Genomic DNA, 57,671 nt, shown 5'->3' with positions numbered 1-57,671 from the left:
GGTAAAAATAATTATTCTAAAAATAGCATTTCCCTGTATTTGGCAAGCGGCCAGTCTTCATCGTCAATCAGTAATTCCAGTTTGTCAACATGGTATCTGATTTCGTCAAAATAACCTTTTACAGTTGAACCGTAAAAACGGGCACGTTCCAATAAATCTTCAACATTATTAGCCGTCTTCCGACTTTCTGTCATTTCATGTACCAGTTTTTTGATAACCACCACATGTGAAGAAATATCCTTGATTATTTCCTTTATCGGTTCTGCTTCTTCCAACATTTCCAGATCCGTCAGCGCTCTGGCCGTTTGTGCAAGTTTAAACTGATACTTTACAACTGTTGATACGACGTGATTCAAAGCAAGGTCACTGATAACCCTGGATTCTATCTGTAATTTCTTAACGTAATTTTCAAGTTCAATCTCGTACCGCGCATGCAACTCTCTGGACGACAGTACGCCCATTTTTTCAAAAGCCTTAATGGTACTTTCCGTTACATAAGCGTAAAGTGCGTCATAAGTTGCACTGATATTACTTAATCCTCTTGTCTTAGCCTCTTCAACCCATTCTTCCGAATAACCGTTTCCTTCAAACAGTATTTTTTTCGATTCCTTAAAATATCGTTTAAGAATGGCCACAGTAGCAACTTTCTTTTCTTCCCCCGCATTAAGCCTCTCGTCCATTTCCTTCTTAAATTCCATCAGCTGATTCGCAACAATGGTATTAAGAACGATCATCGGTGAGGCACTATTCAATGCGCTGCCGACAGCCCGGTATTCGAATTTATTTCCTGTAAAACAGAAAGGAGAAGTTCTGTTTCTATCTGTATTATCACGCTGCAAGTTAGGTATTCTGGTGATTCCCAACTTGTAATAAAAATTTTCGCCTTTTTCCAGCGTAATTTCCCCCTTATTAACCAATTCTTCAAGCATATTGGTTAATTCTCCACCCAAAAATACGGAAACTATTGATGGCGGCGCCTCATTTGCCCCCAAACGGTGTTCATTTCCTGCGGATGAAATGGATGCACGCAACAAATCTGCGTGATCATGTACCGCTTTTACCACATTAAGCAAAAACGTAAGAAACCGAAGATTCTCTTTTGGTTTTGTTGTTGGTGCCAGCAAATTAATACCTGTGTCCGTAGATAGCGACCAGTTATTATGTTTTCCGCTTCCGTTTATTCCTGCAAAAGGTTTTTCATGAAACAAAACCTGGAAATTATGTTTCTCACCAATTTTCTGCATCAGATCCATCAACAAAGCGTTATGGTCAATGGCAAGATTTACTTCCTCAAAAGTCGGCGCGCATTCAAATTGTCCGGGTGCCACTTCATTATGTCTGGTGCGAACCGGAATTCCAAGTTTTAAAGCTTCGAATTCAAAATCCACCATAAAGGCATTAACTCTCGGCGAAATCGATCCAAAATAATGATCATCCAATTGCTGACCACGTGCCGGGCTATGCCCAAAAACTGTTCTTCCTGTCATCAATAAATCCGGTCGGGCATAATACAAAGCCTTGTCAACCAGAAAATATTCCTGCTCAATGCCAAGCGTAGGCGTTACTTTATCAACATCACGATTAAAAAACTGACAAACAGAAGTTGCAGCTTTATCCAGCATTACTAGCGAACGAAGCAAGGGAGCTTTATAATCCAGGGCTTCACCAGTGTAGGAAATAAAAACGGACGGGATACACAAAGTTTTTCCTCCTGCCCCATTGTCCATCAAAAATGCTGGCGAACTTGGGTCCCAGCCTGTATATCCGCGGGCCTCAAAAGTAGCACGCAGGCCACCGCTTGGAAATGAAGATGCGTCAGGCTCCTGTTGTACAAGGGCGCTGCCTTTGAATTTTTCGACGGCTTTTCCGTCAATTGTTAAATCGAAAAAAGAATCATGCTTTTCTGCTGTACTTCCGGTTAATGGCTGAAACCAGTGTGTATAGTGGGTTGCGCCCTTAGAAATCGCCCAAGATTTCATCGCTGCGGAAACTTCTTCGGCAACTTCTCTGTCAATAGTCGATCCTGAACGTATTGCATTTGATATTTTAATATAAGCTTCCTGAGAGAGTAAAGTCCTCATCACATCATCGCTAAAAGTATTGCTTCCATATAAGTCAGCAACCTTTTCAGTTGGAGGTGTTAGTACGGGAGCAACGCGGCTCAGTGCAATCTCAAACGCTTTGGAACGAAATGTCATAAGTATGGTGAATTAATAGTATTTCTTGCCAAAATTATTTATTTCGGAATACTAAGTACCAAAACTGCATGAATTTTTCTGATTTTTCATTTTATAAGTTACAACAAGTCTCAAATTCAAGATATTTTTTTGATTTTTGCAATTTATTCCCCTAACATGCTGAAAAGAATCCGATTTCTGGCTTTGTACGGGTTGAGCTGGATATTGTTCTTTCAACTCTTCCGCATCATTTTTTTTGCTTATCATTTCAAAAAGTCGATTGATCTTGGCGGCTATCTTCTTGTCCAGAGTGCGTTGCACGGATTGAGAATGGATATTTCTTTTGCAGGATATATCCTGATGATACCCACATTACTCATGGCCCTCAGCAGTATTAAGTGGAAATGGTATCAAAATTTCTTACGCTGGTATAGTGCCATTGTGGCCTTTTTAATGGTTTTGCTCACCGTTTTTGACCTGGAATTATTCCGGGCCTGGGGTTTCAGGATTGACGCATCCTCACTTATATATTTAAAAACGCCAAAAGAAGCTTTTGCTTCGATGGGCGCTGCGCCTGTTTTCCCCCTTCTGATTATATTTGTTTTGCTTCTGATTCTGGTGACTAAAAGTTTGTTTACCATTCAAAACAGAACAATACCCTACTTCTCAGGCTCCTCGCCGATTTTTACGGCTTTACTTTTTGTGTTTCTGGCTGCCACACTGATCATACCAATTCGCGGAGGTTTTAATTTAGCACCAATGAATGAAAGTGCTGTATATTTTTCCAATAAAAGTTTTGCCAATTACGCAGCTGTAAATGTACCCTGGAATTATAGTCGCTCGCTGCTTCATGACGGTTTTAACAAACGCAACCCTTTCAATTATTTTCCTGATGAAAAAGCAAAGGCAACTGTTACGTCGTTGTATTATAAAGGAAAGGAACACGAACAATTAATTGATACGGTCCATGCTCCTGTTAATGTTATCATAATTATCTGGGAAAGTTTTACGGCCAAAGTCGTTGAAAAATTAAACGGCGTTCCGGGCATCACGCCACAATTTAATGCGCTTACAAAAGAAGGAATTCTTTTTACGAACATGTACGCCAGTGGGAACCGGAGCGATAAGGGAATGGTAGCGGTGCTCAGCGGATATCCTGCCCAGCCGACAACCTCAATCATAAAAATTCCAAACAAAACAGTTTCGCTTCCTTCCCTGCCGAGAGAGTTCAGGGATTTTGGTTACAATACGTCTTTTTACTATGGAGGAGAAACGGAATTTGCGAACATGAAAACGTATTTCATACAACAGGGATTTAATACCATTGTTGACAAAAACGCATTTGATGAAGCTGATATGAATTCAAAATGGGGTGCACATGATCACGTGGTTTTGAATAAATTTCTGTCCGATATTGATCAAAAAAAACAGCCATTCTTTACAACGCTTTTTACACTAAGCAGCCACGAGCCCTTTGAAGTCCCTGTAAAAACGGTTATTCCCGGCAATGATCCTGAACATTTGTTTTTAAATGCGCTTCATTATTCGGATGCTTCAATTGGCGAATTTATAAGAAAAGCCAAAACAAAATCCTGGTGGAATAATACGCTGGTTGTCATTTTAGCGGATCATGGACATCCCCTGCCTGAAAAACCGGCTTCGAAACCCAATGAATTTCACATTCCCATGTTATGGCTTGGCGGTGTTTTGAAAAAAAAGAATATCCAGGTCGACACATTATGCTCACAGACAGATTTGGCCGCGACCTTACTCAACCAATTAAATTTGCCTTCAAATACATTTAGCTGGAGTAATGATATTTTTATGAAAAAACGCACTCCATTTGCTTATTTCGCATTTATGAATGGCTTGGGCTGGATACGTCCAAACGGATTTATTATCCGGGATAACATTGGAGGAAACATTACTGAGAAATCAGGAAATCTGAAACCGGTGGAAGTTGACTACGGAAAGTCCTATTTACAAGCTTCTTTTGGTGATTATTTGAAGCGTTAAGCGGAAAAAGTGTAATTTTGCACTCTTATTGTCACTACTATGAAAAAAGTCGCTTTTTATACGCTGGGTTGCAAACTGAATTACTCCGAAAGTTCCTCCATCGCAAGGATGTTTGAAGACAAGGGTTATTCGAAAGTTGAATTCAACGATAAGCCGGATATATTTATCATCAATACTTGCTCTGTGACGGAAAATGCGGATAAAAAATGCCGCAAAATCGTTCGTGAAGCACAAAAAATAAATGCTGATGGCTATGTGGCCATTATTGGCTGTTATGCTCAGCTAAAACCTGCCGAAATTGCGGAAATCCCTGGGGTTGATGCCGTTTTGGGTGCAGCAGAAAAATTCCGGCTGGTTGAGTTATTGGATACTTTTGAAAAAGAGCCAGTCAACCAAACCGCAAAAATTCTTGCTTCTTCAATTGAAGATGCGGTTGAGTATCATACTTCTTATTCACTTAATGACCGTACCCGTACATTCCTGAAAGTTCAGGATGGCTGTGATTATCCTTGCGCATATTGTACCATTCCTTTGGCGCGTGGCAAAAGCCGTTCCGATACAATCGCTAACATTGTGAAAGCGGCGGAAGAAATCGCGGCAAGAGATGTAAAGGAAATTGTGCTGACAGGCGTGAATATCGGTGATTTTGGTATTCAGAATGGCGAGAAAAAAGAAACGTTTCTGAATTTGATCAAGGCTTTGGATGAAGTTGAAGGAATATCAAGATTCAGGATTTCTTCAATTGAACCAAATTTATTGACTGATGAAGTTATTGAATTTGTGGCGCAGTCGAAACGTTTTGTTCCACATTTTCACATACCGCTTCAATCGGGTTCAAATAAAGTTTTGTCGCTGATGCGCCGGAGATACCGGAGAGAATTATATTTTGAACGTGTGGCAAAAATAAAATCCTTAATGCCAGACTGCTGTATTGGTGTTGATGTAATTGTAGGACACCCGGGTGAAACACATGAATTATTTTTGGAAAGCTACCAGTTTTTAAATGAACTGGATATTTCTTATCTCCACGTTTTCACATATTCGGAAAGAGAAAATACTTTGGCAGTAACGATCAAGCCGGTAGTTCCGAAATCAGAAAGAGCAGAACGCTCTAAAATGCTTCATATACTTTCTGAAAAGAAAAAGAGACATTTTTACGAATCCCAGATTGGTAAAACCGGTACTGTTTTATTTGAAGACGAAATTCAAAACGGACAAATGCTTGGTTTTACAGAAAACTATATCCGGGTTGCAGTGAAGTATGATCCGCTTCTGATTAACGAAACAAAAGAAATTCAGTATATAAACCTGAATGAATCAGGATTGATGGAAGTAATGGAATCTGAAAATTATGAACCGGCACATTAGCTTTTAGCGAACAGTTTTAATGCTCGCAGTTCAGCTCCGAATTCCTGGTTTTCGTTTGAAATTATTTCAGAAAGCTTTGTAACAAAAATCGCCTGGCAGAATATCCTGCCAGGCGATTTTTTATGTTTTGAATTCTTATGCTTCAACAAGGAACTCGTCATGCTGACTGATATCCAATCCAACTTTTTCGTCAGATTCAGATACACGAAGTGGCAGGATAAGATCTGTGATTTTGATAAGAAGGAATGAACCTCCGAATGCGAAAACAGATACACCAACCAAAGCAATTACGTGATTGATGAAAAGAGTAGTTTCACCGAAAGCAAGACCTTGGTCAGTAACCAATGGGTTAACAGCGCTTGTTGCAAAAATACCTGTCATCAACATACCAACCATACCACCAACACCATGGCAAGGGAATACGTCAAGTGTATCATCCAAAGTTGAACGTGTACGTAGGTGAGCAACGTAGTTACTGATACATGCAGCAACCGCACCGATGAAGATAGACGAAGGAACCGTTACGAAACCAGCAGCAGGTGTGATAGCAACAAGACCTACAACAGCACCGATACAGAATCCAAGCGCTGAAACTTTTTTGCCTCTTGCAACATCAAACAATACCCAGGCCAAACCAGCAGCACCAGCAGCCGTGTTAGTAGCAGCGAAAGCCGAAACAGCCAAAGGAGAAGCAGTTAAAGCAGAACCGGCGTTGAAACCGAACCATCCAAACCAAAGCAAACCAGTTCCTAAAAGAACGTAAGGGATATTTGCAGGAGGCAACACGTGCGCTTCAAGTACAGATTTACGTCTTTTCAGATACATTGCACCAGCCAAAGCAGCCCAACCAGCAGACATGTGAACTACCGTTCCACCTGCAAAGTCAAGAACACCCATTTTGAACAGGATACCATCTGCATGCCATGTCATATGGCAAAGCGGAGCGTAAACGAACACACAGAACAAGATCATGAAAAGAACATAAGAGCGGAAATTAACACGCTCAGCCATAGAACCTGTGATAAGTGCAGGCGTAATAACAGCAAACTTCATTTGGAACATCGCGAACAAAGCGAAAGGAATTGTTCCGAAAGCAGGACCATCCAAGACTCCTTTGAACATAAAGTGAGTCGTTGGGTTACCGATAAACCCTCCAATATCTTCACCAAAAGCAAGACTGAAACCAACTACAACCCAAAGAACGCTAATAACGCCCATTGCAATAAAACTTTGAAGCATTGTGGAAATAACATTTTTGTTATTAACCATTCCTCCATAGAAATAAGCTAAACCGGGAGTCATTAACAGTACCAGTGCGGATGATACCAACATCCAGGCGATATCGCCCGAATTTAAGCCCTCAGTGACAATTTTGGTAGGCACGCTAGGAACAAAAGCTCCCAGCAGAGCAATTACCAGTAAAATAATCAGTGGTAAATAATTACGTTTTTCCATTGTTTTGTAGAGATTTCGATTGTTTTTGATTTAAGAAGGTGAATTAAAATTTATAGATAAAAGCAATTCCAAATGTTGTCTGACTACTTTTTGTGAAATTTCCGTCAGAATCTTCAAACTGTTCCTGTTTTGTACCACCTGCTTTTGGATAAGCATCAAGGCGGAATTCAGGTTTGATAAGAATGTGTCCGTCTGCAAGACCGATGTTACCTGTTAAAGTTACGGAATTTACGTGAGTTCCGATACCTACTGCACCATCCTCTTTTCCGTTTGGATAAGCAAGCAAAGCTCTGACACCGTTGTCGTTATTGAAATACTCGTAACGTGCACCAATTGCAAAGTTATCAGTAATGGCTACGTTTGAATAAATGGCCGCACCACCCCATGACTGAGAATCAACCGGACCACCTGTTCCCTGATAATCACCTTTTTGAGAGCCAAGCGCGGCGTTAACTCCAACAAGGAATTTAGGGGTAACCTGATAACTTGAAGTAACGTCGAATACGCGGTAGTGTGCTTTTGGAGAATCTCCGTCAGCGCCTGGATTGGCTTCGTTACTATTGATAAAGTTAAGATACACATTCCAGCCCGAAACAGGTGAAATAAATAATTGAGATATAATACCTTTTTTGCGGTTGTTATCTCCCAAACCATCTACGTTGTTAACTACGCCAGCCATTAATGAAACTTTGTCAGTGAATGCGTAAGTTGCTTTAACCCCTGTGTGATAAAATGGCCCGTTGTTAAATAAGTTTGAAAGCGAGTAGTTAAAGTTTGCAGGCGCATCGATTACCTCATATCCGATATGCGTTCCGAATTGTCCTGCTGTCATAGAAAACTTGTCGGTAAATTTGTAAGTAAAATAAGCTTGTTTGATAGCAAGAGCAGTACTGAAAGGAAAGTTACCGTAGTTACCAAGGTTTGCATTAGGACCGAATGTCAAGTCAACAACAGCCTCAGATTTTGAATTTGTATAAACCGCTTTTGCCTGTACCAAACCTAATTGAAATTCACCGGATTTAATATCAAAAACACGGGCGTTAGCCTGGCCAAGATTTGATCGTGAAGCTGGCTTATTAAAATTGGCCATGTAATAAGAATCCAAATAACCAGAAAACGCAAAAGATCCTTTACCTTCTTCACCTTCTTCTTTTACCTCCTCAATATTGGTAGTTTCTGTTGTTTTGGTTTTTTTTTCTTCTCCCAAGCCCGACTTACTAAAACCCAAAAAGGGGATCATTAAAGATAATACTGTGCAATAGACCTTTTTCATAATTTTCTTCTGTTTACGTATTTAATAGTTTCACTGATTATTTACGTACCAAATATTGTACTAAAATTATATTTATCAAATATTATAGTCATTTTTTATCATAGAAACGGCAATTTTCCTTTTTTTGTACTCTTTTTTATCAATATTAAAACATATTAACGCTATTACGTATATTTTAAGAAATTTTAATTTATTCTGTATTTGCATACTATTACAAAATTTTATTAAATAATGCTGCTTCTATTAATTAAGAAATTTTATTATTATTTTACTATTAAAAAATCACAGGGCACAAAAAAAGGTCCACTGTTAAGTGGACCTCTCAAAGCATTAAAAGATTATTATGGATTATTCACCATGCATCCAAGCTTTTTTAGCCAGTAAAGTTTCTTCTTCCTCCTCATTTTCAGGATCAGGCACGCAGCAATCCACCGGACAAACGGCAGCGCATTGCGGTTCTTCATGAAAGCCTACGCACTCGGTACATTTATCTGTTACTATATAATAGAATTCGTCAGAAACAGGTGACTGCTTTTCTTTACCGCTTATCACGGTTCCGTCTCCAAAATCTACCTCGTCCAAACTCGTACCTTCTCCCCAAGTCCATTCTACACCTCCTTCATAAATAGCCGTATTGGGGCACTCTGGCTCGCACGCCCCACAATTTATGCATTCATCGGTTATCATTATAGCCATAGTCGCCGGATTGTTTATATTTGTTCCTATTTTTCGCCCTAATAGACTAACAAATATAACTATTTAAAGTTTCCCGGCAATCAGAAAAATAAAAACAGATTCACAAATTTAATTATTTTTAGTTTCCCTGGAATGATATCAAGAATTCAGCGCATAAATGCCTTTATTAAGTTAGGAAATTTTCTGAAAGACCCGCAAAACAGTGATTATCTTCAGGAATTAGCCATCAGTGCCAATAGAAAAAACAACTGGTTTACGCCGGTAAATGTGCTTGGATCATTAGATGCAATTGCTACGCGCTTTTTGTCAGAAAAAAACCTGACAACCTGGGTTAACCAATATCCGGAACCTGAAACCTCTTTAAAAATCGGAGTGATTATGGCCGGCAACATTCCGGCCGTAGGATTTCATGATGTTTTATGTGTACTGATCAGCGGGCATAAATTACTGGCAAAACCCAGTTCCGATGATCCAGTACTGATTCCTGCCTTACTGGAAAAACTTATTGAGATTGAAACTGCCTTTTCGGACTATATATTTTTTGTTGAAAGACTGAATGATTCTGATGCCTATATCGCGACAGGAAGTGATAACACAGCAAGATATTTTCACTACTATTTTTCCAAAAAACCAAACATAATAAGGAAAAACAGAACTTCACTGGCTGTTATAACCGGTAATGAAAGTGAAAGTGAGTTAACTTCACTTGGTAAGGATATTTTACAATACTTTGGCCTTGGATGCCGGAATGTTTCGAAATTATACATCCCCGAAGGATATGATTTTACCAAGTTTTTCGAATCGATTCAGTCCTTTGATCAGCTGTGTCTTAATCATCACAAATATTTCAATAACTACGAATACAACAAATCAATTTTGCTGGTGAACCGCGTTCTTCATTATGATATTGGATTCCTGATGCTGACAGAAAGCCCGGCAATGGTTTCTCCAATCAGCGTCGTTCATTATGAAACCTATGAGAATGTGGAATCTATGAAGGAATATCTGGAAGAAAATTCAGAGAAGATACAATGTGTGGTTGGTGATAAAAAATACATTCCAAATGCTATTCCTTTTGGACATACGCAAGAACCGGAACTTTCCGATTATGCAGATTCGGTGGACACGATGGCCTTTCTGACTTCTTTATAAATATTCTCCATGAAAAGCACGAAAACTAAAATGTGCTTTTCATGCATTGTTTTTCCCAAACGCCCAGATCAAAAAATTCGGCATCTCGCGGGACCAGGTCTCCGGGTTGTGTTCTCCGCCTGGCGTTTCACAATATTTAATATCCTTTCCCCAAACAAATCCCTTTCGTTCAAGTTCAGCAATACATTCCAATGTATCCTGAATTGAATCAATAATACCATCATGATCACGGTCGTCGGTCTCGTCATTGGTACCGGTCTGAAACCAGAATTTCAAATCCGGCTTTGTATGAGAATTCCTGATCTGTTCGTGCATGATACGGTCAACATCTCTATATCCGGCATCCAGCGCTTTTTGCCTCCACCACAACGCACCGGAAAATATTCCTGTTTTGGAAAAAATATCGGGATGATTCCAAACCATATCCAGAGCCATCAAGCCACCTAGAGAAAATCCGGCATATGCAATATCATTATTATCAACCGGATAATGTTCATTTAAATAGGGCAGTAATTCCTTTAAGACAAAATCAGTTGTAGCACCGGCCTTACTTCCCCGATGTGCATAATCCGGCTTACAAACCGTACCATATTCCTGCAAACGGTCTGTTCCCGCATGAATACCAACCACGATGACTGGTTCAATTAATTGATTTATCTGCAAATCTGCCAGGATATGATTTATCCTGAGTGCTTCAAAATCCTGCCCGTCATTTACCAAAAGCAACGGATACTGCCTTTCCTCGTTATAATGAACAGGAAGTTTTATTGAAATGAGAATTTCACGATGAAGATACAAAGACGATATACTTTGCTCAATACACAAAAGCTGGGGATCGGATGAAATCAAAATAAAGATTAAAGACGATAAAGCGGCAAGGTAACAGATGCCTTGTTTTAATAAAAGAAAGAGGCAAAATTATGTTACTAGGGATTGTAATCAAAAGGAAGCATATCTCCCACTTTGTCCCAGCTCCAATAACCATCGAAAATAATTCCAAGCGGTTTTTCAAATCTTCCGGTTTTATCTATTAAAACACAGGAATCTTTTAGGCTTATCGTAGAAGTTTGGTAGGATGCCTTTCGAACACCTGTGTTTTTAGAATATACATAGTCAAGATCTTCCATTTTGCGAAGATAAACAACATTCAAAGACCCTTTAAATTCTACCTTCGCTTCATTATCCAAATAAGAAAGATATTCTTCATAAGCTACATCTTCATAGGTCATCGACCTGGTTACACGAAATCCTTCCTGCTGTAATTTTTGATCCCTCAATGACCTTGCGAAATGCATGGAAGATCCCTGAAATACTTCGAGCCGTTTTTCTATCCATTGCCGCTTTTTTGATTCACTCCCATCCATGGGTTCGAAATGCGGATAGCCCAGGTAACTTACATAACCTTCGTTTTTATTCAACACAAATGCGACCAACAAAAAATTGATGTTATATCCCAACTCAGGATTTTGGATTTTCAGAGGTTCTTTGGCTGTGACCGTTAATGTTTGTTTTTCAACATTAAATTCCGTCACAAGCGCATCAGGATTTAGCAATTTGCATTTTTGGGCAATTGCACTTTTGCCTAAAAAGAAATCTTTAAACAACCTCAGGTTCGCATACCAGGAAGCATCACGCTTTCCTGTAACAGAAACTGCATCTAATGCGTAGGCTTGCTGTGGAATTTTAAACAAAACAGGCGCCATTGCTGTTTCATCATTTTTTATTATGATTGGATGAATGATAGGTCCGTAGCCTACCATTGAAACTACAACCTCATATTTCCCCGGATCCAGCGTGAATGAGAAACCTCCGGTATTATTGGTTAAAGTACCAATAGTAGAATTTGTAATGTAAACAGAGACAAATTCCAGGGGCTTATTTGATTCTGCATCAACTACACGTCCTTTGAAAACCTTCTTCTGGGCGTAAGCTCCACCTGAAATGAATACCAACAGTAGTAAAAAGTATAAACTTAAAGTTTTCATGACTGGTGTAGTTTTATAACGACTAGAAACTAAGTTTAATTTAGTTACAAAATACACTATTACATTTATTTTAAAATAATATCAAAAGATATTTACCTCAGCCCAAGCCAATAGATAAAATTTGGCAAGCTAAAATTTATAACTTTTATCAGTTTGTCTTTTTTGCCGCATTTAATAAAATTTCTCTTTTGAGCCCAACAACCGTTGTTTATTCGCATTTTTCACTTATTTGCTTCTTATTATATGTTTTGTATATTTCAACATCATCAATAAAATTCAGCTCACATTGGAGGAAAAGCATATAAAATATTACTCGCACCACCTTGGCCGTGATATCGACATGCTGGTTTACGGCAGCTGGGGTTATCCGATTTTGGTATTTCCAACAACGCTTGGAAGGTATTATCAGGCAAAAGATATGGGATTGATCGAGTCAGTTCGCGGACTGGTTGATTCAGGAAAATATAAAATTTATTGTATTGATTCAGTGGATGCTGATTCCTGGTATGCCAAACATTTAAATCCCGAAGCCCGTGTTTTAAACCACATTCAGTATGACAAATTTCTTACGAATGAGCTTGTCCCTTACATCCGGAATGAATGCCATGTAGATAAAATCGGTGTTGCAGGGTGCAGTTTTGGTGGTTTTCACTCAGCAAACTTTGCTTTTAGACATCCGGACTCGGTCGCGTATCTGGTCAGTATGAGCGGAGCTTTTGATATACGAAATTTCATGGATGGCTTTTATGACGACAATGTTTATTTCAGCAATCCTGTCGATTTTATGCCAAATGAACAAAGCTGGCGATATAATCATATGAAGATTGTGCTGGGCACATCGGATTGGGATATCTGTCTGGATAGTAATATCAAAATGTCGAATATTCTTAGTGCCAAGGGAATTGATCATTGGCTGGATGTCAGAGGCTGGGAAAAACATGACTGGCCGCTTTGGAACAAAATGTTTCCCGATTATCTGAGCAGAATCATGTGAGTTCTATTATTTTATTTGATTATCAAATTCAAGCTGCTCTTTGGCACCATTTTGTTATTTGGAATTTTAAACAATCAAAATTTCCAGCCATTCAATTTTTGAAAATCACGATGCGCCTTTTGGCTCATTAACCACACGTAATTATTAAACTCATTAACAAAAATCATTATGAAAAAAATTGGGATACTCTTTGGAATGGAAAATACCTTTCCTCAGGCATTTATAGATCGCGTTAACAGCAAAGGTGAAAAAGATATTATTGCAGAAGCAGTAACAATAGAAAAAGTTGTACAGGCTGACCCAACAGAATATGCAGTAATTATTGACAGGATTTCCCAAGATGTTCCGTTTTACCGGGCTTATCTTAAAAATGCGGCTTTAAGTGGAACGGCGGTAATTAATAATCCTTTCTGGTGGAGTGCGGATGAGAAATTTTTCAATAACGCATTAGCAGAAAAAATTGGCGTTCCTGTTCCAAAAACGGTTCTAATTCCATCAAAAGAAAGACCAACAGATACTTCTGAAACCTCATTTAGAAACCTAAAATTTCCGTTGGCATGGGAAGAGATGTTCCAGTACATCGGATTTCCGGCTTATATGAAACCGCATGATGGCGGCGGTTGGAAAAGCGTTTACCAGGTGAATGATCCGCATGATATGTGGAGAAAACATGAGGAAACCGGTCAGCTTATTATGATGCTGCAAGAAGAAATTCAGTTTGACGATTATTTCCGTTGTTATTGCATTGGTCAGAAAGATGTATTGATCATGCCATACGAACCGAGAAATCCGCATCATTTGCGTTACGCTTCCGAAATTAAAGCAAAAGGTGAAGAAGCTGAGAAACTTTTGGCAACCATCAAAGAATATACTTTAAAGCTCAATATTGCTTTGGGTTATGATTTCAACACAGTGGAATTTGCCGTGCGTGACGGAATTCCAATTGCTATTGATTTCTGTAATCCTGCGCCGGATGCTGATATCTATTCCGTTGGAAATGACAATTTTGAATGGGTTGTTGAGGCAGCTGCAAATATGGCAATCGAGAGAGCTAAAAATCATAAGGCTGGTCAGACAAACCTAACATGGGGAACATTTGTGAAAGATTCTGTTGGTTTTGCATTACCAGCGCCGGAACCTGCGAAGAATGAACCCGAAGTAGTTGTTGCAAAATCAGTTAAATTGAAAAAGGAAACTGTTACAAAAAACGAAACTTCCGAAACACCCACTCCGGCTGCGAAACTAGTGAAAGAAAAAGCGCCGGCTCCTGTGGCTTTTGAAGAGATTCCAAAAAGAAAAGCAATAGCAAAACCAGCTCCTGAAAAGGTCGGCGCCAAAGATCCTGAACCTGCCAAACCGGCAACCAAGGCAACCCCGAAAAAGGCGGCGTCACCAAAAGCAGAAGTAGCCGAATCGTCAAAAAAAGTAGCTGGCAAAACAAATAAAAAGAAATAGTAGCCAATAAATAATTAACCTCAGCATCAAAATATGGCGACTTTCACACTCGGAATTGAAGAAGAATTTCAAACTATTGACCCTGTTACCAGAAATCTTCGCTCCCACATGTCCAAACTGGTTGAAGATGGGAAAATCACTTTGAAAGAGCGGGTTAAGGCTGAAATGCACCAGGCGGTGGTTGAAGTTGGTACTAATATTTGTCACAATATTCAGGAGGCCAGAGAGGAAGTTACCTATCTGCGTAAAATGATCCTGGACCTGGCAGCCAAGCAGGATTTGCAGGTTGGAGCCGCCGGAACACATCCATTTGCTGATTGGGTTGAACAGCTGATAACGCCTGATCCGCGTTATGACGAAATCATTGACGAAATGCGTGATGTTGCGCGCGGAAATCTGATTTTCGGTTTGCATGTTCACGTTGGAATAGAAAACAGGAATGAGGGAATTGAAATCATGAATGCTGTAAGATATTTCCTGCCTCACATATATGCTTTGTCAACAAATTCGCCATTCTGGTGCGGAAGAAATACTGGATTTAAATCATACCGATCGAAGGTTTTTGATAAATTCCCCAGAACCGGTATTCCTGATTATTTTTCAAGCGCAGCGGAATATGACGAATATATCAATCTCCTGGTGAAGACGAAATGTATTGATAACGGCAAGAAAATCTGGTGGGATATCAGGCTTCATCCGTTTTTCAACACGATTGAATTCCGAATGTGTGATGTGCCGATGCGTACGGATGAAACGATTTGTCTGGCTGCGATCATGCAGGCGCTCGTAGCAAAAATCCATAAACTTCACCGACAGAATTTAAGTTTCCGTCCTTATCACCGCATGCTGATCAATGAAAATAAATGGCGCGCAGCAAGATATGGAATCAGCGGAAAACTGATTGATTTTGGTAAACAGGAAGAAGTTGAATATAAATTACTGGTTGTGGAATTACTGGAATTTATCGACGACGTGATTGATGAACTCGGTAGCAGAAACGAGATCGAATACATCCACCAGATTCTTGAAATGGGTACCGGCGCAGACCGTCAACTAGCCGTTTTTGAGAAAACTAATGACATGAAAGCCGTTGTTGATTATATCGTTTCAGAGACCAAAATCGGTATTTATTAACGGGCACAATTCAGGTTAATAATTGATTGCGAGAAGAATTCTTTTTAGTACATACTAAGGGAATTCTTCTTTTTGTTGAATCAAATGAGGAAATTTACGTTTTGAAATAAAGGTAATAACAAAACGGAGTACCAAAATTAACTATCAGCTTTGGGCCCTATCTAAAAATGAACAACGATAAGAAACAGTTCAGAATTGCTATTCTGGACATGTACAACGGCTTTGAAAATGAGGGGATGCGTTGTATTAAAAAAATCATCACAGAGTTTGGTGAAAAAGAATTATTGAATCTTAGTTACGAGATTTTCGATGTGCGCCAGAAACTGGAAGTACCCGGAATGGACTTTGACGCATATATTTCAACAGGCGGACCGGGAAATCCTGCTCCTGCGGGAGAAGCCTGGGAACGTAAATTTTTTCGATTTCTGGATCAGCTGACGGCATTTAATGCAAGCCGGCATAATCGTACAAAAAAACATCTTTTCCTGATATGTCACTCTTTCCAGATGGCGAGTATTCACTGGCAAATCGGTTCGGTTGGTAAAAGAAGAAAAACTTCATTCGGAACATTTCCGGTTCATAAAACTTCCTGGGGCAGAAAAGATCCGTTGTTAAACCAACTTAATGATCCATTCTGGATTGTGGATTCCAGAGATTTTCAGGTCATTCAGCCAGATCAGCAGGCGATTGACAATATGGGCGCGAAGATTATTTGTCTCGAAAAAATTCGTCCGCATGTACCACTGGAACGTGCCATAATGGCGATCCGTTTTTCCAAGGAAATTGTTGGAACCCAGTTTCATCCGGAAGCAGATTCGGAAGGAATGCTGAGATATTTTTTAAGAGAAGATAAGAAGAAAAGTATCACCGAAAATTACGGTGTAGCAAAATATAACGACATGATCGAACATTTGAACGATCCTGACAAAATCAGAATGACGGAGGCAACAATTATTCCGACATTTTTAAAAATTGCATTTGATAAAGTTCAGGAATCAGAAAATGTTCCTATACCTGTTAAGTAATTCGACATTCATTCAACAAAGTAAATTCAGGAAAATATGCATCAGGAAGCCCGAAAGTTATTTAATCAGTCATTTTCTGAGGAAAAATACCAGCAGCTCATTAATGCAATTCAAACAGATTATCCTGATCAGCTTGATTTTCGTGTGGCTGAAACGCCGGTTTTTGTACCGAAAGATTTAAAAAATAAACTGATTGAAGCTTGTGAGGAAATCGTTGAAACGATGATTTCTGATGATTTCAAATCTAAAACAGACCGCGCAATTCCGGCTGATCAGAATGTTCCAAATGAAAACGGGCATACATCTTTTTTAGCAATCGATTTTGCGATTTGTAAGAATGAAAATGGAGCTTTGGTACCAAAATTAATTGAATTGCAAGGCTTTGCTTCTCTTTACGCTTATCAGGGATATTTATCGGAAACTTTTAAAAAATATTTTCCGATTCCTGATAATTTTCAATACTCCTTCGGATCTGAAAATTTAGATGAATATGTCGGGGACTTAAAAAAGCTAATTGTAGGTAATGAAAATCCCGAAAATGTAATTCTGCTTGAAATATTTCCTGAAAAACAAAAAACCAGAATTGACTTTGCTTTAACGGAAAATCTGCTCGGCGTTAAAGCAGTTTGTTATACCAAATTGATCAAGGAAGGACGTAATCTTTTTTACGAAAAGGATGGTAATAAAATTCAGGTGAAGCGAATTTATAACCGCCTGATTTTTGATGATCTGCAAAATTATCCTGACCTGGAAACGAATTATCATTTTACTGATGATGTGGATGTTGACTGGGTTGGTCACCCAAACTGGTTTTTCCGAATCAGTAAATTCACCCTGCCATTTTTGACGGGAGAATATATTCCTGAAACCAGATTCGTTTCTGATTATAACAATCAATTTCCTGCTGATCTGGAAAATTATGTCCTGAAACCACTTTTCTCCTTCGCAGGAACCGGCGTTCAGCTTCATTTGAAGGAAGAAATGCTGAAAGAAATAACGGATCCGGAAAATTACATTTTACAAAGAAAAGTGGTTTATGAACCCGTTGTTCAGGCCCCCGATGGATTGGTAAAATGTGAAGTCAGGATGATGTATGGATGGCCCGATGGAGAAAAAAGACCTCGTCTGTTAACCAGTTTGAGTAGATTAAGCCGTGGAGAAATGATTGGTGTAAGGTTTAATAAAGACTTCACATGGGTTGGCGGAACGGCTTGTTTTTTTGAAGAATGAGCATTTCAGATTTCAAAAAGAAATATTTAAAGTATGATATTTTTCAAAAGTAAAATAAATTAAAAAAGTATAATAAGTATTAAATGCATATTTCACATCGTCAACATTTTTTTGATCATATTGCCCAAACTTCTGACTTTCCGCTGGCTCTTGAAATTGAAAAAGCAGAAGGTGTTTATATGTTTGGAACGGACGGGAAACGCTACTTAGATTTGATTTCCGGCATTGGTGTTAGTAATGTTGGCCACAGACATCCCGAAGTTTTGGCAGCTTTGCACGAGCAACTGGATAAACATATGCATTTGCTGGTTTACGGTGAATTCATCCAAAGCACGCAGGTACAACTTGCAAAAGCGTTGACAGAAACCTTAAATCTTGAATCGGAAAACCCCTCTCCTTTTGGTAAAATAGATAATGTATATTTTACAAATTCCGGAACCGAAGCGGTGGAAGGCGCGATGAAGCTTGCGAAACGTTTTACCGGCCGGGCTGAATTTATTTCATGTTACAATGCATATCATGGTTCTACGCAAGGTGCATTAAGTCTTTCGGGTGCTGAATCTTTCAAGCGAAATTTCCGTCCCTTATTAACTGGAATCAGAAATATCGAACATGGTAAGATTGAAGATCTTGAATTTATCACTACCAAAACCGCTGCGGTAATTATAGAAATAATTGGAGGTGAATCAGGTGTTCGGGTTCCTGCTCCGGAATATATAAAAGCGCTTCGTTCAAGATGTACAGAAGTTGGAGCATTATTAATTCTTGACGAAGTTCAAACCGGATTTGGGCGAACAGGATCTTTCTGGGCATTTGAACAATATGATATTTATCCTGACGTACTTCTAAGTGCCAAAGGAATGGGTGGCGGGATGCCGATCGGTGCTTTTATGGCCTCTCAGGAAGTAATGAGTGTATTCAAAAACAATCCTGTGCTTGGGCATATTACAACTTTTGGCGGACATCCGGTAAGTTCTGCGGCCTCACTTGCTGCACTTCAAGTAACATTGAAAGAAAATCTGGCTGAAAAGGCAGTTGCCAAAGGAGAGCTTTTTAAGTCATTATTAGTTCATCCTAAAATTAAAGAAGTCAGAGGAAAAGGATTGATGCTTGCGGCGGAAATGGATTCTTTTGATGTTTTAAAACAGACCATAGATAGTTGTATTGCAAAAGGTGTCATAACAGACTGGTTCCTTTTTTGTGACAATTCCATGCGACTCGCCCCACCGCTTGTTATTACCGAAGAACAAATCCGGGAAGGTTGTGGAGTGATAATAGAAGTATTGGAACAATAAATTAGATATTACCAACCAAATTTATTTTACTGATTAATAAACTTTAAATTAGATCATGGCTACAATAGAAAATAATATTCTCAGAGTTGGTGTCAGTGAACTTGGTGCAGAACTTTGTGAAATTCATTCCAAAAAATCAGGAAAAGAATATATGTGGGATGCAAACCCGGATATCTGGGGTAGCTATGCGCCTGTACTTTTTCCGGTAATCGGAGCGATAAAAGATGGTTATGTTTTGATTAAGGGTCATCAATATAAAGTCCCAAGACATGGTTTCGTTAGAAATAATCCTAACGTCAAACTTGTTGATCAAACCAAAAACAGTTTGACTTATGGTTTGAAATACAGCGAAAAAACTTTACAGATTTATCCTTATGAATTTGAATTTCTGATCACGTTCACGCTTGAAGGAAATAAAATTACTGTCGACCATAAGATCATAAATCACGGAGATTATACATTATTTTTCTCACTTGGCGGGCACCCTGCATTCAAATGTCCGGTGAACGAGGGCGAGGAATATGAAGATTATTATCTTGAATTTGAGAAAACAGAAAATGCTTCAACCTGGCTTTTGGAAAAAGACGGTCTGGTTGGAAAAACGACAAAGCCGGTCATTGAAAATTCAAACATTTTGCCATTGCAATCAGATATGTTTGATAATGACGCGCTGATTTTCAAGAATCTGAACTCAACCAGCGTAAGTCTGAAAAGTAAAAAATCATCTCAGGTCGTTCATGTTGTATATAAAGGTTTTCCCTATCTGGGAATTTGGGCAAAACCGAATGCAAAGTTTGTTTGCATAGAACCATGGCTTGGAATCGCAGATAATGCCGACAGTGATCACAATTTTGAAACCAAAGAAGGAATATTAAACCTGGCTGCCAAAGGAACTTTCAACGCATCTTACTCAATCGAAATTACAGAATAACTATGAAACAAGTATGCTTTACAATCGCTTTATTTTGCCTGTCACATTTCTCTGTTGTCGGGCAGTCAAAATTAAAAATGGGAGATTTAAAGCAGAAAATTTCAGATGAATTGGCAAAACACAAAGGTTCTTATGCTGTTGCTTTTAAGGACCTCACGACCGGTGAAGAGTTATCAATAAATGAGCACGAAACTTTTCATGCGGCAAGTACGATGAAAATGCCTGTCATGATTGAGGTTTTCAAGCAAGCAAATCAGGGAAAGTTTAAACTGACGGATTCGATTACCATAAAGAACGAGTTCAAAAGTATTGTAGATGGAAGTTTGTACAGTCAGGATTCCATTCAGGATAGCGACCATATTCTTTACAGGCATATTGGTGAAAAACGTGCGATTAAAGATCTGGTTTACGAGATGATCATTGTCAGCAGCAATTTTGCAACAAATATGGTTATCGATCTGGTTGGTGCGAAAAATGTAACGCAAACTATGCGAGAGTTAGGAGCAAAAGATATTCTGATTCTTCGAGGCGTTGAAGACTCGAAAGCTTTTCAAAAAGGTCTTAATAATACAACGAATGCCTATGATCTGCGGTTACTATTTGAGAAAATGGCGCTTGGTAAAATCGTAAATCAGAAAGCCTGTGATGCGATGATCAAGATTTTACTAGATCAGAAATTCAACGATGTTATTCCGGGAAAACTTCCAAAGGATGTAAAAGTAGCTCATAAGACAGGCGGACTTCCAAATATCCAACACGACAGCGGGATTGTTTTTCTTCCTGACGGCAGAAAATATGTCCTCGTCATTTTATCAAGAGACTGGGAAAATGAAGCGGCAAACAGGAAAATGCTGGCGGGTGTTTCTGAGATGATTTATTTGAATTTGAAGTAAGTGCTTGCGATTATGGCTCCATAGAGCCTCCTGTTTATAGAAGAGGTAGATTGTGCGAAAATATTGGCTCCATAGGAGCCTCCTGAAACTTGGAATCAGGAAACTGCGATGCAGTTAACTGATTGATCTCGGACTTATTTTTCTATAAACAGGTAACCCCTATAGGGTTGGGACTATGTATTTTTTTGGCAATCAATATAGAAGTCCAATAAAAAAGGCTCCGTGAGGAGCCTTTTTTATATAAATCCTGAAACTGTTAAGATTAAACAGTCGCTACGATTTGGGCATTTAATTTATCTTCCAAAGTAGTTTTAGGCACAACACCTACAACTTTATCTACCAACTGACCATTTTTGAAGATCATTAAAGTAGGGATACTGCGGATACCGAATTTTGCAGGAACTGCCGAATTCATATCTACATCCATTTTACCAATAACAGCTTTTCCTTCATACTCTCCTGCCAATTGCTCAACAACCGGTCCGATCATTTTACAAGGACCACACCATTCTGCCCAGAAATCAACAAGTACAGGCTGATCGCCCTGGATCAATTCTTCAAAAGTGCTATCGGTAATTTCAAGTGCTTTTCCCATGTCAATAAGTGTCTATTTTTTGATATTAATTAGTTGAGATAATAATGAAATTAGTGGTATAAAAGTTCCGGAATTCTTGAATTTCCGTTCTAATTAAGAAAAAATTTGACACCCAAAGAGCCTTCAAGGGTTTTGAATAATTCGTTTGTGGGAGATACACGATAACCACGGGAAACCATCTCAACTTCTAACTGAGAATCAGGGTCTTTCACTGTAACATTAACCGGACATGACCCCTGATTATTATTGAATGTTTCATTTAATAGCATGATGAACTGAGCATCAATCTGGTCTAGAGTTAAATTAACTCTAATCTTCTTACACATCTTATCCCGGATTTCAGTCAGCAATTGTATAGAAGAAATCTTGAACTCGAACTGATCTTCCTGTTTCCAGCGATTTTGTATTTTTCCTTTAATGTATAAAAAGCGACCAACTTCAAGATAATTCTTAAACTTCACACAATCCTCTCCACCAAGCAGCATTTCTATGGAGCCACGATAATCTTCCAGTTTAAAGATGACAAAAGGATTTCCGTTTTTAGACATCCGCTCCGTAACACTGGTCACGATTCCGCCTACACTAATCTCTTTGCCAAAATTTCTAGGTGCCCGCTCTCCTTCATGAATGGTTAACAATTCATCCAGCGTTCCGTTACAGAAATTGTCAAGTTCCAATCTGAACGTATCCAAGGGATGCCCGGAAATGTAAAAACCAACAACTTCCTGCTCGTAACGCAGTTTGGCAAGATCATCCCAAGGCTGTACGTCAGCCGGTTTTGGTTTGACCATTAATGCTTCATTTCCTCCAAATGCACCGAATAAAGATGCTTGTGCAGAAGCTTTTTCAGCATGATAATTATTCGCATAACGAATAAGACGCTCAATGAAAGTACCCACATCACCACCTGGTTCGGAAGTAAAATATTGGGCACGGTGATAATCTTCAAAACAGTCAAAACCGCCTGCATAAGCTAAACTTTCAAGCGTTTTCTTATTGACTGTTCTTAAATTAACCCTTGTTATAAAATCAAAAATATCCTTAAACTGTCCGTTAGTATCACGTTCTTCTATAATGGATTCCACCGCTGCATCACCACTTCCCTTCACACCCGCAAGTCCAAACCTGATCTCTCCCCTGCTTGTAGCATTAAACTGACGATCCGATTCATTAATATCCGGACCTAAAACCGTAATCCCCTGGCTCTTACATTCCTCCATGAAAAATGTAATTTTTTCAATGTTACCAAGAGAACTTGTTAAAACCGCCGACAAATATTCAGCCGTAAAATGCGCTTTTAGATACGCTGTCTGGTAAGCAACAAAAGCGTAACAGGTTGAGTGGGATTTGTTAAAGGCGTAGGATGCAAAAGCTTCCCAGTCGGTCCAGATTTTTTCAAGTTTCTTTAAATCCAGACCTTTTTCTCCTCCACCCTTCATGAAATACCCTTTCATTTTATTCAGGGTTTCAATCTGTTTTTTACCCATTGCCTTACGCAATGTATCCGCTTGTCCTTTCGTAAATCCGCCCAACTTCTGGGACAAAAGCATTACCTGTTCCTGATAAACTGTAATTCCATAAGTATCAGCAAGATATTCTTCAAGTTCAGGTAAATCGTAGGTAATTTCTTCATGCCCATTTTTCCTTCGGATAAAGTTTGGAATGTAAGCAATTGGCCCCGGACGGTATAATGCGTTCATCGCGATAAGGTGCTCAAAACGATCCGGAATAAGATCCCGCATGTGTTTTTTCATACCATCGGATTCAAACTGGAAAATCGCGTTGGTTTCACCTCTCTGGAAAAGTTCAAACACTTTCGGATCATCCAGTGGAATATCGTCGATGACAATTGAAATACTGTGATTTCGTTTGATCAGTCGAAGTGCTTCTTTAATAATGGTCAGGTTTCGAAGACCTAAAAAGTCCATTTTAATTACTCCCGCATCTTCAATGATTTTCCCCTGATACTGGGTAATTAGAAAATCAGAATCTTTGGAAGTACTTACCGGAATAATTTCAGTAAGATCACTTGGCGCGATAATAATCCCTGCCGCGTGAATACCGGTATTTCTTACCGTCCCTTCCAGTCGTCTTGCTTCCTGTAATACACTGGCTTGAAGATCATTTCCAGCGATAATGGCACGCATTTTCTTCACGTTATCCAATTCCTCAGGAGCGATTCCTTCTTTCTTCGTCAAACTACCTTCGCCTTCCAATGGCGCTGAGAAAATTCTTGACAAAGTCATATTATATGCCGGCTTATCCGGTACCAGTTTGGCTAGCATGTTGGCATCCTGTAACGGCAAATCCATTACACGAGCCACATCTTTTATCGCCGATTTGGCAGCCATTGTGCCATAGGTTACAATCTGCGCAACCTGGTTGTAACCATATTTTTTAACAACATAATCAATTACTTTCTGGCGGCCTTCATCGTCAAAATCCGTATCAATATCAGGAAGAGAAATACGGTCAGGATTAAGGAAACGTTCAAAAAGAAGATCGTATTTAATCGGATCAATATTGGTGATTCCTGTACAATAAGCGACCACAGATCCCGCCGCAGAACCACGACCTGGACCAATAAATACACCCATTTTCCGGCCAGCATCAATAAAGTCCGCAACAATCAGGAAGTAACCGGGAAAACCCATATTCCGGATTGTATTCAATTCAAAGTTCAGACGATCCTCGATTTCTGCTGTTATTGTGCCATATTTAAACTTTGCGCCTTCAAAAGTTATATGCCGCAAATACTCCCATTGGTTAAGTACATCGGCTGTCAGCTCCTTATTTCCAACCATTTCAGACAATCTATGTGTCTTAAATTCCTCAGGAATCGGGAAGTTTGGCAGTAGAATATCTTTGTTAAGATTCAGCGTTTTTATCTTGTCAACGATCTCATTGGTATTGTCTATCGACTCAGGTAAGTCGTTAAACAATTTCATCATTTCACTTGTATTTTTGAAGTAAAACTGATCGTTAAAAAATGCAAAACGAGAGCCTTTTGGAATACCTTTATCATCATCAAAATCTTTCGCCGAAGGCGTACTTTGTTTGTCTCCCGTATTGATACAAAGCAAAATATCATGTGCATTCCAGTCTTCCTGATCTACATAATGTGAATCATTCGATGCAATAATTTTGACATTATATTTTCTTGCAAAACGGATGAGAACCTCGTTAACAATATATTGATCGCGGATTTCGTGACGCTGTAATTCAACATAAAAATCATCCCCAAAAAGATCCAGCCACCATTTGAATTCCTTCTCAGCTTCGGCTTCTCCTTTTCTGATAATTGTTTTAGGAATGATCGCCCCGATACAGCAGGTTGTCGCAATAAGTCCTTTATGGTACTTGACAATCAGCTCCTTATCAATTCTTGGATATTTACCATACATGCCCTCTATAAAACCAAGAGAACACATTTTGACAAGATTCTTGTATCCAATTTCATCTTTTGCCAAAAGCAGCTGATGATGGCGAACATCCTTTTTTTCTTTCGTAAACTGACGAATATGGCGATCCTCCACCACATAAAATTCACAGCCTACGATTGGTTTTATACCCTGTTTATTACCCTCGGCCACAAATTCAAAAACGCCGAACATATTTCCATGGTCGGTAATCGCAACGGCGGGCATGTTATCTTCCTTGGCTTTTTTGAAAAGCTTTTTGATATCAGCAGCACCATCGAGCAATGAAAATTGGGTGTGGCAGTGTAAGTGGGAAAATTGCATATATTTTGTTTGAAGATTCGCTCAATTCTAATTCTTTTATTCAATCATTACAACTGAATATCCTCCGCTTCCGGATTGGCATCATACAGTATATAATTCATAAAATCGGTATAAGGTTTCAGCAATTTCATTCCTTTTACAATTGAATCAGCGAAATCCTTTGAAGTCACATCTTTATCTGTAAAACGATGGATAAAGAAAAGTTGTTTTCTTCTTAACAATTCAATTTCCGGGTGATCTTTCGGGTAACCTTTTGGTGCAGTTTTTAAAGATTCACCGGAGATTTCGGGGAAAAATTCACGGAATGTTTTGTCGTAAATAATGCTTTTTAATTCATCCGCATTATAATCAACTTCCTGACGATATTTTGCCAATTGCTCGGCTGTTGCATCCCACATTCCACCGCCAAGAAAAGATTCACCATTAGGCTGAATATGTAAATAATAATCAATCCGGCCCGATCCTCTGCCGCCAGGACCGATTCCGGCACTTAAATTACTTTTATATGGATCTTTATTTTTTGAAAAGCGCACATCACGATTGATCCTGAAAATGCAGTCTTTCACCTGAACATTACCAAGATCATGAAATTTACCAACTTCTGTAAGTAATATTCCAACCAGTTTTTCCAAATCAGCTCTGGAATCATCGTATCTTTTCCGGTTTTCCTGAAACCATTCCCGGTTATTATTTTGAACTAGTTCTGTTAGAAATTTGAGTGTTGATGATTGAAGCATAAAAATATTCTGAGATATTAATCCGTTTTTCACGTTTTGTAAACCTTAGACAATTTACAAATATCAAATTTACCACGTTTTTCTGAATCAATTTAACGAATTTTACAATTCGAAAGGACGAAGTTTCTTTAAAACTCATAATCAACTGAAAATTATGAACGTTCAATTTTTGTCAAATGAAAAGGGTAAGAAGACAGGAGTTCTTGTTACGATAGAGGATTGGAAGGAAATCCAGAAAAAGCTGGAAAGAGAAAAATTTTTCGCATCATTAAGTAAGTCTGTTGACGAAATGAAATTGATGCGGGAAGGCAAACTTCCCAAACCTGACATTAACGAGCTGTTTAATGACTAAAATCACTTACACACCAGAATTTAAAAAGGAATTTAAGCGCTTATCAAAAAATTCAAATCCCTCAATGAGGAAATCCAGGATTTAATATCCGAGCTAGGTAAAAACCCTGAAATGGGAAAATCCCTGGGTAAAAATATTTTTAAAATCAGATTAAGTGTAAAAAGTAAGGGCAGGGGAAAAAGTGGAGGAATGAGAATCATTACTTACTTCTACTTTAAGGATGATGAGCTGTACTTACTTCATCTGTAGGATAAATCAGAACAGGACTCCGTTTCAATCAAAGAAATTCAGTCAATAATTAATTCTATTATAGAGTAATCTTTTTCAATTCGCATACAATACAAATGGCCAGAATTCTTACCGGGATACAAAGTAGCGGACTTCCTCATTTGGGAAATCTTTTGGGCGCAATCCAGCCTGCTGTTGAACTATCCAAAAATCCACAAAACGAATCATTTCTTTTTATAGCGGACCTCCATTCGCTTACTACACTAAAAAACGGAACCGAGCGTGAATTATACGTTCGCTCTATTGCATCAACCTGGCTTGCTTTTGGGTTTGATACAGATAAAAATGTTTTCTGGAGACAATCCCGCGTTCAGGAGCATACAGAACTTTCGTGGTATCTAAGTTGCTTTACGCCCTTTCCAATGCTGGCAAATGCAACTTCTTTCAAGGATAAATCAGAAAAGCTTGCGGATGTAAATGCCGGACTATTTACTTATCCGGTTTTGATGGCGGCAGATATTTTGCTTTATAACGCCAATATCATTCCGGTTGGAAAAGATCAGAAGCAGCATCTGGAAATGGCAAAAGATATTGCTTCTCGTTTCAATCTTCTTGCCGGCGAGGACATTCTGGTTTTGCCGGAACCGCAGATCGATGAAAAAATGATGACGATTCCTGGAATTGATGGCCAGAAAATGAGCAAATCTTACAACAATTATATCAACATTTTTCTACCGGAAAATGAATTGAAAAAAGTTGTTAAAAAGATTGTTTCAGATTCTACACCGCTTGAAGAACCGAAGGATCCGGATACTGATATCACTTTCAAAATCTATTCTTTGCTTGCCTCAGAAACTGAAACTGAAACCATGCGTCAGAATTATTTGAACGGCGGTTATGGTTACGGTCATGCAAAACAGGCGCTCTTTGAAATTATTCTTGAAAAATATGCTGAACCGCGTCGCCTCTACAATTATTACATGGAGAATAATGATGAGCTGGAAAGGATCTTGAAAACAGGTGAAGAAAAAGCCAGAATTATTGCCAGAGAGACAATTGCAAAAGTCCGCCGGGTGCTCGGTTTTGGCGAATGATTTCGGCGATTGACTCAATTGTCCACGCAGACCAACAGCTGTTTCTATGGCTTAATGGCAAAAATACACCCTTGTTAGATTCGATTATGTTTTGGGTAACATTCAAATTTACCTGGATTCCGATGTATCTGGCCTTGCTTATTATCACGATTAAAGCAGAAAAAAAGCGTGCAATTGCCATTGTAGTTACAGTTTTAGTGGCAGTAATCTTATCAGATAAGGTTGTTTCTGGTATAATGAAACCCTATTTTGAACGTTTTCGGCCTTGTCATGAACCATTATTGGCCGGACTCGTACATAATGTCGGCGGATGTGGTGCCCTGTATGGATTCGCTTCCGCACACGCTGCAACAAGCTTTTCACTTGCAATAGTGTGGTTTCAACTGACAAAGGATAAGATCAGTAATATGGGCTGGCTGCTTGCCTGGGCTGCTTTTTATTCTTATAGCCGGGTTTATGTCGGCGTTCATTATCCGGGAGATATTTTCGTCGGAGCATTGGTCGGTCTGCTTACCGGCTGGATATGTATTCAACTTTATTTAATATTTTTAAAGAAATACTATCCTAATTAATTGATTTTTATTAATTTTGCGCAAATTTTAGTTTGGCCATGGGCTCTTTTAATACAGTAAAAATATTTTCAGGAAGTCAGTCGGAGTACCTGGCTAAGGACATTGCAAGGTACTATGGCAAGGAGTTGGGAGGATACACACTTCGCAAATTTAGCGACGGTGAATTATCTCCAAGCTTCGAGGAATCGATACGCGGCTGTGACGTGTTTTTGATTCAGTCGACCTTTCCGCCGGCAGATAATTTGCTGGAACTTCTTTTAATGGTAGATGCAGCACGCAGAGCTTCCGCACACTATGTGACCGTTGTTATTCCTTATTTTGGATATGCGCGCCAGGACAGAAAGGACAAACCCCGCGTAGCAATAGCTGCAAAAGTGGTTGCCAATTTGTTGACAGCTGTTGGTGTAGATCGCCTGATGACGGTTGATCTTCATGCAGGACAAATTCAGGGATTTTTTGATTTGCCCGTGGATCACCTGGAAGGAACTTCTATTTTTGTTCCTTACATCAAATCACTTGGTCTTAAAAATCTTCTTATTGCATCACCGGATATGGGTGGAGCTGCAAGGGCAAGAAATTTTGCCAAGTTTATGAACGTTGACATGATTTTGTGTGATAAACACAGAAAAAGAGCCAACGAAATTGCGAGTATGCAGGTTATCGGTGAAGTTGAGGGTATGGATGTAGTGCTTGTGGATGACTTAATTGATACAGGCGGCACTTTATGCAAGGCTGCTGAAATAATAATGGCGAAAGGTGCAAATTCTGTCAGAGCCATTAGTACTCACCCGATTATGTCCGGGAAAGCACATGAAAATATTGCAAATTCTGTCTTGGAGGAATTAATTGTTACAGATACTATCCCTCTTAAGCAACAGAATGACAAAATACGCGTATTGTCAGTTGCGGAGTTGTTCGCAAAAGCAATCGGACGTATCAGAGATCACGAATCTATTAGTTCATTGTTTATAAATTATCAGTAAATTTTATTTTTTTTAACTTTAATAAATATTCTTATGAAAACGCATGAGATTGTAGGGTTTAAAAGAGCGAATCTCGGCAAGGTGGAAGCTCAGGAGTTACGTGCTCAGGGTTATGTTCCATCTGTGCTGTATGGTGGTCCAGAACAAGTGCATTTCTATGCACCTGCTATGTTGTTCCGCACATTGCTTTTCACCCCGGATGTATTTAATGTTACCTTGAATATCGAGGGAACTATATATAATGCTATTTTGCAGGAAAAACAATTCCACCCTGTAAATGATATGTTGTTACACGCCGATTTCCTTCAAATCATTGATGGCAAGGAAATTAAAGTTGACGTACCTGTGAAATTGACAGGCGCATCTTCTGGTGTAATGAAAGGTGGTAAAATGAACCAAAAATTGCGTAAATTGCGCGTACAAGGTTTGGCAAACAGCATTCCTGATTATGTAGAAGTTGATGTAACTGAACTTGATCTTGGAAAATCTGTTAAAGTTGGAGCTATCAAGCCGGAAGGATTTGTTATCCTTACAGCGATCAGCAACCCGATTGCCTCAGTTGAAATCCCACGTGCACTTCGCGGTACTTTGGGTAAATAATTAAGTATTTTATTTTTCATGGCTAATAGATGCAAACGTGCCGACCTTTGGTCGGCATATTTGTTATCCAGGCAATTTGTTTTTCACTAGATTACACACCGATTTAACAAACCTCAGAATATTAATGGATAAACTTTTTAATGTAGATTGGCATGCCATGTTTGTTCCCAGCTTATCGCTGCTGGAAATATTTTTGAGAGGTACCCTCACCTACTGGGTAATTTATCTTTGTATGCGATTGTTTCGCAGAGGTACCGGACAGTTAAGTATCAGTGATTTACTTTTAATCACCATGATTTCCGACGCCGCTCAAAATGCAATGGCAGGAACTTATAATTCTGTCGTGGAAGGTGCAGCGCTAATCATGACATTGCTGTTCTGGGATTTTGCGATTGACTGGATGGGTTATAACAAAGTTATCTTTGGAAAATTTGCAAAGCCAGATCCTGTACTACTAATCCGAAATGGCCGACTTTTGCAAAAAAACATGGAAAAGGAATTGATCGATGAAGAAGAGTTAACTGCCCTTCTGCGGGAAAAAGATGTAGATGACTACAAAAAAGTAAAAACCTGTTACCTTGAAGCAACAGGAAATATCAGTGTTATTTTGAAAGAATAACTCAGGCTTCCACCAGCCATTCTTTTATTTGACGAAGCAGAACTTCATTAATCCTTGTATAACTTTCGTGTGTCCAGCCACCAATATGCGGTGTTAGTACAACGCGATTTGAATTAATTAAATAATCAAAAACTGCTTGCTGCTCTTCGGTAAGCGTTTTTAATTTTTCATTTTCCAAAACATCCAGACAGGCCCCGATTATTTTTCCTGATTTCAAACCTTCTGCCACCGCAGTAAGGTTAGCAACTTTTCCTCTGGACAAATTCATCAGATAAAAAGGTTTGGTAAAATTTTCAATGAAACTTTTATCAATCAGATACTTTGTTTCATCCGTAAGCGGGACGTGTAAACTTAAAATATCTGCTTCCTGCATAATTTCTTCGAGTGAAGCCTCGGTTGCAAAAGCATCGCCATAATTGTCGCGGTATTTATCATAGGCTAGAACTTTGCAGCCAAATCCGCTTAAACGTTTGGCTGTGGCACCGCCGTTGTTTCCGTAACCAATAAGCCCAACGGTTTTATTCATTAGTTCCACACCCCTGTTTCCTTCCCTGTCCCAAATTCCGTTGCGAACTTCTTTATCCGCTTTTACAATATTGGCCAATAAGCCCAGGAGCATTCCCAGCATATGCTCGGCAACTGCATCCCGGTTTCCTTCCCCCGCATGAAAAACTTTGATACCTCTTTCCTTTGCAATTTCAAGATCAATTAAATCAAGACCAGCTCCTGCACGTGCGATAAACCGAAGTTTCTTTGCCGGCTCCATTACTTCCATATCCACAAAAGTTTTGCTTCGGATAAACAATCCTTCAAATGCTGGTAATTCACGGATAATATCTTCCCTTTTATATTCGGGATGATAGGCATATTCCCAACCTTCCGCTTCCAACATGGTAAAAAGTGACGGATGCATGGAGTCTGCTATCAGGATTTTCATAGGAGCACGGGAATTTTTGTAACTTGCCAATTGATTAGTTTTACAAAAGTAATCAGAAATATATACAAGGGATGATTTAAATGCTTATTCTGAGTGAAGTTCCATGTTTAAAATTCTTCATTATGAATACAAAATTATTAATATCAGTACCTTGCAAAGTAATTTCAACAAAACAGAAATAAAAAAATACAATATCAAATAAATGAGTGAACTACCAAGTGATAAACCATTAATAGGGATTACGTTAGGAGATTACAACGGGATTGGCCCGGAAGTAATTCTTAAAGCATTGGAAGGAAATCAGTTAGCTAAATTATGCACACCGGTTATATACGGTTCTTTACGCGTACTGAATCAATATCGCAATCTTTTTGAAATGAAGGACTGGACGTTACACGGCATACAACGCCCGGAACAAGCTAATCCTAAACTGACGAACGTAATTACCTGCTGGCACGACCATCAGACAGAAATTCAACCGGGAAAAATTACTCCCGAAGCAGGACAAGGTTCTTTATCGTCGCTGAAACGTGCGGTTGAAGATCTTAAAACCGGAAAAATACATGCGGTTGTAACAGGTCCTATCAATAAAGACAACATTCAAAGTGCTGAATTCAAATTTCCGGGTCATACCGAATTTTTAGCCGAATCCTTCGCTGTTCAGGAAGCATTGATGTTTATGGTTTCGGGTGATCTTCGCGTTGGGGTTCTTTCGGGTCATATTCCTGTAAAAGATGTTCCGGCGTGGGTAACTATGGAAAAATTGACTGCGAAAATTGAACAAATGCTTTATTCATTGAAAAATGATTTTGGTATAAAGAAACCAAGACTTGCTGTTTTAGGTTTAAATCCTCATGCAGGTGAAAATGGTTTACTGGGTAGTGAAGAAATTGATACGATTATCCCTGTCCTGAAAAATTTCCGCGAAAAAGGAAATCTTGTTGTTGGCCCATTTCCTGCCGACGGATTTTTTGCGGCCGGGACTTACAAACAATATGATGCAGTGCTGGCCATGTACCACGATCAGGGATTGATACCATTTAAAACACTGGCTTTTAATGAAGGCGTAAATTTCACTGCCGGCTTGTCTGCTGTAAGAACATCCCCTGACCATGGAACTGCATATAATATTGCAGGAAAAAATCAGGCAGAGCCAGGTTCGCTTTTGCAGGCGATTTATCTTGCCTGCGATGTGGCAAAATACAGAACATTCAGTCAGGAAATTGATAAAAATGCACTGATAACAAAACCACAACAATCCGAAAGCCAGCATCCGGCGAAATCCGGAAAACAAAGACAAAATTGATGTTAGTAAGATCCGCCCGGTTTTCCGTGGAAGCTTTCATCATCTAAATTTCAATTTAATTAAAGACCCCTACATGTTAAGATCCATGACCGGCTACGGTGTAGCAAACATCGAATCCGAATCGATCAACGTAACAGTTGAGATTAAAACACTGAATTCCAAATTCCTGGATATATACTGCCGCGTTCCAAGAAATTATTCAGAACGTGAAATAGAAATCCGTAACCTCGTAACCCAATCGCTGGAGCGCGGAAAAGTGGAGGTGAGTTTAACGGTACAACCAGTTGGAAAAGCGATTGCAACGACTGCTGTAAATCGTCCTTTGGTGAAAGTTTATTTTAACGATTTAACTGAAACTGCCAACGACCTTGGTTTTTCTGGCGAATCTACGGATTTACTCCGCATGGCACTTCAAATGCCAAATGCTTACAATACAGAATCGGTTACTGACACAAATCGCGATAGTGACTGGGCTCAGATTAAAGAAGCTGTCCACGAGGCATTAAGAAAATGTACTGTTTTCCGCGAACAGGAAGGAAAAATGACCGCCGATAAATTTGCGGATTACATCGGTACCATTTCCTCACTTCTGGAAGAAGTAAAAGAGCAGGATAAATTACGAATTCCTGCGGTACGTGAGCGTTTGGAAAAACAAGTACGCGATTTATTGTCAGATGAAAATTTTGATCCAAACCGCTTTGAGCAGGAATTGATTTATTATATCGAAAAATTTGATATCTCAGAAGAAAAAATTCGTCTTGCCAATCATTTGCTATACTTCAACGAAACGTTGCAGTCACCAGAAAGCAATGGTAAAAAACTGAACTTCATCGCTCAGGAAATTGGCAGGGAAATCAATACGATCGGTTCCAAAGCAAACGACTACGGTATACAGCGGTTTGTAGTTCAAATGAAAGATGAACTTGAAAAAATCAAGGAACAAACTATGAATATTATTTAGATGCTTGTTGGCGAAAATCGCTTGCCACAGTCCTTTTATGAAGCTTATGATACACGTACGCTAGCCCAGAAACTACTTGGCTGCGAACTTGTTCACAATAGTCCCGATGGTATCACCAGCGGGACTATTGTTGAAACAGAAGCCTATTTACAGGACGATCCGGCTTGTCATGCATATCAGAAAAGAACACCGCGAACAGAGCCTATGTATGCTGCTCCTGGAACCATCTATGTCTATCTCATTTATGGCATGTATCAGTGTGTCAATGTCGTAAGCAACAGGGTTGACTGCGGTGAAGCGGTACTAATCCGGGCACTTCAACCTACCGAAGGCATTGAAATCATGCAAATACGCCGTGAATTATCGAGAAAAAAAACGCTGGGTAAAGTATCAAAACCTATTCCACTCAAGGAATTATGCAGAGGTCCTGGAAAATTGGTTCAGGCAATGGGTATAGAACGCTCCGTTCACAATTCCCAATCTCTGGTCGACAGCAATTTATTTATCACACCTCCCCTGTCAGGCAATCCTTTCGAGATAGAAATTTCTAAAAGAATCGGCCTTACACAAGGTGCCGATTTCTTATATCGTTACTCTCTCAAAAACAACCCTTTTGTTAGCAGATAGGTAAACCAACAGCTGCAAAATCAAAATTTATACTACAAAAAGATAAAAGAAATGCCTACAAAGCCCTATTTTGTCTTATCATTTTCTATATTTGGCCTTTGTTTGAAAACACTCAGCGTTATATAACTTCTTATAAAAATTTCATTTGGTACAATACGTGCCTGCCATACATGCCGAATTTATTTATGGCTAAACTTTACTCATTAGCTTTTATTTTACTGGTATACGTAAGCCTTTTACAGGGACACACTTCATTTGCCCAAACCTCAAGGGCCAATGAGGGTTTGATGCAATCAAAGTATTCTGCAAATTTCCCACAGGACACCATTTTGATATATAAGTACCGCAAACTTGCCATGCAAAATTTATATTTTGACGCGGATAAAGCGGTATTGTACGCCCAGCAAATTCTTCGCCTTTCACAAAAACATCAATGGTCAAAAGGCAAAATTATGGCCTATGACCTGTTGTGTACATATTATATCATTGATGGCAGCTATGATATTTTAAGAGAAATTTCCAATGAAATACTTCTGCTTTCTCAAAAAGAAAATCTTCCGCTGTACACCGCTAATGCCAAGAGATTTCAGGGAGAATCCAGTGCGGAATATAAACAGTTTGACGTGGCGCTGGCAAATTTTCAGAGTGCTTTCAACATTTACAACAATTTGAAACTGGACAGCGCCAAAGCAGTCTGTCTGGAAAATATTGGTAATTTTTATCGTGAGAAACTGGAATATCCACAAGCCAACCGGTACTATGACATGGCATATGATGCCTTTAAAAAAATAGGCTCGCAATGGGGAATGGCATCTGTATTACAAGATCGTGGTTATCTTTATGTACGAAAAGATGAGCTGGACAAGGCTGAAAAGTATGTAACCGAAGCTTACGTAATATTTCAGAAGCTCAATAATCGTTTTGGCATTCTCAATGCACTGAACGACCTTGGCAATGTCTACTATTCCCAAAAAAGATATGACAAGGCCATCGAAACAGAAAGCGAGGCATTTGAGCTTAGCAAACTTTATCATTCTTCCCGCCAAACGAATTGGGCACTCATATGCCTTTACAAAGCTTACAAAGGTAAAAACGATGTAAAACAATCTCTCTTTTACCTCGAACAGGTCGATTACATCCGCCGGACAAGACATATCGAGCGCGTTGCGAGAGAATATAATATGTATAAGCTGATTTACGAAAACCAGCAAATGGATTCAGAAATTCAACGAAAGATTATTAATGAACAAAATACGATTCAAAGTGTTTTGATCGCTTTTTTAATTCTGATCGTTGCTTTTTCAGCTTTTCTTTGGTTCAACAACAAAAAGCTGAGACGGAAAAACGCAGCGATAAAAGAAGCTTTGATTCAGGGACAAACAATTGAGCGAAAACGTGTTGCGGCCGAGCTTCATGACCATTTGGGAGGCACGTTGGCGTCGTTGAACTGGTATTTGTATGGTATGGACAAAAAATTGTTGTCCGAAGAAGAGCAAAAAATTTACCAAAGCGTACATCAGATGGTTGGTGCGGCGTATAGGGAAGTCAGAAGTTTATCGCACAATTTAATGCCCATTGAACTTGAAGAACATGGCCTGATTGTGGCTTTACAACGCCTGGTTGGTAAGTTAAATGAAAATAATTCTATTCAATTTAAATTTGAAGTTGATGGACTTGACAAACGACTTGACAAAAAAGTTGAATTTGAATTGTACAGTATCCTGCTCGAACTGACTAATAACATACTCAAACATTCCAAAGCTGACCAGGCAGAAATCTCTTTGAAAGAAACAGCCCGCACCATTCACCTGACAATCAGCGACAATGGAAGCGGGATCAAAAATAATTCTTCTCATGGCGTTGGTCTGGGCAATGTGAAAAACAGGGTTCAAAGCCTGAAAGGCAAAATCGTGATTTCAAACGAACAAAACCCGGGAACGAACATTGGAATTGAGATTCCCAAATAAACAAATTCTTCTTTCACCAAACTGTATTACGTTTCCTGGTGTTAGTCTAATTTGAGAAAACAAAACACAAATAATGGTTATTTCTGAAAAAGTAAAGGAGTTCATACAAGCAATTTCGCAGACTATCACCGATCAAACTTTCATCAGCCTGTCTCTGGGCAATTACAAAGGCAAGGAAGAAAATCTTAAAAATCTGTATGTTAAGAGGATTCTTATCAAAAAGGAAGAAAAACTTAGCTTTACTTATCGGTACAAAACCAGAGACATCGTTAAAAACTTCTCAAAAGATGAAGGGATCAGTCTTATAGAAAAATTTCTTCTTGAAGGCTTCAATGTATCTACACTTTTTTCTACTGAATCAGATCTGCAATTTGAAATTCTGAATGCCGGCAAACTAACTTTAAAGAAAAGGCCTGCATCAAAAAGCACGGTTTCTCTTGAACACGATAAAAACAAAAAGAGACTGATTCCTGCTCAAAATAAATCCTATCTCACTGATTTAAAAATTACGGATCAGGAAGGTAATGTCTTCAAAAACGCACAGGATAAATACAAACAGATCAATCACTACGTAGAAATACTGAGTTCGCTCATTAAGGAAATTCCTGCCGAAGGCTCTGTAAAAGTAGTCGATATGGGCTCCGGCAAGGGTTATCTTACTTTTGCCTTATATGATTATCTTCAAAATGTGCTGAATCTTGAACCGGAAATCACCGGCGTTGAATTCCGGGCGGATATGGTTTCACTTTGCAATAGTATCGCCGAAAATGCATCTTTCAAAAATCTCAGTTTTGTTGAAGGAACGATAGAAGATTACGAAACCAGGGAAATTGATATTCTTATTGCGCTTCATGCCTGTGATACAGCAACAGACGATGCCATTTTTAAAGGCATAAAAGCTGATGCAGAATTAATTGTAGTTGCACCTTGCTGTCATAAGCAAATCCGCAGGGAAATTGAAAAGCATAAGGCAACCAACGATGTTGACTTTTTGACGAAATATGGAATCTTCCTCGAACGTCAGGCGGAAATGGTTACCGATGGAATACGTGCTATGATTTTGGAATACTTTGGCTATAAAACAAAAGTTTTTGAATTTATTTCAGACGCTCACACGCCAAAAAACGTTATGATTGTCGGTATTAAAAATCACAAGTCGCAACCGGATAAAACGCTATTGCTAAAAAAGATAAAAGGTGCCAAATCTTATTTCGGGATTGAGTACCATCATTTAGAAAGAATGTTGGGAATTTGACATATGGCATAAGAATTTATACTAATAATTAGCAAAAACATATTCTCAGTTGATTTTGACACCAATCGGTCACAAATCAGTCCAATATTTTTTTGAACGTGACAAAAAAGGTCAAAAAAGACCGTTTCCTAAACATGCTGTGTATATTTGCAGCTTTTTGCAAAAAACCTAATTACAATATATGTGGAATAAATTAGCAACTTACATAATCCGCTACCGGCTTTGGTGGGTTGCATTAGTGTTGGTCTCAACCGTTTTCATGGCTTATGAGGCAAAAAAAATCGAACTTTCCTATCAGTTTGCAAGAATTCTCCCCGCAAACGATCCGGTTGAAAAAGAATATCAGGATTTCCGTAAATTATTTGGTGAAGACGGAAGTGTAATGGTGATCGGATGGCAGGATCCGGGACTTTTTCAGGTCAACAAATTTCAGGACTGGTGCAAACTCGCGCAGCGTATCAAGGAAACTACTGGGATCAAAAACGTCTTATCATTAGCTAATCTTCAAAAGGTTGTGAGAAATGACAGCCTCAGCCAGTTTGATTTCGCTCCTGTAATCAAGGCAATTCCCACTACACAAACAGAAGTTGACAGTTTGAAAAAGGAGATTCTGAATCTTCCTTTTTATGAGGGTTTGGTGCTAAATTCCAAAACCAACGCCACGCTTATTGTCATTACATTCAACGACAAAGCCCTTAATTCAGCTCGCCGTCTTAGTATCGTAAGTGATATTGAAGCGATGGGAGAAGAATTTGCTGTTAAGTACAAAACGGATCTGCACTATTCGGGTATGCCATATATCCGGACCGTCAATATGAAGAAAATTTCCGGTGAAATGGAGTTGTTCATGGGACTGGCGGTTTTAGTTACATTATTTATTCTTTGGGCGTTTTTCAGATCTTTCCGTCTTACATTACTTTCTATCATTGTTGTATTAATTGGAGTAATATTTTCAGTTGGTCTGCTTCAAATATTCGGATACAAAATAACGGCGCTTACAGGACTTATTCCTCCCCTGCTGATTGTAATCGGCGTTCCGAACTGTGTATTTTTCATCAACAAATACCAGACAGAACTTAAAGCCGGACGGTCAAAAGATGATGCCTTATTAGAAATGGTACGACAGATCGGACTTTCCACTTTCCTTGCTAACATTACTACTGCTATCGGTTTTGGCGTTTTTTACTTTACAAACAGTACGTTGCTGGTTGAATTTGGAATCGTTGCAGCGATAAGCGTAATGGTTACTTATGTACTTTGCCTGCTTTTGCTTCCTATTACACTGCATTACATGGATGTGCCGAAAGCACGCCATTTGAAACATTTGGATGGAAAATGGGCGCATGGGTTCCTTGAAAAAGTAAATTATCTGGTACATAATCGCCGCAAGGAAATTTATATCGCCATGTTCATTATGATCATCGTTTCCGGTTATGGCATGACGAAGATTAAAGCCATCGGTTATGTAGTGGATGATCTTCCAAAAAATGACCCCGTTTATACCGACCTTCGTTTCCTTGAAAAAAACTTCAACGGTGTTTTGCCTTTTGAAGTGATGATCAATACGAAAGAAAAAAATGGTGTATTTGGTGATAACGCAGCAGTACTTTACAAAATAAAATCGCTGCAAAACGAGCTTGGAAAATATAAGGAATTTTCAAAGCCTGTTTCAGTTGTTGAAGCTTCACGTTTCCTTTACCAGGCTTACAGAGGCGGTGATTCAAAATATTATGCTTTACCTGGTGCATTGGAACTGGCCAAACTGACCAATTATGTTCAGGGAAAACAAGGCGCTTCCAAACAAATCAATTCGTTTTTAAATGAAGATAAAAGCGTAACCCGCGTCAGTTTTCAAATGGCCGATGTTGGCTCGGAACGTATCAAAGTTTTAATGAAAGAAATCCGCCCGAAAGTGGATTCTATTTTCAGCCCTGCCAAATATAAAGTGAGTCTTACCGGACACAGTCTTGTGTTTTTGAAAAGCAATGATTATTTGCTTGGAAACTTGTATGAAAGTTTGCTGATCGCAATTCTTTTGATTGCGGTGGTTGGTATGGTACTTTTCCGCTCCATTCCGATTATTCTTTTGTCAAAATTACCTTGTCTAATTCCATTGGCTCTTACGGCCGGAATTATGGGTTACTTTGGGATTTATTTCAAACCTACAACCATTTTGATTTTCAGTATCACTTTTGGTATTGCTTCGGATGGAACCGTTTATTTCCTAACCAGATATCGTCAGGAAATTTATGATAAAGGACTGAATGCTTCTCAGGCCGTTACCAATTCTATTTTTGGAACCGGACTTAGTATGATTTACACAGCAGTTATTCTTTTCTGTGGTTTCTCTATTTTCTCTGCTTCGAGCTTCGGCGGTACAGCGGCGATGGGTGTCATGGTTTCGATTACTTTATTGGTAGCGATGTGTACCAATTTAATTTTACTACCTGCACTGCTTCTATCCATTTCAAAATGGCAAAAGAAAGGTGAAAAGCCATCCTGATTTAAATTAAATTGCCAAATAAACACTCCTATAAAATAACAAGAAATGAAACGAACCCTGCTTTCATTAGCGATGCTGGCCTTGTGCTCAACCTCCGTTACTTTTGCCCAGTCCGACTACCAGGCTGACTCGATTTTTATCCTTAAAATATTCAACACGGCTTTATCAGAAGGACATTCTTATGAATACCTGAGGGACCTGACCCAAAAAGTTGGAGCGAGATTGAGCGGATCCGCCGGAGCTGCCAAGGCTGTTGAATACACCAGGGATGTTATGGTGAAGGAAAAATTTGACAATGTTTTTTTACAAAATGTGATGGTACCACATTGGGTACGCGGCGCTAAGGAAAAAGCATATATTGTTTCAGGAAAACAAAAAATAGTTGTTCCAATCGCTGCTTTGGGTGGTTCAGTAGCAACACCAAAAGGCGGAGTAAAAGCGAAGGTAATTGAAGTTCAAAATTTTCAGGAATTAAGAGCACTGGGAACGGATAAGGTAAAAGGAAAAATCGTTTTCTTTAACCGGCCGATGGATCCTACCAAATTAAATACTTTTGAAGCATATGGTGGTGCAGTAGAACAACGTGGTTACGGCCCTAGCGAAGCTGCAAAACTTGGAGCAATCGGTACTATCGTCCGTTCCATGACCACAAGACTGGATGATTTCCCTCATACAGGCAGCTTGCGTTATGCGAGCGGAGCGGGAATGATACCAGCCGCAGCGATCTCGACAAACGGTGCTGAATTGTTGAGCAAGCTGATAAAAGAAAATGCCGATACTGAAGTATATTTTGAGCAATACAGTGAGACACTTCCTGATGTAGCTTCTCACAATGTCATCGGTGAATTAAAAGGATCTGAAAATCCTGCAAAATATATTGTTGTAGGCGGTCACCTTGATTCGTGGGATTTTGCACAAGGCGCTCATGATGATGGTTCTGGCTGCGTTCAGTCTATTGAGGCGGTTCGTTTGCTTAAAGTTTTGGGATACAAACCAAAAAATACTTTGAGAGCCGTGATGTTTATGAATGAAGAAAACGGTCTGAAAGGTGGAATTGCTTATGCGGATTCTGCGAAAAATAAAAATGAAAAACATATCGCTGCGATTGAATCGGATCGCGGTGGATTTATTCCATTAGGATTTGGTGTAGTTGGAACACCGGCTCAAAAAGCTAAAATAGTTTCCTGGACAAAATTGTTTACGCCTTATGGTCTATATGAATTAGGACCAGGCGGTGGCGGTGCAGATATTGGCCCATTAGGTCCGCAGGGAACTGTTTTGATGGAATTAATCCCTGATTCGCAAAGATATTTCGATTATCATCACGCTGCAAATGACACGTTTGATAAAGTGAGTAAACGTGAACTTGAACTGGGTGGCGCTTCTATGGCAGCCATGTTATACCTGATCGATAAATACGGAGTGGAATAATTTTTTCACTTCAACTAAATATAAAAGCATCGGGCCTGAATAAAATTTATTCAGGCCCGATGCTTTTATATTCTCAGGATTACTAATCCTGCTTTTCTTTAATTTTATCAAAAGAAACATCCATCCAGTCTTCCGGAATCTCGTCCAGATCTTCTTTCAGTTTTGCTGCCCAAAGTTCGGATACTTTTTCCATATCTTTCTTTTCGTAGCGATGTTCCACAATGGCGAAGCTATCCTTTTTATAAAGAACTACGTCAATTGGGAATTCAACGTCATTGTTACTGACACGTGTTGAATCAAAAGAAAGAAAGCCCGCTTTCAAAGCTTGCTTCATCGTGGATTCGTCGTCAAGAACACGATTTAAAATCGCTTTTCCCTGTCCGGAATTCCCGATAATTACATAGGGAGAACCTTCATCCAGCTCAACCCAATTTCCCTCAGAATACAGCAGAAAAAGTTTGTGTTCTGAATCATCTTTGAGCTGTCCGCCAACAATGGTATTCAGATTGAATTTCAAACCGGCCCGTTCAAGCGCTTCCTTATCCTCAACCGCAACCCTCTTCACCTGCTCTCCAAAGGCGTTGACCGCCTTGTACAATTTGTTATAAACTACTCCTTCTTCGATCAGTTCTTCAAAATAATGTACTGCCTTGTCCCTCACAGAACGCAGACCGCTTGTCATGATAAAAAGAGAATAATTATCTTTTTGAGCGATGTACATTTTCTTTTTTGTGGTAGTATTAGTGCCGGCTGTGATCCGCGTATCCGCTATGGCCACCAATCCTTCTTTCACTTTAATTCCTAAGCAATAAGTCATAATTCCGTCTTTACTTTAAAATAATGGAAAGATTTCTGTGTGAAATAAATCCTTCTCATCGTGCAATTAAATCAATTCCGCACAAAAATACCAAATCCCAAAGGTTACTTTAAGCTTTATCTAATAATTAATATAACCTCGCCCCCTGTGTTTGTCCCAGCCTTTTGTACATTTATGGGATCAGGTTCTGTAAATCAGGTTTTCTGTTACAGGATTTTCTTTTCTAAATTCACCTCTATGACGTCTGACGGACAATTGATCACCGCATTTTACACCAGTTTTAAAAACAAAGATTACAAAGGTATGCAGTCCTGTTATGCCGAAAATGCTGTTTTCAACGATGAAGTTTTTAAAAATCTCAATAGTGCAGAAGTGAAAGCAATGTGGGAAATGCTTTGTAAATCGGGAAAAGAACTCAGCCTTACTTTTGGAAACGTAACAGAAAACGAAACAGGTGCAAGTGCGGAGTGGACGGCATCTTATCTTTTTTCAAGAACCGGAAAACGGGTAGTAAATAACATTCATGCAAAATTTGTCATTGAAAACAATAAAATTGTAAGCCATACCGATACCTTTGATTTTTATGTCTGGGCGAAACAGGCTTTTGGATTTTCAGGTTTATTACTCGGCTGGACGCCTTATTTCAGAAACAAAGTTCAGACTAGTGCCAGGGAAAATCTTGACAACTTTATGAAAAAGAAATAAATTATCAGATATTATTATCCCAATTACTATTCCAATTATTACTAACAAGAAAAATGAAAAAAGCAATTTTACTATCATCTATGCTTTTCATAGGTGCACTTTCTGCCAACGCACAAACATTCAGAGGTCTTGATGTGAGCCCTATGGATAAGGCATTTTATCCTGACAATTTTTCTCACGACCGCAAGGGTGACGACAAAGCACTTGTTCGCGTTACTTACAGTCGCCCTGCAAAAAAGAATCGTGAAGTGATTGGCAAACTTGTTCCTTTTGGAAAAGTATGGAGAGTTGGAGCGGATGAATCTACCGAGATCAAATTTTACCAGGACGCAACAATTCAGGGACAAAAAATAAAAGCGGGTACTTATTCTTTATTCGCAATTCCGGGTGAAACCGAATGGACTATTATTCTTAACAAAGATTTGGATTACTGGGGCGCTTACAGCTATAAAGAGGCTGACGATGTTCTAAGAGTAAAAGTACCGGCAAAAAAGACATCAGAAACTATTGAAAATTTCTCGATCCAGTTTGCCAAAGCTGATACTGGCGCGGTAATGAAGTTTGGTTGGGAAAACACTGTGGTTGAAACACCAATTACTTTCTAATTGACTTAAAAACGAAAGGCTGTACCAGAATTTTTCTGATACAGCCTTTTATTATATAACTGAATTTTTTATTCCATAGAAGACTTCATTTCCCAAATATTCAGATCTCTGAAAGTTGTTGCTACTTCTGTTGAAAACAATTCATAACTAACTTTTTCAGAAAGCGGAAAAACCAGATCAGTCATCACCTGATTACCGCCATTTGCAAAAACTTCAATATTATTTCTGTCTACCAAAATTCTTATGTAAATATCATCATTGGTATCCGGAAGCGGCACAGATTCAATACTTGGAAATTTTGGACTGAAATCTACATTGCCACTTTTTGTACGATCAATTTTCAGCGTATTATCAATTTTGTTGTAATAAACCAGCGTCTGGTTTTCTCCGTGTTTCAACAATTTTATTCCCGCCTGCTCAGCAGAACTTCTTTTAATTACAAACTCAATATCAAGTTTACTGCCAGAGATAGAATTCAACAATTTACTTCCCGTCACAGCTACGGAATTTTGTGTTGCCAAAAGCTGACCTCGATAAGAAGTGACTTCTTTTGTAGGAAATGATTTTATCCTGTACTCACTATTTTCATTTTTAAAAATGGAAAGTTCTCTAGGAACCGACATTTGTCCTCTAAAACCTCTGGACGGCGTAACGCCGGCATATTCCCAGCTATTTTGCCATCCTATCATGATTTTGCGTTTGTCATTGTCAGGAAGATTATTGAAAATAATTCCTGCATAAAAATCTTTTCCATAATCCAGATATAACGGATATTTTAAAGCATCCGGCGTGAAAGTTTTTCCGTCAAAATTTCCGATAAAATATTGCATACCGAGATTTCCATTTTGCTGTGGATGGCCTCCGGAGACTGTAATAACCCATTTTGTTGTGCCGGGTTCATTTTCAACTGGCAGTTCAAAAATATCGGGACATTCCCAGATTTTACTTTTATCCCCAAATTTATCCCCAAACTCACTTAACAGACTCCATGATTTCAAATCCGGCGAAGCGTAAAACTGAACCTTAAATTCCAGAGGTTTGGCAACAATCATGACCCATTGTTTAAACTGTTCCTGCCAGAAAACCTTGGGATCACGAAAATCTTTGGTATGTAAATCGATTAAAGGATTTTTGTCATATCGTGTAAATTGCTTTCCATCCAGACTATACGCCAGGCTCTGGTTCTGAGAAATCCCGGTTCCGCTGCTATCGATATGGGCCGTGTAAATTGCCACCAACGGGATTTCTCCGTCTTTTTTTCCAAAACCGGAAGTATTGTTTTTATCTACCACCGCTGTGCCGCTGAAAAACATGGTAGTCGTGCCATTTCCGTTCGGATAATCCTGCAAAGCCACCGGCTGATGTTCCCATTTCATCATATCCTTGCTCGTGGCGTGCCCCCAGGACATATGTCCCCAGGTATCCCCTTCCGGATTATACTGGTAGAAAATATGGTATTGATCATTATAAAAAACCAGCCCGTTTGGATCATTCGTCCAATTGTTGGGCGGCGCAAAATGAAAGGCAGGTCTGTAAGTCATTACTTTGGTAGAATCCACTGACTGCGCCTTTACCAAAGCAGTATTATTTAACTGGCTAATCATCAAGGCAATAGTAATAGTCCGAATGGTTTTTAACATTCTCATAGGTTAAAATGTATTAAGCAGGGTCGATTTATCCGATAGTTTAAGCAATTTTTCTTTATTTCTAATATACTTAAATAACAGTGCCTGAAGATGAAAAATGGTAGAATTTAAATAATAATCTAAATTCTGATCATTTCGATCTAAATGAGTTCAAAAACGGTATATATAAAGCGGTCAATAGCAATAAAAGCTGTTTCAAAATATTCTCAACACACAGATTCTGAAAATGTACAAATTAATCATTTCGTCTTTACTTTTTTGTATTGCCTGTATCAATGAGACAGAAGTTTCCGTGATTCATTCAGGAGATAATCAGGATACCACAACCGGACTTAGATATCTTGCCCTTGGAGATTCCTATACCATTGGTGAGAGCGTTCCGGAAACGGATCGCTGGCCTGTGCTTTTTGCCAAAAGTATGGGTGAAAATGGGCGCGTGATCTCCACAACAGATATCCTGGCCAAAACCGGCTGGACAACTGCAAATCTTTTGGGTGCCTGCAACGGTTTCAAACCCAAAGAAAATTATGACCTGGTATCACTTCTCATTGGTGTAAATAATCAGTATCAAGGCAGAAGCCTCGACGAATTTAGAAGCGATTTTCACATGTTGCTTTTAAAAAGTGTGGAATATGCAGGTGATCGGAGAAACCGGGTTTTTGTCTTATCCATACCCGATTGGGGCTGCACGGAATTTGGTTCAGGCAACAGGGAGGAAACTGGAAAAAGCATTGATAAATTTAACCTGGTCGTAAAAGAAGAATGTGCGAAAGAAAAAATTCTCTTCGTTGATATCACACCAATTTCCCGAAAAGCCCTGAATGATCCAACCATGGTTGCCTCCGACAATCTGCATTATTCGAAAAAAATGCACCAGCTTTGGGTAGATGAAGCACTTCCTCCTGTGAAACCGCTGTTATCTCTTTAACACGTTTCATAAACTTGCCTTAAACTAAGTTTAGTTTAAGATATCGTAAACTCTCGAAAAAAATGCCATTCCATAAGGCAGAAGCGTTTAACTTTGAGCTGTGTTAAAACGATATAGCGATTAGATTACTATGGAAGGTGCATTTTTATTGGAAGTAAGCCGGAGAATCAAGGAAAAAAGAATTGATAAAAAACTTACTTTACAGGAGCTGGCAGACAAATCCAACGTCAGCAAAGGCCTGATTTCCCAAATTGAAAACGGCCGTAGTATTCCTTCTTTGCCCGTTATGTTCAGTATTATCCAGTCGCTGGAAATGGAAGTTGGTGATTTTTTCAAAGATCTGAACCTCGTTGAACCGACTGTTATTGTGCAGAAAAAAGATCATTACGAAACTTTTGAAAAGGAAAATACAAAGGGATTTAGTTACCAGAGAATCTTTACAAAAAGTCTTCAGGCAACAACGATAGATTTTGTCATGCTTGAATTGTCCCCAAATTCACATCGCGAGGAAGTTTACACGGAAGCATTCGAATTCAAATATATTTTAAGCGGAAAAGTTGATTACCTCATTAACGGTGATGTATACAGCCTTGAAGCAGGAGATTCATTATTTTTTGACGGAAGGCTACCGCACGTTCCAAAAAACAGACATGCTGAAAGTTGTTTGATGCTGATTGTTTATTTCTTTAATCAGAAGTAAGAGTTATTAATTATCTGATGGTTTTCTACCGGTCGGACAGTAGAAAAACCGTCCGACCGGGCACATGGCCAGAAATAAACCAAACGAATTTCAATTATTAAGGCTTCCGAACGAGCTACCCGTCGGACGGCTTTTTCGCCGTCCGATGGGTAAAAAAACCTCCCACTCAATCAAATTAATTTAAGAGTAAAAACCCCTTCAATCCTCTACCTCAGCCACCAAAAACTCCAACAAACCCGGCCTCACCTCAATATTTATCTCCACCGGCTTATCAATTTTTATCGTCTCATCATCAGCGTGAAGATCCTTTCCCTCCCAGAAAACCTGAACTTTTTTTGCCTTTAAAGTCGTAAAAGAATAACTATCGTCCTTTCCATTGATAAGATTTAATAAATATTCTTCAAACTTTTTGTGATGATTTTCAGGAATCAGAACAATTTCAAATTCTCCATCTCCCGGATCAGATGTCGGGGATAGTTCCAGATTTGGGCCAATGGAACGCGTATTCATAATTTCCACCATAATGTATTTGCCGGTGTGATCAACGCCATCTGCTATGATTTTACATTCTCGCGGCCGATAAGAAAGTACAACATCATACAAAACGGCCCGTGCCATTTTTATCTTATCTTCCCTGCTCTCCTCGGCGTCGTCTTCCATCTTGTGCATTACCTTCATCAGTTTTGGAAAAATGCCAAAGCCGAATGCTTCAAGAAAAAACATATTTTCAGGCAAACCTCCGATTTTCCCAACATCGAATTTTTTCAATATGGATCTATGCCAGGTAGAAATAATTTCGTGAACAGTTCCTGAAATATTCAGCGTGCCGGCAACATTATTTGCCGTTCCGTGAGGGAGCAAGGCAATTGGAAATTGTTTATCAATTACTTTTCTTTTTAGCAATGCTTTCGCTGTGCGGCGTACAGTCCCATCACCACCAGCTACTACCAGAAAATCCGTTTCGTCTTCAAATTTATCCCAATTCTCTTTTTTGACAGAGGCATATGTGCAGTCAAAACCAGCTTTTCCGATCAATTCCATTAATTCATTTTTCGAAAAATCCTTCTCTCCTGCACCGGGATTATGTAAAAGGTGAGCTCGTTTCATAGTATCGGTTTAAGTTAAAATTGTACTAATAAAAATATACCAGGCATAATTTTATTAGCACATCTGAAAAAAAAGATACGCTTATGAGAATCCTTGTAACGAATGACGACGGAATTTATAGTCCCGGCATTGCTGCGCTGGCCAAGATCGCTTCACGTTTTGGAGAGGTTAGAATTGTAGCTCCGGATGTAGAACAATCTTCTATGGGTCATGCCATTACGGCTTCGCGCCCCTTATCATATAAAAAATCGCCGATCGTTTTTGAAGGCATTGATGCATATCGCGTCAACGGTACGCCTGCTGATTGCGTGGCGTTGGGCCAGCATCTTTGGGAAAAAACGGACGTTGTCCTATCTGGTATCAATATGGGACCGAATCTGGGCAACGCGATGTGGCACTCGGGTACGCTTGCAGCTGCAAAACAGGCTGTTTTGTTTGGTATGAAAGGAATTGCATTAAGCACCCCGGCAGGAGAAGAGGGCCCTGATTTTGATCTTCTGGACCCTTTTGTAGAAAAGGCCCTGAAAATTTTGCTGGAAAATCCTGATCTAAATCTTATCAATGTCAACTTTCCAAGAAATCCAAAAGGTGTAAGATGGACCAGACAATCGGTTCGGTTATACGACAACAAGATTGTACCGGCACTTGATCCGATGGGAAGGAAAAGTTACTGGTTTACGGTAATTCCATTAGAAGCAGCCGAAGAAGGCTCCGACCGCTGGGCGATTGAAAATGATTTTGTCTCGATCACACCTTTAAGACTTGATCTTACCAATGAAGCTGAGTTGGTAAAAGCACAATTAAAATATCCGATTTCTTAATAAAAAAAGACTTCATCAATAAAATTAAACGGCCAAATAAACCGGCTGTTTTACAAGAACCTGCACTTTCAGATACTACATCCGAAAGCGCAGGTTTTTTATTTTCTGAACAAATCCTTAAAAGACTTCAACATCAAATAAGGGGTAGAAATCAGGTTTCGCCGTCTTACCTCCAAGAAGATAAATATTCCAATACCCTTAAATTCCTGAAAATCCATTATTTCACACCATGGAAAAAACCAAAATTGGTAATTACCGCTGGGTAATTTGCGCGTTACTTTTCTTTGCAACCACAATTAATTATGTTGACAGACAAATACTTGGATATCTAAAACCAACACTAGAATTAGAATTTAACTGGTCAGAAACTGACTACGCCAATATAGTAACGGTTTTCGCCGGTTGCTATGCACTTGGGTATATTATCTTCGGAAATATTATTGATAAAGTTGGATCAAAACTGGGTTATTCCATTTCCATTATTATCTGGAGTATTGCTGCCATTGCACACGCATTTGTAAGAAGTACTTTTGGTTTTGGCGCTGCACGTGCAGTTTTAGGTTTGGGAGAAGCTGGTAATTTTCCGGCGGCTGTGAAAGCAGTGGCAGAGTGGTTTCCAAAAAAAGAAAGAGCACTCGCTACCGGAATTTTCAATTCAGGTACCAGTATTGGAGCGGTTGCGGCACCGATTGTTGTCCCTTGGTTATTAGGATCTTACGGATGGCAGCAGGCATTTATTATCACAGGAGCACTGGGTTTTATCTGGCTTATTTTCTGGTGGCTTTTATATGAAATACCTTCACGTCATAAAAAATTAAAACCTGAAGAATTCGAATATATCCACAGCGACAATGAGGTTGTAAATGAAGAAACGACCAAACCTATCAAGTGGACATCCCTTTTAAAATTGAAACAAACCTGGGTTTTCATCATCGGTAAATTCCTTACCGATCCAATCTGGTGGTTTTTCCTTTTCTGGCTTCCCTCCTATTTTGCAACCACATTCTCTCTTGATTTAAAAAAACCAAGTATCCATTTGGTTGTGGTTTACACGGCTACGACTTTTGGAAGTATTGGCGGAGGATATTTATCGTCTTATCTTATCAAAAAAGGATGGGCTCCTTTGAAAGCCAGAAAAATTACTTTGCTTATTGTTGCCTTTGCAGTAATGCCAATTCTTTTTGCACAATATGCTACGGACATCTGGGTTGCTGTGGGGATTATCAGTGTTGCTGCCGCTGCGCATCAGGCCTGGAGTTCCAATATTTTCACGATCGTTTCGGATTTATTTCCTAAAAGAGCTGTAAGTTCTGTGGTTGGTATGGGTGGATTTGTCGGCTCGCTGGGTTCCACTTTGTTTCCTTTACTTGTGGGCGCTTTACTGGATTATTACAAAGCAGCCGGCAACATTGGCGCGGGCTATAATATTCTCTTCATTATTTGTGGGTGTACTTATTTTGTTGCCTGGTCGGCGATTCAGTTGCTTACTGCAAAAATGACGCCGGTGGAAGAAGCTTTGAGAAATGAAAACTTATAATAATCGATTAAAAAATACGTATTACTAAACCTCCGCAAATACCATTAAAATTATTTCGGCGCCATTAAACTGTAACCAATGAAAAAGTTTCGTTATCCTTTGCTGATGTTGACCCTTGCGGGCACTTTATTCTATTGTAAATCGAATAAACAAGCTGGATCACAAATCGTTGCAACAAACGTTCAGGAAACTCCAAAAGAGGATCCTGCCAAAATAGATTTTAGCAAATCTCCGTTTCTGACCGCTCAGGAATCCATGAAAAAGATTCAGGTTGAAGATGGATTTGAGGTAAAACTGGTAGCTTCCGAGCCTTTGATCAGTACACCTGTCGCTTTTTCTTTTGATCAAAAAGGACGCATGTGGGTGATTGAAATGACGGGTTATATGCCAGATACTGTTGGTACTGGTGAAGATATTCCGAATGGGAAAATTGTGATTCTTGAAGATAAAAATAAAGATGGCGTTATGGACGACAGGAAAGTTTTCCTGGATTCTCTGGTGTTGCCACGCGCTATTTGTCTTATCGAAAACGGGATTCTGGTTGGAGAACCAACAAATTTGTGGTTCTTTGAAATAAAAAATGACAAGCCTGTCAATAAAACGCTGGTTGATCCTTTGTATACCGAAGGCGGAAATGTTGAACATCAGCCAAATGGATTGATGCGGGCGATGGACAACTGGATTTATAATGCAAAGTCTAGCAAGCGATACCGCAGACAAGGAAATAAATGGCTGATCGAACAAACGCATTTTCGTGGTCAATGGGGAATTTCGCAGGACAATTACGGAAGACTTTATTACAACAATAACTCGCAGAATTTGCTGAGCGATTTCTTCTCTCCGGGTTTTGGAGCCAACAATAAAAACCAGAGAAACGTAGCAGGATTTAATGAAAAATCGGTTGCCAATAACCACGTTTATCCAATCCGTCCTACGCCCGGTGTCAACCGCGCCTATATGAAAGGTGTTGTGGACGACAGTTTGCGACTTGTTGATTTTACAGCTGCCTGCTCTCCGCTGGTTTATCGTGGAAATCTGTTTGGAAAAGCCTATGAATCAAATGTATTTGTAGCTGAGCCGTCCGCGAATTTGATCAAAAGAAATATCATTAATGACAAAGGTTATATCGTAAAAGGTGAACAGGCGTACAAAGGAAAAGAGTTTCTGGCAAGTACTGATGAACGTTTCCGTCCGGTGAGTTTGTACAATGCACCTGATGGCGCGATGTATATTGTTGATATGTACCGCGGAATTATCCAGCACAAAACTTATCTGACTCCGTATCTGAAAGGACAAATTGGCAAAAGAAATTTGACGCAGCCACTTTCGGCAGGAAGAATTTACAAAGTGGTTCCTAAAAATACGAATTCAAAAATTACAGCACTTCCAACAGATGCGGAAAGTCTGGTTAAATTATTGGGAGATAATAATGGCTGGATCAGAGATTATGCGCAGCAAAGATTGGTAGACGGCAAAATGAGCCAGGCAATTCCTGCTTTGGAATCTGCTTCAAAACAAACAGCTAATACTTTTCTTGCCATTCACGCGCTGTGGACTTTGGAAGGTTTAAATGCATTAAAAACGGACGAAGTTTTGGCTTTGTTAAATCAGACTTCATGGCCCGTTAGAATGGAAGCACTTAGTGTTTTACCATCGGTAATGTCAGCGCAAACCTATAAGACATACACCTCGGCCTTAAACAAACTGATCGATCAAAATGATACGTTATCAGCACCTTATGTTGCTTTTCTGGCGCATAATATTCAGAAATTTGACAAAAGTGCGGCTAATGATTTGTTATTGAAAGTAGCAAAAAAATATCCTGCAAACCGTTATGTGAGTGACGCGGTCATCAGTAACTTACAGGATTATGAAGATGTTTTCAAAACTGAACTACTTGCTTCGGTTTCAGATACAACGCTTCTGATTCAAAAGCAATTAAACCGCGCTATTGCACAGGCGGCTAATACCAGAGGAAACCGCGACCCGCAGATGCTTCTTAAAGAATTTCCAAAAGGAGTTGCGCTGTTTACATCTGTTTGTCAAACCTGCCATGGACCTGATGGAAATGGTGTTAAATCACTTGGGCCTCCCTTAAATCAGTCTGAGTGGGTTACAGGCGATAAAGGAAAACTTATTTCAATTGTACTTTTTGGATTGACCGGACCCGTAAAAGTGAACGGACATATTTATAAAACGCCGGAAGTGAGCGGCGATATGCCGGGAATAGGTTATGATAAAGATATGCCAAGTGAAGATGTTGCCCAGCTTCTCAGTTTTATTCGCAAATCGTGGAGAAATAACGGAGAGAAAATCACGACAGAGGAAGTAGCCTCAACACGAAAAAAACTAAGTGCCCGTCAAAAAGCATTTACGGTTGAAGAGTTGAACGGAATGTAAATGCAAATAATATTATACTAAATAAAAATGCCTGAGCAGAATTTCCGCTCAGGCATTTTTATTTAGTTTTCTAAACTTTTACTGCGATCACAATTCCGGTTGCCCAAACTTGTTTAGTCAGTACCAGATCTTTTCTTGCTTCAAGATCCTTTATCAGATTTATGGCTTTTCTGTCATGTCCTTCCGGCCAGTTCGGCTGAGGCAACATATCATCAATTATATACAACCCACCTTTATTCAACATTTCCAAAACCTCGTCGAGAAGCAAATATTTACCATGCCAGGTATCGGCAAAAATATAATCGAATTTCATTTCACGGTTACTTTCAACCCAGTCTTCACCATCAGCCAAAACCAAAGCAAGGCGTGTATCCTGCGACAAATGCGCCTCGGCTATATCCAGAAATTTTTCATCATTATCGATGGATATCAAAGTTGAATTTCTATCCATACCTGCGAGTATCCAGGAAGTTGACAATCCGGTACCGGTTCCGAGTTCAAGAAATTTTCCGCCCGGTTTTGAAGCCGCCAGCGTTTTTAAAAGTGAACAAGTCTGAACATCAGACGCCATAGTAAAGCCGGAAGCTTTGGTAGCCAGATCGATAGCTTCAAAAGCACCGGGTAAAGGATTGTTAATTTCCTGTGTCATCAGAATAATGTTTTGTTAAGGTGGAAAAATAGATAAAAATTAGCCGAAATCATACCACCCAAATCATTAAAACTGAAACAATATTTTATTTTTATAAAAATCAATCAGAAATTTAAAGCAAACATTTCCTCCAACATATCAAAACTCCATCACGAACCGTTACCTTTGCCACTTTTCCGATTGAATTGCAAATCACCGTCATGTCATTATATACAACCGAAGCCCCGATCATTATTACCTGCAACAAGCGCCTGGCACCTTATCTTGATCAGGAAGTAAAAGATCTGGGATATAAAATTGAAGAGGCTTTTATTACCGGCGTCCGCATCAAAGGCACCATTAACGATTGTATCAAACTAAATCTGAATTTGTATTGCGCAAGCCAGGTTTTGTATAGCCTGGAACAGTTTGAAGCTCAAAGCCCTGACCACGTTTATAATCATCTGGTCAAAATGGCATGGGAAGATATTCTTCCCGATCCCGGATATTTTTCGGTTACCAGCAACGTGCAGCATCCAACGATCAACAACGGAATGTTTGCTAATCTTCGTGTTAAAGATGCGATTGTTGACAGATTAAGAGATAAAAGAGGAAACCGTCCTTCAACCGGCTCTGAGCTTGTGGGTGCTGTGATTCACCTTTTCTGGAAACATGATTATGCTGAAATTTTTGTAGATACTTCCGGAGATTCTTTGGCTCGTCATGGATATAGAAAAATTCCTGGCCGTGCGCCAATGTTGGAAGCTCTCGCTTCTGCAACAATTCTTGCAAGTAAATGGGATAAAACTTCGCCGTTTATCAACCCCATGTGCGGTTCAGGAACGCTCGCAATTGAAGCAGCTTTGATTGCAAGTAAAACCCGGCCCGGTTTATTCCGTGACAATTTTGCATTTATGCATTTGCAGGGTTATGATAAGGAAGTTTATTACAACGAAATGTATGTTTTGGAAGACCAGATCATCGAGGTTTCTGGACTGAGAATTCTTGCAACGGATATCAGCGAAATGGCCGTAAACAATGCCCGTAAAAATGCGATAGCTGCCGGTGTTGCCGATATGATTGAATTCAGCGTTTGTGATTTTGCCGATACAGAAGTTCCGGAAGGTGGAAACGGTGTATTTTTTGTCAATCCGGAATATGGAGATCGTTTGGGAGATGTAGACGAACTTGAAGAAACCTACGGTAGAATCGGTGATTTTATGAAACAGAAATGCAAAGGATACTTTGGATATGTGTTCACGGGAAATCTTGATCTTGCAAAAAAAATCGGTTTGAAAGCCAAAAGAAGAATTGAGTTTTACACAAGTACGATCGATTGTCGTCTGCTTGAATACGAGCTCTATGCCGGTACAAGAGATATCAAAATAAATATTCCTCAGGAAAACTGACTGGTAAATTTGTAATTCAAAATAAATAATAACGTTACTAAGTCGTTTAACACACGTCCATTAATAACGTTTCTTTTTACCTTACGGAATTATTTTAGCCGATGAAAATCAGTTTTTCAATTATAGTTTTAATCCTTTTTTGTTCTTCCTGTCAATGGCTGGGAAATCAGCCCAGTTTTGGAGATGACTATGTTACTTACAAAATCAGTAAGGGAAACCATGAAATTGACGATAATTCCAATCCACTTTTTACAGGAAACGAATTAAAGTTTCAGGCCATTTTTGATAGTACCTGCATTTATCAAACCACAGACTCCGGCAATCAATACGATATCAATAAATTACTTGGATTTTCAGATTGTAATTCCCAGCATCACGAAAACAGTGCGCGGTTCGGATGGAACTGGCGGGATAATGCACTAAATATCTACGCCTATATTTATGTGGCCGGACAAAGACAGGAAAAACAATTGGGGACGCTTCCGATTGGAAACATGGGAAGTTTCAGCTTATCTACTCTAAACAATAATTACATATTTATTTTCAATGGCGAGCAAACTATAATGCCACGCCATTGTTCTGGCGGACTTGGAATTTCTTATAAATTGCTGCCTTATTTTGGTGGTGATGAAGTTGCTCCACATGACATCAAAATAAAAATCCGCAATATCGAATAGCACTAATTTTTAATAAGAAAGCCAGCAAAAATTACTCTTGCTGGCTTTCTTATTTGTCGTTTCGCTATTCATCCGCCAAACTTATACTTGACTTGATCAGATTTCTCTTTTTTTCTCTGACCGTCAGCCTGGCTTTTGTTGGCGGCTCCTCTCGCAGCTTTCTTTCTCTTACGGATTTTCCTGCTGCACTTTTCTCAGCCAACTTTTCGTGCGCCTCGATAATATGATGAACCGGAATTCCATTTTTAATTCCCTGAACATCTTCAAAAGGTCTGTTGGCAACTTTTCGCCTTGTTTTATTTGCAAGGCCTTGAATTTCTAATTCTCTGGCCATATTATAAATATTTAAAATTATATATCAATTATACCATTATTAAAATTGTTGCAAATTGTAAAAACATCGTTCCAACCCCAAATCTAAAAGGCACGATTTTTATAAAGCGGATGAAGCTATCAAAATTTATTGCGGGTTAATTGAACAACAATAGATCTCAAAACCTGTGGGAATAATTCCCCACTTCACATATATATGCTTATTTTATGCCGCAACCAGTCAATTTGAACAAATCGAGACTTCAGGAAATCAAAGTCTTTTTAAATAAAATCGGTGAGACCAATGAGAGCACTGAATACTCCACTGATCAGGAATATATTGTTCAATCAATCATCGAGCTCGCTAAAATAAAAGGCCGGCAGGCTATTGTTGATGACTTTGATACGGCGTATATCCACCACCTTATTACGATCCAAAAATGGGTGGAGGAATTAAAACTTATTGCAGATGAAGCAATAAACGATTTAAACCATCAGGAAAGACATTCTCTTTTTGAAAAGAAAATCATGGAAATGAATGGTTATGATGTAGAACAATTTATTGGCTATTTAAAACATGATGGCCTTTTAAAATAATTGTCAACATATCTAATCTTATACAATATAAAAAAATTACAATTTTATCAGTCTGTATAATTACCTGCCCCTTGCTGGTATGATATTTAAATAGCGGTTCTGGGGAATCCCAAAACCGTTGAATAATGAAATTAAATTACATAAACCTGTTAAAAATATAAGAATAGATTAAAGGCTGGTCCATTAATAAATTCAATTTCTGAATTATGATTCTTATAGTTGACGATAGATCCGAAAATATCCTTCCTCTGAAAAAAATTCTTGAACTGAATAACTTCAAAACTGACAGTGCAGAATCCGGAGAAGAGGCTTTAAAAAAAATCCTGAACAACAGTTATTCGCTCATCATTATGGATGTGCAAATGCCTGGTATGGATGGTTTTGAAGTTGCAGAGGCAATTTCTGGTTTTAATAAAGCCAAGGATACTCCTATCCTTTTTTTATCTGCTGTTAATAAAGAGAAAAAATTTATTACCAAAGGTTATACATCAGGCGGTATTGATTATTTAACGAAACCGGTTGATCCAGACATACTTTTGTTAAAAGTTAAAACCTTCAACAAGCTTTACGAACAACAACAGGAACTTAAAGCAATTCAGCTTTCTCTTCAAAATGAAATTGAGGTTAGAAAACAGGCTCAGGAAAATCTTGCAAGCAATATGCAGGAATTGCAGTTTGTCCTGGAATCATTACCTCAGATAGCGTTTACCATGTCTACCAATGGTAAAATTGAATATGTGAACAAACACTGGTTTCAATATTCAAAAAATTCGGACACTTTGCCGGAAATACATCCGGATGATATGTTGTGGGAAAATTGGCAAAACTCCATTTTGCAGGGTCTGGAGTTTTCATCTGAGGTACGCTTGAAAAATCTGTCGTCTCAGGATTACCGCTATTTCCTGCTAAAAACAATTCCTGTTGTACAGCAGGGCAATATTATTCGGTGGGTTGGTACTTTTACGGATATTCATCAGCAAAAAATGGCCAATGAATTGCTTGAACATAAAGTGCTGCAAAGAACAAAAGAACTGTTGGCAAAAAATTCGGAACTGGAAACAACCAATCACGAACTGCAACAATTTGCCTGGGTGGTATCACATGATTTGAAAGAACCGCTACGGAAAATCCAGACATTTAATCATCTGATCAAGGATAAGTTTTTAAACGGAAATCAGGAGGCAGCCTCCTAT

Annotated in this window: 50 protein-coding genes (1 of these 50 cut by a window edge); 35 read left to right on the top strand and 15 right to left on the bottom strand. The window is 39.1% G+C overall.

The window, feature by feature from the left end:
- Nucleotides 1-11 precede the first annotated feature (11 nt).
- The gene (locus IEE83_RS11755; RefSeq protein WP_194120767.1) at nt 12-2,198 is read right to left on the bottom strand and encodes a glutamine synthetase III family protein; all 2,187 of its coding nucleotides are present in this window, start codon (nt 2,196-2,198) and stop codon (nt 12-14) included.
- 156 nt (nt 2,199-2,354) lie between these two features.
- On the opposite strand from IEE83_RS11755, the gene IEE83_RS11750 reads away from it, so the two are divergent.
- Both IEE83_RS11750 and mtaB read left to right on the top strand, forming a co-directional pair.
- Nucleotides 2,355-4,193: an LTA synthase family protein gene (locus IEE83_RS11750; RefSeq protein WP_194120766.1), complete on the top strand. Its 1,839-nt coding sequence runs from the start codon at nt 2,355-2,357 to the stop codon at nt 4,191-4,193.
- 39 nt (nt 4,194-4,232) lie between these two features.
- Nucleotides 4,233-5,561: a tRNA (N(6)-L-threonylcarbamoyladenosine(37)-C(2))-methylthiotransferase MtaB gene (gene mtaB, locus IEE83_RS11745; protein WP_194120765.1), complete on the top strand. Its 1,329-nt coding sequence runs from the start codon at nt 4,233-4,235 to the stop codon at nt 5,559-5,561.
- Between the two features lie 135 nt (nt 5,562-5,696).
- Here mtaB and IEE83_RS11740 read toward each other — a convergent pair whose 3' ends face one another.
- From IEE83_RS11740 to IEE83_RS11730, 3 genes are all read right to left on the bottom strand, one after another.
- Nucleotides 5,697-7,016, bottom strand: a complete 1,320-nt coding sequence (locus IEE83_RS11740) for an ammonium transporter (RefSeq protein ID WP_194120764.1) — start codon at nt 7,014-7,016, stop codon at nt 5,697-5,699.
- 43 nt (nt 7,017-7,059) lie between these two features.
- On the bottom strand, nt 7,060-8,289 hold the full coding sequence (locus IEE83_RS11735) for a porin (protein ID WP_228101779.1): 1,230 nt from the start codon (nt 8,287-8,289) through the stop codon (nt 7,060-7,062).
- A gap of 348 nt (nt 8,290-8,637) precedes the next feature.
- On the bottom strand, nt 8,638-8,985 hold the full coding sequence (locus IEE83_RS11730) for a 4Fe-4S binding protein (protein ID WP_194120763.1): 348 nt from the start codon (nt 8,983-8,985) through the stop codon (nt 8,638-8,640).
- A gap of 132 nt (nt 8,986-9,117) precedes the next feature.
- Between IEE83_RS11730 and IEE83_RS11725 the strand changes: the two genes are divergently transcribed.
- Nucleotides 9,118-10,137 carry an acyl-CoA reductase gene (locus tag IEE83_RS11725; protein ID WP_194120762.1) on the top strand — a complete coding sequence of 340 codons (1,020 nt, stop codon included), beginning with the start codon at nt 9,118-9,120 and terminating at the stop codon, nt 10,135-10,137.
- 39 nt (nt 10,138-10,176) lie between these two features.
- On the opposite strand, the gene IEE83_RS11720 is transcribed toward IEE83_RS11725, so the two are convergent.
- Together IEE83_RS11720 and IEE83_RS11715 are read right to left on the bottom strand one after the other, a co-directional pair.
- Complete coding sequence (locus IEE83_RS11720) at nt 10,177-10,986, bottom strand: alpha/beta hydrolase (protein ID WP_228101778.1); 810 nt, start codon at nt 10,984-10,986, stop codon at nt 10,177-10,179.
- Between the two features lie 77 nt (nt 10,987-11,063).
- Entirely contained in the window at nt 11,064-12,122 is a 1,059-nt protein-coding gene (locus tag IEE83_RS11715; protein WP_194120761.1) for a carboxypeptidase-like regulatory domain-containing protein, read from the bottom strand.
- Between the two features lie 286 nt (nt 12,123-12,408).
- Here IEE83_RS11715 and IEE83_RS11710 point away from each other — a divergent pair, with 286 nt between their 5' ends.
- The 8 genes from IEE83_RS11710 to IEE83_RS11675 all read left to right on the top strand — a co-directional run bounded on the left by IEE83_RS11710 (nt 12,409) and on the right by IEE83_RS11675 (nt 21,079).
- The gene (locus IEE83_RS11710) at nt 12,409-13,116 is read left to right on the top strand and encodes an esterase family protein (RefSeq protein ID WP_194120760.1); all 708 of its coding nucleotides are present in this window, start codon (nt 12,409-12,411) and stop codon (nt 13,114-13,116) included.
- Nucleotides 13,117-13,284: 168 nt separating this feature from the next.
- Nucleotides 13,285-14,571 (top strand): ATP-grasp domain-containing protein, encoded by a 1,287-nt coding sequence (locus IEE83_RS11705; protein WP_194120759.1) that lies wholly within the window; start codon nt 13,285-13,287, stop codon nt 14,569-14,571.
- 33 nt (nt 14,572-14,604) lie between these two features.
- The gene (locus tag IEE83_RS11700) at nt 14,605-15,705 is read left to right on the top strand and encodes a carboxylate-amine ligase (protein WP_194120758.1); all 1,101 of its coding nucleotides are present in this window, start codon (nt 14,605-14,607) and stop codon (nt 15,703-15,705) included.
- Nucleotides 15,706-15,872: 167 nt separating this feature from the next.
- The gene (locus IEE83_RS11695; protein WP_194120757.1) at nt 15,873-16,730 is read left to right on the top strand and encodes a type 1 glutamine amidotransferase; all 858 of its coding nucleotides are present in this window, start codon (nt 15,873-15,875) and stop codon (nt 16,728-16,730) included.
- Between the two features lie 36 nt (nt 16,731-16,766).
- Complete coding sequence (locus IEE83_RS11690) at nt 16,767-17,960, top strand: ATP-grasp domain-containing protein (protein ID WP_194120756.1); 1,194 nt, start codon at nt 16,767-16,769, stop codon at nt 17,958-17,960.
- Nucleotides 17,961-18,043: 83 nt separating this feature from the next.
- Nucleotides 18,044-19,255: an aspartate aminotransferase family protein gene (locus tag IEE83_RS11685; RefSeq protein WP_194120755.1), complete on the top strand. Its 1,212-nt coding sequence runs from the start codon at nt 18,044-18,046 to the stop codon at nt 19,253-19,255.
- Between the two features lie 55 nt (nt 19,256-19,310).
- Entirely contained in the window at nt 19,311-20,186 is an 876-nt protein-coding gene (locus IEE83_RS11680; RefSeq protein ID WP_228101777.1) for an aldose 1-epimerase family protein, read from the top strand.
- Nucleotides 20,187-20,188: 2 nt separating this feature from the next.
- Complete coding sequence (locus IEE83_RS11675) at nt 20,189-21,079, top strand: serine hydrolase (protein WP_194120754.1); 891 nt, start codon at nt 20,189-20,191, stop codon at nt 21,077-21,079.
- Between the two features lie 262 nt (nt 21,080-21,341).
- Here the strand turns inward: IEE83_RS11675 and trxA are convergent, their stop codons facing one another.
- The 3 genes from trxA to IEE83_RS11660 all read right to left on the bottom strand — a co-directional run bounded on the left by trxA (nt 21,342) and on the right by IEE83_RS11660 (nt 26,154).
- Complete coding sequence (gene trxA / locus IEE83_RS11670; protein WP_194120753.1) at nt 21,342-21,674, bottom strand: thioredoxin; 333 nt, start codon at nt 21,672-21,674, stop codon at nt 21,342-21,344.
- A gap of 89 nt (nt 21,675-21,763) precedes the next feature.
- Nucleotides 21,764-25,417, bottom strand: a complete 3,654-nt coding sequence (gene dnaE, locus IEE83_RS11665) for a DNA polymerase III subunit alpha (protein WP_194120752.1) — start codon at nt 25,415-25,417, stop codon at nt 21,764-21,766.
- Nucleotides 25,418-25,464: 47 nt separating this feature from the next.
- Nucleotides 25,465-26,154 (bottom strand): DUF2461 domain-containing protein, encoded by a 690-nt coding sequence (locus tag IEE83_RS11660; protein ID WP_194120751.1) that lies wholly within the window; start codon nt 26,152-26,154, stop codon nt 25,465-25,467.
- Nucleotides 26,155-26,308: 154 nt separating this feature from the next.
- On the opposite strand from IEE83_RS11660, the gene IEE83_RS11655 reads away from it, so the two are divergent.
- The 6 genes from IEE83_RS11655 (at nt 26,309) to IEE83_RS11630 (ending at nt 30,602) form a co-directional block, all read left to right on the top strand.
- Nucleotides 26,309-26,506 (top strand): hypothetical protein, encoded by a 198-nt coding sequence (locus IEE83_RS11655; protein WP_194120750.1) that lies wholly within the window; start codon nt 26,309-26,311, stop codon nt 26,504-26,506.
- Between the two features lie 344 nt (nt 26,507-26,850).
- Nucleotides 26,851-27,828 carry a tryptophan--tRNA ligase gene (trpS, locus tag IEE83_RS11650; RefSeq protein WP_194120749.1) on the top strand — a complete coding sequence of 326 codons (978 nt, stop codon included), beginning with the start codon at nt 26,851-26,853 and terminating at the stop codon, nt 27,826-27,828.
- A gap of 86 nt (nt 27,829-27,914) precedes the next feature.
- The gene (locus IEE83_RS11645) at nt 27,915-28,400 is read left to right on the top strand and encodes a phosphatase PAP2 family protein (protein ID WP_228101776.1); all 486 of its coding nucleotides are present in this window, start codon (nt 27,915-27,917) and stop codon (nt 28,398-28,400) included.
- Nucleotides 28,401-28,438: 38 nt separating this feature from the next.
- Entirely contained in the window at nt 28,439-29,383 is a 945-nt protein-coding gene (locus IEE83_RS11640) for a ribose-phosphate pyrophosphokinase (RefSeq protein ID WP_194120747.1), read from the top strand.
- Nucleotides 29,384-29,416: 33 nt separating this feature from the next.
- Nucleotides 29,417-29,983, top strand: a complete 567-nt coding sequence (locus tag IEE83_RS11635; protein WP_194120746.1) for a 50S ribosomal protein L25/general stress protein Ctc — start codon at nt 29,417-29,419, stop codon at nt 29,981-29,983.
- Nucleotides 29,984-30,107: 124 nt separating this feature from the next.
- Entirely contained in the window at nt 30,108-30,602 is a 495-nt protein-coding gene (locus tag IEE83_RS11630; protein ID WP_194120745.1) for a DUF421 domain-containing protein, read from the top strand.
- A gap of 1 nt (nt 30,603) precedes the next feature.
- On the opposite strand, the gene IEE83_RS11625 is transcribed toward IEE83_RS11630, so the two are convergent.
- Complete coding sequence (locus IEE83_RS11625; RefSeq protein WP_194120744.1) at nt 30,604-31,539, bottom strand: NAD(P)-dependent oxidoreductase; 936 nt, start codon at nt 31,537-31,539, stop codon at nt 30,604-30,606.
- Nucleotides 31,540-31,741: 202 nt separating this feature from the next.
- Between IEE83_RS11625 and pdxA the strand changes: the two genes are divergently transcribed.
- The 7 genes from pdxA to IEE83_RS11590 all read left to right on the top strand — a co-directional run bounded on the left by pdxA (nt 31,742) and on the right by IEE83_RS11590 (nt 41,589).
- The gene (gene pdxA / locus IEE83_RS11620) at nt 31,742-32,845 is read left to right on the top strand and encodes a 4-hydroxythreonine-4-phosphate dehydrogenase PdxA (protein WP_194120743.1); all 1,104 of its coding nucleotides are present in this window, start codon (nt 31,742-31,744) and stop codon (nt 32,843-32,845) included.
- A gap of 73 nt (nt 32,846-32,918) precedes the next feature.
- Complete coding sequence (locus IEE83_RS11615) at nt 32,919-33,806, top strand: YicC/YloC family endoribonuclease (RefSeq protein WP_194120742.1); 888 nt, start codon at nt 32,919-32,921, stop codon at nt 33,804-33,806.
- Nucleotides 33,807-34,433 carry a DNA-3-methyladenine glycosylase gene (locus IEE83_RS11610; protein WP_194120741.1) on the top strand — a complete coding sequence of 209 codons (627 nt, stop codon included), beginning with the start codon at nt 33,807-33,809 and terminating at the stop codon, nt 34,431-34,433.
- Nucleotides 34,434-34,789: 356 nt separating this feature from the next.
- On the top strand, nt 34,790-36,400 hold the full coding sequence (locus IEE83_RS11605; protein WP_228101775.1) for a tetratricopeptide repeat-containing sensor histidine kinase: 1,611 nt from the start codon (nt 34,790-34,792) through the stop codon (nt 36,398-36,400).
- A gap of 73 nt (nt 36,401-36,473) precedes the next feature.
- Nucleotides 36,474-37,655: a class I SAM-dependent methyltransferase gene (locus IEE83_RS11600; RefSeq protein WP_194120739.1), complete on the top strand. Its 1,182-nt coding sequence runs from the start codon at nt 36,474-36,476 to the stop codon at nt 37,653-37,655.
- Nucleotides 37,656-37,836: 181 nt separating this feature from the next.
- Nucleotides 37,837-40,158 (top strand): efflux RND transporter permease subunit, encoded by a 2,322-nt coding sequence (locus tag IEE83_RS11595; protein WP_194120738.1) that lies wholly within the window; start codon nt 37,837-37,839, stop codon nt 40,156-40,158.
- Nucleotides 40,159-40,203: 45 nt separating this feature from the next.
- Nucleotides 40,204-41,589 (top strand): M28 family peptidase, encoded by a 1,386-nt coding sequence (locus IEE83_RS11590; RefSeq protein ID WP_194120737.1) that lies wholly within the window; start codon nt 40,204-40,206, stop codon nt 41,587-41,589.
- 82 nt (nt 41,590-41,671) lie between these two features.
- On the opposite strand, the gene IEE83_RS11585 is transcribed toward IEE83_RS11590, so the two are convergent.
- Nucleotides 41,672-42,406 (bottom strand): proteasome-type protease, encoded by a 735-nt coding sequence (locus IEE83_RS11585; protein WP_194120736.1) that lies wholly within the window; start codon nt 42,404-42,406, stop codon nt 41,672-41,674.
- Nucleotides 42,407-42,643: 237 nt separating this feature from the next.
- Here IEE83_RS11585 and IEE83_RS11580 point away from each other — a divergent pair, with 237 nt between their 5' ends.
- Complete coding sequence (locus IEE83_RS11580; RefSeq protein WP_194120735.1) at nt 42,644-43,111, top strand: nuclear transport factor 2 family protein; 468 nt, start codon at nt 42,644-42,646, stop codon at nt 43,109-43,111.
- Between the two features lie 53 nt (nt 43,112-43,164).
- Nucleotides 43,165-43,716: a DUF2911 domain-containing protein gene (locus IEE83_RS11575; RefSeq protein ID WP_194120734.1), complete on the top strand. Its 552-nt coding sequence runs from the start codon at nt 43,165-43,167 to the stop codon at nt 43,714-43,716.
- Nucleotides 43,717-43,784: 68 nt separating this feature from the next.
- On the opposite strand, the gene IEE83_RS11570 is transcribed toward IEE83_RS11575, so the two are convergent.
- The gene (locus tag IEE83_RS11570; protein ID WP_194120733.1) at nt 43,785-45,356 is read right to left on the bottom strand and encodes a glycoside hydrolase family 32 protein; all 1,572 of its coding nucleotides are present in this window, start codon (nt 45,354-45,356) and stop codon (nt 43,785-43,787) included.
- A 232-nt stretch (nt 45,357-45,588) separates the two neighbouring features.
- Between IEE83_RS11570 and IEE83_RS11565 the strand changes: the two genes are divergently transcribed.
- Both IEE83_RS11565 and IEE83_RS11560 read left to right on the top strand, forming a co-directional pair.
- A complete protein-coding gene (locus IEE83_RS11565; protein WP_194120732.1) occupies nt 45,589-46,290 on the top strand; it encodes an SGNH/GDSL hydrolase family protein in 702 nt (233 codons plus the stop codon).
- Nucleotides 46,291-46,420: 130 nt separating this feature from the next.
- A complete protein-coding gene (locus IEE83_RS11560; protein WP_194120731.1) occupies nt 46,421-46,990 on the top strand; it encodes a helix-turn-helix domain-containing protein in 570 nt (189 codons plus the stop codon).
- A 198-nt stretch (nt 46,991-47,188) separates the two neighbouring features.
- On the opposite strand, the gene IEE83_RS11555 is transcribed toward IEE83_RS11560, so the two are convergent.
- On the bottom strand, nt 47,189-48,097 hold the full coding sequence (locus IEE83_RS11555; protein WP_194120730.1) for a diacylglycerol/lipid kinase family protein: 909 nt from the start codon (nt 48,095-48,097) through the stop codon (nt 47,189-47,191).
- Nucleotides 48,098-48,180: 83 nt separating this feature from the next.
- Between IEE83_RS11555 and surE the strand changes: the two genes are divergently transcribed.
- The 3 genes from surE to IEE83_RS11540 all read left to right on the top strand — a co-directional run bounded on the left by surE (nt 48,181) and on the right by IEE83_RS11540 (nt 52,855).
- Nucleotides 48,181-48,918, top strand: coding sequence for a 5'/3'-nucleotidase SurE (gene surE, locus IEE83_RS11550; RefSeq protein ID WP_194120729.1), 738 nt, complete (start codon nt 48,181-48,183; stop codon nt 48,916-48,918).
- A 229-nt stretch (nt 48,919-49,147) separates the two neighbouring features.
- Nucleotides 49,148-50,455: an MFS transporter gene (locus tag IEE83_RS11545; protein ID WP_194120728.1), complete on the top strand. Its 1,308-nt coding sequence runs from the start codon at nt 49,148-49,150 to the stop codon at nt 50,453-50,455.
- Nucleotides 50,456-50,533: 78 nt separating this feature from the next.
- Nucleotides 50,534-52,855, top strand: a complete 2,322-nt coding sequence (locus tag IEE83_RS11540) for a DUF7133 domain-containing protein (protein ID WP_194120727.1) — start codon at nt 50,534-50,536, stop codon at nt 52,853-52,855.
- A gap of 70 nt (nt 52,856-52,925) precedes the next feature.
- Here the strand turns inward: IEE83_RS11540 and IEE83_RS11535 are convergent, their stop codons facing one another.
- On the bottom strand, nt 52,926-53,504 hold the full coding sequence (locus IEE83_RS11535) for an O-methyltransferase (protein ID WP_194120726.1): 579 nt from the start codon (nt 53,502-53,504) through the stop codon (nt 52,926-52,928).
- Between the two features lie 200 nt (nt 53,505-53,704).
- On the opposite strand from IEE83_RS11535, the gene IEE83_RS11530 reads away from it, so the two are divergent.
- Entirely contained in the window at nt 53,705-54,892 is a 1,188-nt protein-coding gene (locus tag IEE83_RS11530) for a THUMP domain-containing class I SAM-dependent RNA methyltransferase (RefSeq protein ID WP_194120724.1), read from the top strand.
- Between the two features lie 101 nt (nt 54,893-54,993).
- Nucleotides 54,994-55,569 (top strand): hypothetical protein, encoded by a 576-nt coding sequence (locus tag IEE83_RS11525; RefSeq protein ID WP_194120723.1) that lies wholly within the window; start codon nt 54,994-54,996, stop codon nt 55,567-55,569.
- Between the two features lie 64 nt (nt 55,570-55,633).
- Here the strand turns inward: IEE83_RS11525 and IEE83_RS11520 are convergent, their stop codons facing one another.
- Entirely contained in the window at nt 55,634-55,903 is a 270-nt protein-coding gene (locus IEE83_RS11520; protein WP_194120722.1) for a hypothetical protein, read from the bottom strand.
- Between the two features lie 206 nt (nt 55,904-56,109).
- On the opposite strand from IEE83_RS11520, the gene IEE83_RS11515 reads away from it, so the two are divergent.
- A complete protein-coding gene (locus IEE83_RS11515; RefSeq protein WP_194120721.1) occupies nt 56,110-56,478 on the top strand; it encodes a hypothetical protein in 369 nt (122 codons plus the stop codon).
- 206 nt (nt 56,479-56,684) lie between these two features.
- Nucleotides 56,685-57,671, top strand: the 5' portion of a protein-coding gene (locus IEE83_RS11510) for a hybrid sensor histidine kinase/response regulator (RefSeq protein WP_194120720.1). The gene runs 621 nt beyond the window's last position; the window shows 987 of its 1,608 coding nt (coding positions 1-987); it begins with the start codon at nt 56,685-56,687; the stop codon falls past the right edge of the window.

The sequence above is a fragment of the Dyadobacter subterraneus genome, from assembly GCF_015221875.1.
In the GTDB taxonomy this organism is placed as follows: Bacteria; Bacteroidota; Bacteroidia; order Cytophagales; family Spirosomataceae; genus Dyadobacter; species Dyadobacter subterraneus.
The sequence above is the reverse complement of the archived record's forward strand: the minus strand, read 5'-3'. Positions and strand labels throughout refer to the sequence as shown.

Bases quoted from the DNA above. Each gene is read 5' to 3' on its own strand.
- IEE83_RS11755 (WP_194120767.1), bottom strand. From the start codon at position 2,198: ATGACATTTCGTTCCAAAGCGTTTGAGATTGCACTGAGCCGCGTTGCT.
- IEE83_RS11750 (WP_194120766.1), top strand. From the start codon at position 2,355: ATGCTGAAAAGAATCCGATTTCTGGCTTTGTACGGGTTGAGCTGGATA.
- mtaB (WP_194120765.1), top strand. From the start codon at position 4,233: ATGAAAAAAGTCGCTTTTTATACGCTGGGTTGCAAACTGAATTACTCC.
- IEE83_RS11740 (WP_194120764.1), bottom strand. From the start codon at position 7,016: ATGGAAAAACGTAATTATTTACCACTGATTATTTTACTGGTAATTGCT.
- IEE83_RS11735 (WP_228101779.1), bottom strand. From the start codon at position 8,289: ATGAAAAAGGTCTATTGCACAGTATTATCTTTAATGATCCCCTTTTTG.
- IEE83_RS11730 (WP_194120763.1), bottom strand. From the start codon at position 8,985: ATGGCTATAATGATAACCGATGAATGCATAAATTGTGGGGCGTGCGAG.
- IEE83_RS11725 (WP_194120762.1), top strand. From the start codon at position 9,118: ATGATATCAAGAATTCAGCGCATAAATGCCTTTATTAAGTTAGGAAAT.
- IEE83_RS11715 (WP_194120761.1), bottom strand. From the start codon at position 12,122: ATGAAAACTTTAAGTTTATACTTTTTACTACTGTTGGTATTCATTTCA.
- IEE83_RS11705 (WP_194120759.1), top strand. From the start codon at position 13,285: ATGAAAAAAATTGGGATACTCTTTGGAATGGAAAATACCTTTCCTCAG.
- IEE83_RS11700 (WP_194120758.1), top strand. From the start codon at position 14,605: ATGGCGACTTTCACACTCGGAATTGAAGAAGAATTTCAAACTATTGAC.
- IEE83_RS11695 (WP_194120757.1), top strand. From the start codon at position 15,873: ATGAACAACGATAAGAAACAGTTCAGAATTGCTATTCTGGACATGTAC.
- IEE83_RS11690 (WP_194120756.1), top strand. From the start codon at position 16,767: ATGCATCAGGAAGCCCGAAAGTTATTTAATCAGTCATTTTCTGAGGAA.
- IEE83_RS11685 (WP_194120755.1), top strand. From the start codon at position 18,044: ATGCATATTTCACATCGTCAACATTTTTTTGATCATATTGCCCAAACT.
- IEE83_RS11680 (WP_228101777.1), top strand. From the start codon at position 19,311: ATGGCTACAATAGAAAATAATATTCTCAGAGTTGGTGTCAGTGAACTT.
- IEE83_RS11675 (WP_194120754.1), top strand. From the start codon at position 20,189: ATGAAACAAGTATGCTTTACAATCGCTTTATTTTGCCTGTCACATTTC.
- trxA (WP_194120753.1), bottom strand. From the start codon at position 21,674: ATGGGAAAAGCACTTGAAATTACCGATAGCACTTTTGAAGAATTGATC.
- dnaE (WP_194120752.1), bottom strand. From the start codon at position 25,417: ATGCAATTTTCCCACTTACACTGCCACACCCAATTTTCATTGCTCGAT.
- IEE83_RS11660 (WP_194120751.1), bottom strand. From the start codon at position 26,154: ATGCTTCAATCATCAACACTCAAATTTCTAACAGAACTAGTTCAAAAT.
- IEE83_RS11655 (WP_194120750.1), top strand. From the start codon at position 26,309: ATGAACGTTCAATTTTTGTCAAATGAAAAGGGTAAGAAGACAGGAGTT.
- trpS (WP_194120749.1), top strand. From the start codon at position 26,851: ATGGCCAGAATTCTTACCGGGATACAAAGTAGCGGACTTCCTCATTTG.
- IEE83_RS11645 (WP_228101776.1), top strand. From the start codon at position 27,915: ATGTTTTGGGTAACATTCAAATTTACCTGGATTCCGATGTATCTGGCC.
- IEE83_RS11640 (WP_194120747.1), top strand. From the start codon at position 28,439: ATGGGCTCTTTTAATACAGTAAAAATATTTTCAGGAAGTCAGTCGGAG.
- IEE83_RS11635 (WP_194120746.1), top strand. From the start codon at position 29,417: ATGAAAACGCATGAGATTGTAGGGTTTAAAAGAGCGAATCTCGGCAAG.
- IEE83_RS11630 (WP_194120745.1), top strand. From the start codon at position 30,108: ATGGATAAACTTTTTAATGTAGATTGGCATGCCATGTTTGTTCCCAGC.
- IEE83_RS11625 (WP_194120744.1), bottom strand. From the start codon at position 31,539: ATGAAAATCCTGATAGCAGACTCCATGCATCCGTCACTTTTTACCATG.
- pdxA (WP_194120743.1), top strand. From the start codon at position 31,742: ATGAGTGAACTACCAAGTGATAAACCATTAATAGGGATTACGTTAGGA.
- IEE83_RS11615 (WP_194120742.1), top strand. From the start codon at position 32,919: ATGTTAAGATCCATGACCGGCTACGGTGTAGCAAACATCGAATCCGAA.
- IEE83_RS11610 (WP_194120741.1), top strand. From the start codon at position 33,807: ATGCTTGTTGGCGAAAATCGCTTGCCACAGTCCTTTTATGAAGCTTAT.
- IEE83_RS11605 (WP_228101775.1), top strand. From the start codon at position 34,790: ATGCAAAATTTATATTTTGACGCGGATAAAGCGGTATTGTACGCCCAG.
- IEE83_RS11600 (WP_194120739.1), top strand. From the start codon at position 36,474: ATGGTTATTTCTGAAAAAGTAAAGGAGTTCATACAAGCAATTTCGCAG.
- IEE83_RS11595 (WP_194120738.1), top strand. From the start codon at position 37,837: ATGTGGAATAAATTAGCAACTTACATAATCCGCTACCGGCTTTGGTGG.
- IEE83_RS11590 (WP_194120737.1), top strand. From the start codon at position 40,204: ATGAAACGAACCCTGCTTTCATTAGCGATGCTGGCCTTGTGCTCAACC.
- IEE83_RS11585 (WP_194120736.1), bottom strand. From the start codon at position 42,406: ATGACTTATTGCTTAGGAATTAAAGTGAAAGAAGGATTGGTGGCCATA.
- IEE83_RS11580 (WP_194120735.1), top strand. From the start codon at position 42,644: ATGACGTCTGACGGACAATTGATCACCGCATTTTACACCAGTTTTAAA.
- IEE83_RS11575 (WP_194120734.1), top strand. From the start codon at position 43,165: ATGAAAAAAGCAATTTTACTATCATCTATGCTTTTCATAGGTGCACTT.
- IEE83_RS11570 (WP_194120733.1), bottom strand. From the start codon at position 45,356: ATGTTAAAAACCATTCGGACTATTACTATTGCCTTGATGATTAGCCAG.
- IEE83_RS11565 (WP_194120732.1), top strand. From the start codon at position 45,589: ATGTACAAATTAATCATTTCGTCTTTACTTTTTTGTATTGCCTGTATC.
- IEE83_RS11560 (WP_194120731.1), top strand. From the start codon at position 46,421: ATGGAAGGTGCATTTTTATTGGAAGTAAGCCGGAGAATCAAGGAAAAA.
- IEE83_RS11555 (WP_194120730.1), bottom strand. From the start codon at position 48,097: ATGAAACGAGCTCACCTTTTACATAATCCCGGTGCAGGAGAGAAGGAT.
- surE (WP_194120729.1), top strand. From the start codon at position 48,181: ATGAGAATCCTTGTAACGAATGACGACGGAATTTATAGTCCCGGCATT.
- IEE83_RS11545 (WP_194120728.1), top strand. From the start codon at position 49,148: ATGGAAAAAACCAAAATTGGTAATTACCGCTGGGTAATTTGCGCGTTA.
- IEE83_RS11540 (WP_194120727.1), top strand. From the start codon at position 50,534: ATGAAAAAGTTTCGTTATCCTTTGCTGATGTTGACCCTTGCGGGCACT.
- IEE83_RS11535 (WP_194120726.1), bottom strand. From the start codon at position 53,504: ATGACACAGGAAATTAACAATCCTTTACCCGGTGCTTTTGAAGCTATC.
- IEE83_RS11530 (WP_194120724.1), top strand. From the start codon at position 53,705: ATGTCATTATATACAACCGAAGCCCCGATCATTATTACCTGCAACAAG.
- IEE83_RS11525 (WP_194120723.1), top strand. From the start codon at position 54,994: ATGAAAATCAGTTTTTCAATTATAGTTTTAATCCTTTTTTGTTCTTCC.
- IEE83_RS11520 (WP_194120722.1), bottom strand. From the start codon at position 55,903: ATGGCCAGAGAATTAGAAATTCAAGGCCTTGCAAATAAAACAAGGCGA.
- IEE83_RS11515 (WP_194120721.1), top strand. From the start codon at position 56,110: ATGCCGCAACCAGTCAATTTGAACAAATCGAGACTTCAGGAAATCAAA.